Genomic DNA, 56518 nt, shown 5'->3' on the forward strand with positions numbered 1-56518 from the left:
GTGCGCCACGGGCTGCGCCGCGCCGGAGGCGACGGCCTGCCGGGTGGCCACCAGCTCCGCCTGCCAGGCGGCCTGGTCGTCCGGATCGGCGGCGGGAGTGGGGTCCGTGTGCCGCTCAAGGCGGTCGCGCTGGTACGCGCGCCAGCGGCGGGCGATGTCCACCGGCATGATCGGGTAGGGCGAGTTGAGGATGTGGGAGCGGGCGGCGACCCGGGCGTCCCAGCCGTGTGGGGTCACCGCAGGCACGTCCTCCAGGAGTTCGTACCACTGGCCGATCTGGTCACCGGCCTCGTGCTCGTCGGTACGGAGCAGCCGCGGGTCGAGGCGGCCGACGTAGGCGAGCAGGGCGCCGATCTCATGCGGGGTCATCGGGCGGCTCCCTTCGGGGTCGACTTCTCGAGAGCGGCGATCAGGGCGGCGGTGTGCGCCTGGACGCGCGTCATGCCCTTGCCTGCGGCGGGTGAAGTACCGCGTCCCTGGTGGGGCGAGTTGGGCGGGCCGAAGGGGGTGGGGGAGTGCTCGCGGGCGATCCAGGACCGCCAGTCGGCCGCCCAGGCCGCCGCAGGCCGCGGGGGGTGGCTGGAGCGGTGGGCTCGCCACTTCGCGTCGGCGGCACGCAGACCGTCCTCACCGAGCCGTTCGACGTGACCGTTCTGGAGGGCCCAGGTGTGGGTGACCTGGTCCACCTGCCAGTCGGCAGCCGAGGTGACAGCGGCACCCACACTGCTGTTCCTACGGTTCACCTTCGGTTCACTACGGTTCTGGGGGTCGGAATCCGTACCCCCCAGGTGTCGGAATCCGTACCCTCGGGGGGTCACATTCCGACGGGAGGGGTCAGATTCCTGCCCCCCACTCGCCAGTGCGGAGGGGTCGGATTCCGTACCCTCAACGCGCCGGATGCCGTACCGTCGCAGACCCTCGACCCGGAGGTCGGGCACCGGATGGGTCCAGGAGTAGACCGGCGGATCGCCCTCCGGATCACGCTCCCAGGCTGCTTGGAGCACGGCGAGATAGGCCGCAGCACGGGGCAGCCGGTAGACGGTGGTGCGCTGAGGGCCATCGAGGTCCTCGCGTTGCTCCAGTTCGCCGCTGCTCACCAGCTTGGTGAGAGCGGCACGCACCGCAGTGCGTGAGGCTTGGGTTCGCTCGACGAGACTGGACAGCGACGCCCAGGCGACGCACTGCTCGTCGGGCACCCGGTCGGCGATCGACAACAGGACCAGCCGGGCCGTTCCGCGGCTGGAGCTGTGCTCCCACACCCACTCGCGGGCTTCGGCGCTCATCGGCGGCCCCCCGTTCGCGGACGGGAGGCACGGCTCGACGGCTGCAGGAAGCCGCCGAGGCTTTCGGACAGGCCAGAGGGCATGCCACAATCCCCTTTGGTGTTGCCACGCTGAGACGCCCCTGGCAAGAGGTTCAGCGTGGTGATGGAGGCGATATCCGCCCTTCCCGGGGCGGTACTGCCATCAGGCGAGGTGTCCGGGGAGTTCCCGCTCCCTGGACACCGCCGCCGTACAGGGCTCTACGAAGCCCGGCGTCGGTGTGCGCGCAAATGACTCCTTCGTCTGGCCGGGCACCGCGCCCGGGGTCGACGAACATACGCGGAGCCCCGCGTCAAGATCCAGACTTGGTTCTCAAACCCTCCAGCAGATTCTTGTCTGCGTCGCTTTGTCGCTTACCTTCCGTATGTGGCCTCACGCTCGGGATGAGCACCGGGGTCTCCGGTGTTTACACCTGTTGACGACCTGCCGGGATCGTAAGTGATCACCGGTGACGCATGTCAACACCTGTCGACCCTGGTTCGCAATGTCCGGGGCGCTGTATGCATCTGTTGACAGTGGTGGTTTGATGGAGGGGCGTGCGTCTATGACGAGAGAAGAAGCGAGGTGTGGGTGATGAGCGAGGAGCTCGACGGGGAGCCGGGTGCGCTGGCACAGAAGATCGATCGACTGTTCCGCGTGATCCACCCCGAAGGTCGAGGGCCCTACTCCCTGCGCGAAGTGGCCCGCGGCGTCGAGGAGCGAGGCGGGCCGCGCATGTCCGCCAGCTTCCTGCACCAGCTGCGCACCGGGCGGCGCGACAACCCAGGGATCAAATACCTGAAGGCCATCGCGGACTTTTTCGGCGTCCCGCCGGCGTACTTCTTCGATGACGAGGAGGGTGCGCAGGTCCAGGCCGAGGTCACCCTGCTGGAGTCGATGCGTGACAATCAGGTCCGCTCCGTCGCCCTCCGCGCGGCCGGCCTTTCTGCGGAGACTCTCCGTACGGTTCAGGCGTTCATCGAGCGAGCGCGCGAACTCGAGGGATTGAACGCGACTGACCGCTCTTCGTGAGAATGCTCACGCGCCGCCCCAATGTGCGGCAGCTTTCGTAACCGGACAGATCGCTCAGGGGTGCCCAGACGGTAGAGGGTCGGCGGCTTTCCGTAGTGGGTATCTCCACGCAGAGTTCCGTTTTTCGCGGGTCCGGCCAAGCCTCTATGGAATCTTCGACATGTGGTCGCATAAAGTGCGCGCTGGGGGGCGCACAGCGAGCGCCTGCATTGCGCAGGTTGAAGATCATGGAGGCAGCGTTGCGCTCCCGGCAACGAATTGAGAAGTCGCCAAGGTGTCGGCCAGTAGGGAACGCGAAGGCAGACCCTTTGCTGGGCATAGCGATCCCTCGGCCGTTTGACCTGAACGCATTCTGTGCGGTTGTCTCGGCGCGCCGCGGGCGCCCCCTCTACATCGAGGATGTGCAGGGGGTCAACGGAGCCGACGACGAACTCTGCGGGGTCTGGGTTGAACTGGACACCGCCGACTACATATTCATCGAGGCGTCAACCTCGCCGCTGCACAGGGACCACATCGTCCTGCACGAGATCAGTCATATCCTCCTCGGGCACGCCTCCAGTAATGAAGACGGCCCGGGGGTCGATCTGAGCCACCTGTTCGTCGCCCTTCCGTCCGAGACAGTTCGGAGCGTGCTGGGACGAGCCAACTTCAGCAGCCCGCAAGAGCGCGAGGCCGAGCAATTGGCCAACAGGATAGCTAGGCTTGCAAAGTTGACTCCGTATCAAAAATCGCGGAACCCCGAACTTGACCGTCTTGCTGCAGGGTTGCTTGGTGAGAGCGCATGACGCAATTCGTGGGAATGATCGTTGTCACTCTTCTTTGGATCACAGTCGCATGGCGAGCGCTCAAAGTTTGGCGAAGGGGCCAGGATCGAACCCTTTGGTGGGCCTTCCTCGGCTTGGCCGTCATGATGACCTTGCGCCTGCCCGCAGGGAAGGCACTGGACGAGGCGCTAGGGATAGTCGACTTCTCGTACCTGCTGAAGCATCTCTTCGGCGGGATTCTAGCCTCCGGAGCCCTGCTCGCCTTCCTGCGGAAGGTCTCCGGATCGCCTGACGGCCCCTGGGCCCGGCGCCGCAGAATCGCCTTCTCGAGTGCCACCGCTCTGGTGATGTCGGTCCTCTTCTTCGCCGAACTGCAGCCGTACGAGACTCCGGTGATCTTCGCGGACACCGTCGCCAGCTACGCGTTCGTCGTCTACACCCTGCTGTTCCTCGGCTACCTCACCGCCTCGCTACTGGAAGGCATGAGGGTCTGCTGGCGCTGGGGTGGCAACTCCAGCGGGAGGGTCCTGGGCTGGGGCCTTCGAGTCGTCGGCGTCGGTCTGGCTGCAGGCGTGCTCTACGCGGTGATGAGAGCCGCGACCGTGACCACCCGCGTCCACGGGAACGGGGTATTCCCCGGCGCGATCGACGACTACCTGTGCACGGCTTTCCTGCTAGCCGCACTGGTGCTCATCGTCGTGGGAACGACCATGCCCGCCCTCGATGCGCTGAACCTTTGGAGGCGGAAGCGCGCTGCGCTCCTTGGGCTGCGGCCGCTGTGGCTCGACCTCACCGAGGCGATCCCGTCCGTCCGCCTCCACGCGACTCGCAGGGCCCTCGCCGAGCGCCTGGACCCGCGCGATGTGCACCCTCGTCTCTACCGTCGAGGCATTGAGATCCGGGACGCCGCTCTCTCGCTCAGCGGCTACGCGACGGTGGACGTCCTCGATCGGGCGGAGCTGCATGTTGAGGAACGCGGACTATTCGGCACCCAGGCCGCGGTCGCCGTCGAAGCCTGCTGGCTCGCCGCAGCCCGCCAGGCGAAGCTCAGCGGCGCCAAGCTCGACAACACCACCGAACACCAGCCCGCCGGCGGCGGCCGTGACCTGCGCACCGAGATCGCGGCCCTCACGCAGCTGTCGGAAGCCTATTACTCCCCGCTCGTCCGCGATTTTCTGGGCGCCGACCACCGCACGATGGAGAAGCAAGCGTGACCACCTTCGTCGCACCCCCGACCCCGACCTATGCCGAGGCGACCCCGCGCGTGAAGGTGGCCAAAGCGCTCACCGACCTCTTCGCGCCGGCCTACCTGGTTATCGGACTGCTCCTGGTCATCGGCTGGCACAGCACTGGCGGTTTCACAGGTGTCGGCTGGGGCCTCTTTGGTGCCTTCTTCTGCGGCATCGTCCCCATGGCGATCATCCACCTCGGTGTACGCCGCGGGAAACTCACGGACAAGCACATCCGAGTGCGCCGGCAGCGGATAGCACCGCTCCTCGCCACCCTGGCGTCCGTGGTCACCGGGATCGTCCTCCTGCACGTCTTGAGGGCTCCGCAGGAGGTCTTCGCCCTCGTCATCGCCATGCTCGTCGGACTCTCCAGTGCGCTGGTCGTCACCGTCTGGTGGCAGATCTCTGTGCACAACGCCGTTGCCGGCGGAACGGTGATGATCCTCCTCTTGGTCTTCGGCCAGTCCCTGTTGCTCCCTGCCATTTTGTTCGTCGTCGCCATGGGCTGGTCGCGCCGCGTCCTCAAGGCGCACACCGTGGCCCAGTTGATCTGCGGTACGGCCCTGGGGTCGACTGCTGCACTCGCGTTCACGCTGTTGCGCTGAACTGGGCCATCGGGTCCAGCGTGCCGCCGCTAGCGGGAGGGCTCACGCTGATCAGATGCGCTGCTGGGCCTGAAGCGGGCCGTCCCGCTCCTGCCTAAGGGCTGTCCCGTAAATGATCTCCAGGCCGTCTCCAGCATGGTTGGCCCGCCGTGCGGCCCGCTTGCCTATCCAGCGAGTGCAAGGTTGTGCAACCGGGCAATACCGAGCATGGCGTGGTGGACGCCGTCACCCCTGAGGCGGCAGTCGCGGAGGATCTTCCAGGTCTTCATGCGAGCGAAGACGTGCTCGACGCGGGCTCGGACCTGCTTGTGGGACTTGTTGTGCTCCTCTTTCCAGTTTGGGAGCTCGCTTTGGCCGCGCTTGCGGCGGTGCGGGATAACGAGTCCGGTACCCGGGTAGCCGCCGTCGGCGATCGTGACGGTGTTGCCCACGGCGGCTTTGGCGCCGGACTCCTCCCATGCCTTGCAGTCGTTGCGGCTCCCGGCAAGGGGTCGGCCGACCACGACGATCAGGCGGGTGTCGGCGTCGATGACGACCTGGTGGTTGGTGGAGTACCGGTAGTTCTTCGACCGCTCGGCGATGGTGTGGTCCCGGGTGGGGACCAGGGTGCCGTCCACGATGAGCACAGTGTTCTTCGCGAACCGCTTGCGGGGCTGGAGAGCGAGCATCGGCCCGAGGCTGTCGATGATGCGGTCCGCCGCCGACTTCGAGACCCCGAACAGTGGAGCGAGCTGGCGCATGGTCAGGTTCGTGCGCCAGTAGGCCGCGACCAGCAGTGCCCTGTCCTCCAGCGGAAGGCTCCACGGCCGGCCCTTGCGGACCGCGTCCGCACCCTCGCGCCGCAGTGCGGTCACCAGCTTGCCGAACAGGCGAGGAATCAGCCCGGTGAACGGGGCTATCCAGGACGGCTCCGACGCCGTGATCACACCTGACACGCCGAGATTTTCCCACCGTGTACGACGGCCCGCGGCACCCGTCAGTCGGGCAGGTTGCCGTTGCCTCCCAGATTGGCGACCATGCGCCGCAGGACATTGATCGTGGTCACGAAGTCGGCCGTGTCAATGCCTTCGTGCACCTGCTGATGCACACGCAAGTTGCGCTCCTTGGCCCGAACGCGCCCGCCCTCTCCCTCCTCGGTCAAAGTCATGAACCCTGCATCCTCCGCCAGCCAACCCCGGTCGACAAGGTCATCGAAGACACCGTTGAAGTCGATCCCGAGGTCGTCCCACTTCGCCAGCCGCTCGATCAACGCTGCGCGGGTCCACTTACCCGGCTCCCCGGCAACGTGGTTGAGCGTCCACCAATGCGGCTGTGTGAGGTCCTCCACCGCCAATTGCTCACGGAGGGCTCCGACCACCAGCCGGCACGCCACGCCAGTCCATGCTCCGATGGGCTGAGCAGCCAACTCTTTCTGCGAGTAATCCCTGAGCGTCACGCTCACGTGCCCCTCCTCGTGATCAATGGAATGTGATCACCGTAGAACCTCAGGTTCAGTTGAGGTCAAGGCAGTTTCACCGGCCGGTTTCCAGTGCCACGCGGCGGGCTGCGCTCTGGAGGCGCGGCCCCCAGAGCGCACTAACGGGACAGCCCTTAGGTGATCCCGCCGACGCGAACCTGTGCGAAGCCGTCGGCGAAAGATCTGCATTGCGTGGTCTCCCTGCCTCGGTGGCGTTCGATGGAAGGCACTGGGGTCGAGGCCGCGGGCGAGGAACAGATAAGTCCTGGCCGCAGTCGTGGATGGCAAAGGTTGACGACTCCCATAGAAGTGCCCCGGTGCTGCCTCCGGCTCCAGGCCGGTTTGCCTGGGTTGTCAAGCAGAACGGCGGGTCGTCAGTTCCTGGCGCCGGGGCCCGTGCGCGCACCGCTGCCATCAGGATGCCGCGAGCCCTGAAACGCCTTCGGTGCGTCACCCGAGCGGGTGGGTGGTGGTGCGGGAACGATACCGATGGTGGAAATTGCGCTTGAAATGATCGTTTTCTTGCACAGCGTGAGTTCGCGGCAATCATGAGGGACGGCTGATAACCCTGGACGGTGAGTGATGCCGGATACGCTGGCAACGAGATCGCCCAACAACCATGGGAAGTGACTGCTGTGACGACTGGTGCTGCCGTTTCCGACTTCTACTGCCACCAGGCGCTGTCTGGCCGAGTGCCGATCGAGACGGTCGCGGAGACGGAGCGGGCTCTCGCCTTCCACCACACCAACCCGTCGTATCCGGTGCACATCGTGGTGATCCCGAAGGAGCACGTGCCTTCGCTGACGGACCTCGGTAGCGCTGACCCGTGCCTGCTGCACGAGGTCGTCGGCTTGGTGCAGCAGGTGGCTGCGGAAGTCGAGAAGGAGCACGGTTCGTGCTCGGTGACCACGAACCTGGGGTATTACCAGGAGTCCAAGCACATGCACTGGCATGTAGTTTTCCGGGGCGAGAGCACCGAGCAAATCCTCGACACCTACGGTCACCACGACTGTTAATGCTAGCCGCGCCCGCGTCTGGCGGTTCGAGCGTTCATCGTGATCTGTGCGATCCGCGAGGCGGCGGCGTTCACCCGCTGCCGGTCGGCCTGCGGAAGGTGTGCGCCAATCGTCGGTGCCAGGGTTTCGCATGCCTTGGCCAATGAGGCGCCGCCGGTGAGTTGGTCGTCGTCCGGGATGACCTGGCACCGGTCTGGTCTGCGGGCGGCGTACTCGTGGGCGTTCTCGATCTGGTCGCCGCGGCTGACCGAGGCGGGCAGGGGGATGAGGACGGCCGGCAGATCGAGGGCCTCGAGTTCTGCCAGGGTCGTCGCGCCGGCGCGGCCGATGACGAGGTCGGCGAGGGCGAGGGCATCGGGCATCTCGTCGTGGAGGTATTCAAGCTGCACGTAGCCGGTCCGGCCGTTCAGGGCCGGATCCACGTTTCCGGTCCCGCACACGTGGACGACGGCGAACCGGGCGCACAGCGTGTAGAGCTGGGCCCGGACGGCGTCGTTGATGCGCTGCGATCCGCTGCTGCCGCAGAAGATGAGCAGGACTGGGCGACCGTCGGGGATCTGCAGCTGAGCCCGAAGACGCTTGGGGTCGCCGTTCGCGAGGTTGGTACGCAGAGGCAGGCCGGTGACCCTGGCCTTCTTCTGAAGCCAGCTCGGGGCGCCGGCTGGCAGCGGCGAGGAGAGGCAGACGGTGGTGGCAAGCCGGGCCAGGATCTGGTTCGCGAGCCCTAGGGTGCGGTCCGATTCGTGGATGACGAGGGGGATGCGGCATAGGACGGCCGCGATGCCGACGGGTACGGAGACGTAGGAGCCCTTGGAGAACAGGACGTCGGGGCGCTCACGCCGCATCGCCTTCACGGCGGAGAGGATCCCGCGGGTGACCGTGAACGGCATGGTGGCGTTGCTCCATGAGCGATGTCGGCGCAGCCCGGCTGACGGGATATGACGGAACGGCATCGCAGCGCGGCGAGCGTAGTCGTGTTCGATGCTGCCGTCGCGCCCGAAGAAGACGAGGTCGGCGCCCATGGTCTTCAGCTGGTCTGCGACGGCGAGGGCGGGCACGACGTGGCCGGCGCTGGCCCCACCCGTGATGGCAATCTTCATCTGCACCATTCTGTGATCGCGGCGGACGCGTTGGCGCGTCGATATCGGCAACGCTTTACCGCATTCCGTTCAGTTTCTTGAGTCGGGTCGGCTGGATTCGAACCAGCTCCTCGGTCACGCTTTGACCGTGCTCCACCCTTGAGCTACGACCCGTCGCTTTGACGATACGTAGCAACGTAGACGCCCCAAGCCGTATCGTCAAAGTGGGCGGAGAGATCCGGTCAGGCAGTCATCTGGGTTAGCCAGTCTTTTTTATTAAGCGGATTTTCGCTTTCGGCAGCGTTAATAGCGTCGCCGTCTCTCAGTGCATACGGGCGACGCTATTCGCTGTTTTCTGTGGGTGGATGGGCTGCTATCGGGCGGCGGTGATTTGGTGGAGTTGGCTGAATTCGGCGGTGGTGGTGCGGCCGGTCCAACGGTCGAGGACTTCGAACTCGTCGGCCGGGTGCTGGGGGGAGAGGACGACGGTGTGGGGGAGGCCGAGGAGGCGGGCGTAGCGGAGCTTGTCGCCGGTCGGCAGGGGCCGGTCGTCGACGAAGACTTGCAGGCCGTGGGCGTGCAGTTGCTGGGTGAGTCTGTCTGCCTGTTCGCGCATCTCGGCCTGGTCGGCGCGCAGGACGGTGAGGTGGAGGTCGGCGGGTCCGGTCCCGGGCTTCCAGCGGAGACCATGGCGGTCACGGTGGAGTTCGGCGGCGGTCTGCAGGCAGCGGGTGATGCCGATTCCGGAACAGGCCATCCACGGCGTGGCCGGCTGACCACTGGGGTCGGTGAAGGTGAGGTTCATGGGCTGGGAGTATTGGGTGCCCAGCTCGAAGACGTGGGCGACCTCGACGGCCCTGGTCTCGCGGTAGTGGCCTTCGCGGCAGCGGGCGCAGCGGCTTCCGTCGGTGGCGTGATGGAGGTCGGCGCCGTGCGGAGACAGGGCGGGCAGGCCGGGTGTGCCGTTCCACTGGACGTCCGTGCGCAGTCCGTCGCGGCCATCGGAGATCGAGAACCGCTCGAGGTCAGCTGCGGATTGGTCGTAGAGCGGCAGGACGCTGTCTGCCACGGCGGCGTCCCACGGGGTGAGCGTGTCGGCCTCCTTGCCGAGGAGAGCGGGGAGGGCGTCCTCGTCGAGGAGGCGGACGTGGACGGCTCCGGTGGCGGCGGCGACCTTACGAAGGCTGACCTGGAGGTCGGCGCGGACGGAGACGGTTGCCGCGCGGCACGTGCCGTCAGGGTGGGTGAGGGCGAGGGCGATGACGTTGACGACGGGGTCGCGGGGGGACGGCGGGGGCTGGGAGGCGACGACGGCGCCGTCGCCTCGGTTGCCGCAGTGGTCGCAGACGGCGATCGTGCTCTGACCGGTGTCGGACAGCACCAGGTGCTCGGTGCTGGGGCCGGAGGTGATGCTGCCGCCATCGGCCGATGCCTGGAAGACGCCGCTCAGCCCTATGCCCGTCAGGGCGGCGGTGACGGCGGTGTTGAGGAACTCGACCGATTCGAGCATCCCTTGCCGGGAGGCGTCGAAGGTGTAGGCGTCGGCCATCACGAACTCGCGTCCGCGCATTAGCCCGCCGCGGGGGGCGATCTCGTCGCGGAACTTCCTCGTGCTGAGCGAGAGCCGCACCGGCAGGTCGCGAAAGGACCGCAGGTGCTCGCGGACCACGGCGGTCGCGATCTCCTCCGAGGTGGGCGCGAGGCACATCTCCTCACCGTCGGAGGAGGTGACGGTGAGCAACGCGCCTTCCGCGCGGTAGGCGTCCCACCGGCCGGTCTCCTGCCACAGCTGACGGCTCTGCAGCGTCGGCGCGGAGAAGGTGAGGGCGCCGCGCTCCTCGAACGCGCGCCGGGCGATGGCCGTCAGCCGGTCGTGCACTCGCAGACCCAGCGGCAGGAGAGTGTGCACCCCGGTGGCGCCGGTGCGGGCGACCAGGCCCAGGTCCCGCAGCAGGTCGATGGTGGTGGCAGTCGCTTCGCCGGCCCGGGGGCGGACCGGAGGCCACATCCGGCTGGCGTACAGCGGTGTCTCGGTCACCGAAGGCCCTCCAGAACGGACCGGGACAGCGCGGCCAGTCCCTCGGCCGTGCCCGCGACGTCGTGCCGGCGTGCGTTGGCGATCGCGTCGGCGCGCAGGGTCTGCCGCCGTGTGGGGTCGGCGGCCAAGTCGTCGATCAGGACCGCCAGCGCGGCAGCATCACCGGGCGGGTAGCTCAGGGCGCCGGGGCCGAGGATGTCCTTCAGGCCCGGGAGGTCGCTGTACAGGACGGGCACGCCGTGGGCCTGCGCCTCGACGGCGACCAGCCCGTATGCCTCCAGTTGGCGGGTGGTGAACAACATGAGGTCGAAGTCCGGGAGGCGGGACCACAGCTCGTCGCGTGGGAGAAACGCCTCGAACCGCGCCCGGTCGCCGAGGTCCAGGTTGGCAGCCTGGTCCTGGAGGGCCGCGAGTTCGCTGCCGCTTCCGATGACGGTGAGCTGGTGCGGTTCTTCGGTCAGGGCGAGTGCTTCGATCGCGGTCCGGGTGAACTTGTTGGCGTCCAGGCGGCCCGCGTGCACCAGACTCAGCCGTCGGCCGCCGCCAGGTTGTGTGAAGGGCGCTTCCGGCAGGGGGATACCCCACGGCACCACGCTCAGACGGCTGGTGTGGCGGCCGTCGGTCAGCCGGTCGACCTCCGAGGCCATGGCCGGGGTGGGGACGACGAGGCGTTCGCTGGCGGCGGCGATCTCCCGAAGAGTGCTCAGGGCTTGGTCGTTCTCGGCGGCGGCGATGACGTCGGTGCCGTGGGCCACCGAGACGATTGGGATCCGCTGGCGTCTCGTCCCGGCTGTCCGGGCGAAGGCGAGGGACAGGCCGAAGCCGAGGTGCTGGGCGTGGATGAGGTCGGGGTGGTGTTCCTCGAGGAGGTCGGCGACCTCTTCGGTCAGGCGGGCGGTGTAGGTGTCGAAGGCGGGGCCGTAGGGCTGCTTCGTGGCGCCGAGCAAGATGGTGTCGGTGAAGCTGTGCTTCCAGGTGCCGCTGCCGGGGAGGCCGGCGAAGACCGTGCGGAAGCCGTCGAGGCGGGGGTAAACATCGCTGCACCAGATGGTGGAGCCGCAAGACGGTTCCATGGGCAGGTCGATGCCGGTGAGGATCAGGGGGAGGGTCATGCCGCGACTCCCTTCTGGGCGTGGGGCAGGTAGGTGCCGAACGAGGTGCGCAGCAGGGCTGCGGTGCCCGCCCATCCCAGTGTGCAGACGGCATCGATGACGGACATCCGCGGGAGGAAGCCCTGCCGCGGCCACGCCTGGGCGTAGGTGGGGTGCCGGCCGTTGAACTCGTTCCAGATCACGTCGACGCCGTGTGCGGCGAGGGCGGTGGTGTCGAGGTACTGCCGTGTGCCGGAGCCTGCCCAGAGCACCGTCTCCCGGGCGTGGGTACAGATGGCCGCCAGCCGCTCGGTCTTGTCCTCGCAGTCGATCTTCATGTCTGAGGTCGGCAGGATTCGGGCGCCAGCACCCAGCGCTGTGGCGATCTGGTCGATCAGGGCGAGGTTGAGGTCAACCAGCCACTGGTGGCCGGCTCCCAGGACGGGGCGAAGGACGTGCAGGGCCTCGTCGACGTGGGGGGTGCGGGCGTAGGCCAGGCGGATCCGGCGCAGGATGCCGTCCGGATCGAAGGCGGGCGCGATGCGGATGTCGCGGATGAGCTGTCCCGCGGAGCGGGCCACCGGCACGGTGATCAGCTGTGGCCCGTCGGCGGTCTTGATCGTGTTGCGGTTCTGGTAGCCGCCGTCGGTGTACTGGACGGAGTCGTACAGGGCGACGGTGTCGCAACCGATGAGGGCTTCGCAGAAACCCAGCCACGGGGCGAACGGCGGCTGCTCGATGTAGATCACGAACAGGGCTCCTCTCGCGCGGGATTGAAGGTGAAGGTGAGAAGGCTCGTCTCGAACGCCTCGAAGACACTGCCGTCGGCCGCCGCGGTGGGCCGCAGCCGCCAGGCGGCCTGCGCGGCCCGGTGCCGGGTGTAGTCCTCGTCCAGGTACCAGCGGCCGGACTGACTCCGGTGGGCCTTGAGGGCGAGGACCTTGTCGTCGAGGAGGGGGGTGATGTCGACCAGCACGGTGGGGGCGAAGCCGGAGCGGGGAGCGTGGGGTTCGCCGTGCAGCACGGTGTGGCAGGACGGGACGCGGGTGGCCGCGTTGGCGGCGGCCGTGCCGACGGCGAGGTGGTCCTGGTGGTCGTTGGTTGCCCGCGTGCTGTGCGTGATGAGTACCGTGCATCGGCGGCCGGCGAGTTCGCGTTCCACGGTGGAGATCAGGTTCCGGTCCGGTGCCAGGGCGCCGTCGGTCAGGCCAAGGAAGACGGTGTCGACGCCGGTCCCGGTCCAGGCCGCACGGACCTCGGTAGCCCGGTCGTCCTCATCGAGCCGGTGGCCGGCGTCCGCATCGGCCACGGAGACGCCGTTGGCACCGTGGGTGACGACCACGACGGTGGCCGCTGCGCCGGCGAGTCGGGCCTGGCGCAGGGTGCCGTAGCAGAGCAGCTCTGCGTCGTCCGGGTGGGCAACCACGGCGACCACATGGTCGCCGGGCCCGGCCAGTCGCTGGGCGGTGGTCACTGGACCGCCTCGAAGTCCCGGTGGATCTGTGACGGCCGGGGGCCGTCGGAGTCCTGGTATTTGCCGTCGTACAGCGTGATCTCACCCTCGGGTGTCCAGAACGTCACCTGCCCGATCAGCATTTCGGGGTAGACGCGGACGGGCTGGACAGCGTGCAGCTGGAGGGTGAGCTGCCCGTAGGAGCCGATGTCTATCAGGTCGGCCGTGACGTGTACGAACAGGCCGAGCCGTGCGACCGACGACTTCGCGCGGATGATCGGGACGTAGTGGTCGCTGCCGATCCGCTCGACGGTGGAGCCGAGATAGATACGGTCCGGCAGGAGAACCATGCCGTCGTCCGGCAAGGGATGCTCCTCGAAAGGATTCTCCCGCGCGCAGTCGAGGAGATCGTCGGTGTACCAGCCGATCCGCCTACTCAGGTGGAAGTCGTAGGAGTTCGGCTGGAGCAGGGCGGGGTCGAAGGGGTCGATGCGGATGCCGCCGTCCTTGACGCGCTCTCCGATTCTCGGACCGGTGAGGATCACGCGGCCACCTCCTGCCCGGTCAGCGCCGAGTGAGTGACCGCACCGGGCAAAGGGCTCGGCGCCCACGGCGCCGGGTCGCTGATCCGGCCGTAGTGCCCCTGGTACGGCATCCGGTCTCCGGCGGGGCGCCAGAAGGACACCTGCCCGATCCGCATGCCGGGGTAGACCCTGAGGAGCTGGACGACGGTGATCTCCAGGGTCCAGCAGTGCTCGGCACCGAGTTGCCCGAGGTCGGCGGAGATCTGCAGGAAGCAGCCGAGCCGGCCGACCGAGGAGCGTCCGATCAGGCTGGACACCCGCTCGTTACTGCCGATCCGCTCCACCGTGTTCCCGAGATAGACCACCCCGGGCCGCAGGACGTAGCCCTCCGGGGGGAGGACGACGGTGGTTGTCTCGGGTTCGCGGCGGGGGTCTGCCGGAGCGCTGGTGAGCGCCTTCAGGGTGTGGCCAAGGCGGTAGTTGTAGCTGTTGGGGTTCAGCAGCTCGGGGTCGAAGGGGTCGATGGTGATCTCCCCGGCCTCGACTGCCTCGCGGATGGCGGTCTGGGTGAGGATCACAGGGCACCCCCGAGCGGCGCGGCGCCGACGTACGCCTGCTTCAGCAGCCGCCGTGCGTCCGCGGGCAGGGATCCCTGGTCGTCACCGAGCGGCATCCGGCCGTGGGCGTAGCGGTGCTGGTCGAAGACGAGCAGGTGTCCGGGCCGAAGCCGGCACGTCGTGCGGGTCGCGTACACCGCGTCGACGAACCGGCCGAACGCGGCGGCCACCAGGGCGGGGTCGTCGTCCTCGGTGAGCTCGCCGCGCTCCAAGTGGGGCTGCATCTTGGCGGTGAACCTGATCGGCGTGGTGCCGTCGAGCCGGTCGGGCAGCACGGCGAAGGTTTTCAGACTCTCGCCGACGCCGTGGACGTCCCGGTCGGCGAAGTAGGAGAAGACGGATCGGCCCAAGAGCTGGCGGTCGTCCTCGCCGAGGGCCTCGGCGGCCTGCCACAGGTCGGCCAGCGCGGAGGCCCCTCCTCCGCGGGGGTCGTCGCGCACGCAGTACAGGGCGATGTAGCGGGGTAGAGCGTCGCGGTCGACGAGGTCGACGTGGAGGCGGTTCTCCCCGACGCCGTGCGTACGGCCGGGGTCGGCGTCCTCGCGGACGGCCAGGTCACTCCAGCAGCCATCACCCGGGTAGACGGTGAGGACCGGGCCGAGGCTGGAGAACAGGCTCAGGCTGAGCTCCACGTTCCGCGCGTGTTCGGCGCCGTCGAAGGCGACCAGGGCGCGGCCGCCACCGGGGCCGGTAAGGGCCTGGGCGAAGTGGTGAGAGGCGGACGGGCCGTGCGTCAGGTCGCGGCCCGTCAAGGTCAGCAGGTCGGTCATCGGGACTCCTGAGCGAGATCGATGAGAAGGTCGTGCAGGGTGCACGGCCGGTCGAGAGGGCGGAAGGCCAAGGCCAGGCGCTCGGCCAGGTAGCGAGTCGTGGCGACGCTGTGCAGCCCGGGCGGCGTAGCGGACGCGGTGACGTCCTCGCCCAGTTCTCGGGCCCGGCGGATCAGGTCCTCGATCTGGTGGCCGGCGTCGAGGACGACCAGTTCGCTGTCGAACGGCGCGCAGCGGAAGAGGTCCCGTCGGGTGACGGTGCCCGGCAGCCCGCTGCGCAGGGTGTACGTGTTGAGCAGAAAACTGCTGGTGGCGGCAGCGGCGCGGCCCCGGCTGGCGAGCCTTCGGGCCACGCTGTCCCGATCGGGCAGAGGCTTGTGTAGGGTGCCGAGACGTTCCGCACCCCAGGAGGTGAAGTCGGCGAGGTCCTTGTCCAAGCGGTCGAGGTCCGTCGCGACATCGGCGTTTCGGATATGGCTGACGCCTTCCAACCCGTCGCCGCTGATCTGTAGACGGAGCAATCCGTCTCCGGAGGCGGGCGGCTTCGCCACATGCCGCCCTCCGTCCGCCCAGTGCGACCACGGGGAGTGGCAGTGGGCGGCGATCACCGTCCCGAGCGGCCAGCCGGCTTCCTGGTCAGCAACATCGTTGAGGAAGCCGCTGTGGCTCACACCGATGACGAACTCGGCGCCCTCGCGGCGCAGCCTTTCCGCTTCGGAGGCGATCATGCGGGCGGTAGGGGCGCTGTAGACGAAGCCGGCGCGCTCCTTCTGAGGGATCGCCTCGAATGCCTGCTCGCCGAGGTAGCCCACCACCCCCACCGTGCGGGCTTTCCCTCGCAGCGTGAGCGCGCTGACCCACCTGCCCCGAAATGCGCTCGGCGGCCGCAGATTGGCGCACACGACGGGAGGGAAGCCAGCCGGGTCGGCCAGCCGCAGGAGATCGACCAGGTCGTGATTACCTGGAATCACCGCGTCGTACAGTTCCGTCAGGATCCGCTGCTCGATCCGGCCAGCGGAGAAGGCGTAGAACGCGCTGCCGGAGAAGAAGTCGCCCGCGTCGATCACCAAGGCGCCATTCATCTTGGCTTGGCGGACAGCACCCAGGGTGGTTTGCCCGTCGGGGAGCGCTGAGTGGAAGCAGGCTGTCGCGATCAGATCCTGCACGGCAGCACCTTCTCGATGGTCATCACCCGCAGCACTGTCGGTGCCGGCGGCCAGAAGTCCGACCGGGAGATACCGTCCACCTCCGCGACACGCAGTCGCCGTTCAGCGGCGGAGACTAAGCGGTCGCCAGCGGCACGTGGGAGGACCACGAGAGCTCCGGTCACGGCCGGAATGTTCAGCACATGGTCGATCAAGGTGAGCGATAGCGCTGGGTCGAACGGCATGATCGACACCAGGAAGCTGCGAGCGCCGGCACCACGTTCCAGGTCGACGTGCCGCACGTCCCCGATGGTGAGCCGCGCCCGGTCACCAAACTCGGTCAGTTGGCTCGTCAGTTGCTGCCCAAGACGCTCATCTTTCTCAATGGCCCAGATACGGTAGCCAGCCATGGCGATCGTCTTGGAGAGCGTGCCCAGCCCTGCACCCACCTCGATTACTTGCGTGTCGGCGGGTATGTCCACACAGCCCATGAGGCGGCGGGCGGTTTCCGGTGATCTGAGGAAGTGCTGGCCGAGGTCCGTACGCGTTTGAAAGCCGCGCGCGGCGATTTCGTCGGCCTGAGCGACGGGAGGTAAGGCCGATCTCTGCTGCATCTGCGGAGTCCTTTCGGAATGCTCCTGGCGACAGTGCCGCCGTTTCGAGAGTGACGTCGTATTGCTGTGCCCAGTCACAGGCGCGCAGGTTCGCTGAGACGATCGAGTCTCGGATAACTGAGCGTTCGGGCCTAGGAGTTGGCGGGAGTCCCGGTGGGAGTCCCGCTCCGTGACAGCTACGCTCGGGACCGGTGCTGCTGATTGGATGTGGACGTGGATGTGAACTCCCATCCCCTGGCCCTGGTACGTGCTGCTTGGGGAATGACCCGCGTCGACCTCGCCCGGGAAATCCGTGCCGTGGCGGCTCGTCGCGGCCTGCGGTCCGGATGCGACAAGGCGCGCGTCCTCAAGTGGGAAGCGAAGGGCGTCACGCCTGACCCGGATTCCCAGGAGTACATCGCCGAGGTGTTCGGGGTGCCGCCGGAGGACGTCGGCATCACGGCGTGGCCGAACTGGCTGCCCGACGCAGGTGTGATTCCCCTGGGGCCTACCAGCACCGTGCCAGCCATGAGAGAGGCAATGAGAGCGTCCATGGACCGAACCCGCCGCCGTGCCGTCCTTTCCGCCATCTCCGGCACGGCTTTGATCGCCCTCTCCGGTGCCTGGGCCTCCACCGACTCGTGGCTGGAGACCGCCGAACGGGCAGATGACACACGGATCGGCGAGGACGTCGTCGCCCTGCTGGAGGACACCGGGGCGAGGCTGGCAGCGCTGGCCACACAGGAGCGTCAGCACACCGCCCCGTTGATCGACGCCCATCTGGCCACCGTGACGGATCTGATCGCCGACGGCCGTTATGCGCCGCAGCTCGGGGTGCGGCTTCATGCCCTGGCCGCGAGCCTGTCCCAGACGGCCGCGTGGCACCGTTTCGATTACGGTCGGCATGGTGAGGCCGCCCGTTACTGGGTCGCCGGCCTGCACAGCGCTCACGCCATCGGCGACCGCGACATGGGAGCCGCTCTCCTCAGCGACCTTGCCTACCAGGCGTCCTGGCGCGGTGACCCTCAGACCGCGGTCCACATCCTGGAGCGCGCACTGACCCGTACGCACCACCCTGCTGCCCAGTCCCTGCTGCACCTCCGCCTCGCCCGCGCCTTGGCGGCGCAGGGTGACCGGCGCTCCACCTTGCGATCCATCGCTGCAGCCGAGCAGCTGCTCGGCGCCCCGGCTGCCGATCCCGTCCCCGCCTGGTGCTCCTGGCTCTCCGAGGCGGACCTCGCCGTCGATAGCGGACAGTGCCTCGCCGACCTGGGCGACATCCGCCGAGCAGATGGCCTTATTGAGGAGGGCCAAGCCCTGCTTCCGGGCAGCCGTGACAAGACGCGCGGTGTCTTCGCCGCGTACCGCGCGAGGACGTATCTCGATCTGGGGGAGCCCGACCTCGCTGCGGCTGCCGCGTCCGAGTCCCTCGAGCTCGCCCAACGCATTGGCGCCCCACGATGTGTCGAGCTGGTGCGAAGCCTCACTCCGCGCTTCGAGACCTTCCGGGAGGCAGAAGGCGTGTCCGAGCTGCTGGCCCGCGCCGCAGCGTGACACGCCCCAATCTCTGCAGCCCCGAACCGGATGGCCCGTCACGCGATCCCCCCAGGAAGGGGAGCGGACGTCGCGCCGTGGGCAAGGAAGTTGGCGGTGCGGGCGCTGCCATCGGCGGCGGGACGCCCAGGGCTCAAGGGCACCTGGCAGTCGATCAGCGGAGCCAGACCAGGTCTGCGCTGGGAGGGGATGCGCAGCCGGGTGACCTGCATCCCGTCGACGCCCTTGCCGGGCCTGACGGCCTGCCAACCAAGATTGCCCAGGTGCTGAATCAACCGACCGCGATCCGTGTTCCGCCCGCTGACGAGCGGCGGGGCCTCCGCGCGTACCCACGGCTTGCCGAGTCGGGCGGTGTAGTCGGCAGCCCACAGGGTCATCAGCCGGGCGGTGCCCGTATAGGCGGGCAGGCTGTGGGCCAGGGACAACAGCAGGCCGGGCTCGTCGCCGTCCTTACCCCAGTGCGCCGAGTCGGCCGGCTCCCGGTGCAGGCGAAGACAGCCGATCATCACCTCGTCGCCCTCGGTGTCGTACTCGTACAGGCCCACGGTCTCCCACGCGTCCTGCCGGAACAGAGTCGCCGCGTCCGGCAAGAGCGCGCCGACGTGCCGCGCGGTCAGGGTGCGCATGCGTTCCTCGGCGACGGCCGCCGCCTCGGCCCGCGCAGCGGGAGTGGTGAGAGGCCGCATCTCGTAAGCGGAAGTCGCCAACACGGATTCGGCCCGCCACGCGGTCACTGCGCTGCCGCCCTCGCTCACCGTGCCGCCTCTGTGTCCCGCAGGGAGAGCGGGACCTCGGCAGCGTCCGCCGGGCTGCCGGGCGGCGCGGTGCTCGCGCCGGCGTAGGCGGCGGCCTGATCCGGTGCTGCCGTCGGCACAGCACCCACACCGTCACCAGGGGGAAGGGGAGGGGCATCCGGTCTGGCTGGGGCAGTCGTCATCAGGTCTCCTGGGTGGACGGTGGTCTGGAGAAGGGGCGGGAAGGGGCGCGGGTGGCAAAGCCAAGAGGGTGCGGCGTCGCGCCCGTGACGCTTACGGTGTGGCGCTCGTCGGTCCCCCGAGGAGCCCCTAAGCGTGGGCGCGCCTGGTTAAGTCGACAGAGTCGCGATCTGGCGATCGGCTTTGCCCGTGACAGGCAGCACGGCAATGCGGCGCTCTGCCGAAGTGAGACGGAGGAGCGCCTGGCCGGTGATCTTGTCTGGTTCCACGCGGGCGAGTACGTCCAGCAGCGCGGCACCCAGGCAGGCGGTGCGCCACGTCCGCTCCTGCGGGGACGCGGGAAGGGGAGCGATGGCTGTCGCGGCGGCCCGCCGGACCGCTGTCTGCGTTTCCCGGTCGAGGTCGGTCAGGGGCGTCGCCGCAGACAGCAGGCCGGCAGTCGTCCTCTGCAGCGTGCGGAAGACGTGCCGTAGCTCGTTCGGTGAGGGGACGACCTGGTGGAGCCACAGTTGGTGAGCGGCTGCGGCAGTCCTCCGGATATCCGCTGCTGTCTCCGCCGCTGGCGCGGGCGGGAGCTGCGTAATCACGGACTGGACGTCGAGCGGTTGAGCGGCCGCGGTGGCGGCCACCGTCGCATGGCCGGATGCAACCGTCAGGAGACCGCTGTTTCTGAGCTGGTGCACCGCTGCAGTGACGTGCGCTGTGCTGGAGACGAGGCTGCGGGCGAGATCCGGGCGTCGGGGCAGACGGCGTCCTGGCGGGTAGACGCCGTGCTCGATGAGGGCGGTCAGCCATCTTGCGACCGTCTCCGGACGGCTGGCGGCCGGCGCGGGAGCGGCTACGGAGGCACGGCCGGAGGACGACAGGGTCACGATGCCCGCGTCCGCCAGGTCGCGGAGGGCGAGTTTCACACGTTCCGTTGGCGCGCTGAGTTCCACGGCGATCTTGTGTGCGGCCAGTCGCTGCCCTGGCCAGTGCTGTTGGTCCTTGATCGCTCGATGGATCTGGTCCGCGATCTCCGCCACCTTCGGGCCGGGCTTCTCCGCCTCGATGAGCACACGGAAGAGGTCCACCCCCTTGCCGCGCAGCGTGACCAGCCGGTCGAAGGTCGGCTGGGCGATGCGTCTGTCCACGGGCTCGGCCAGGGCGGCGAGCAGGTGCTGCCACCGCGTGCTGTCGGCCGGGGAGCCGACGGCTTCGGCAAGCCGCTGGCGAGCGAGGTCCAGCCAGGGCGCTACCGCGTCCCACACCGTGTGATAGCCGCGCAGGACCCGGGAGGCCGGGACGGGGTCGAGCTTGGCGGTGTCGAGCTGGAAGCGGCGGGAGGCAGCCCGAAGCTGTGCCTCGCGGGACGCGACGGCGTGTTCGGCGGGTGGGGATGCTGACTGGTTAGGCGCAGCGCTCATGGAGGGGCCTTCGGATTGGTCAGGATGCGGTCGGCGGGCCGGAGCCGGTGTGACCGGAGGCGGTCACTGCGTGGGGCGGGGACAGGGCCCCGCGCCACCCAGTGCCTGTTGTTCGGCCTCGTGCTTCTATCGGGTGCCGTGCAGGCGGACGAGCAGGCGTTCGTGCCCGTTGCTGATGAGGGAGGGCACGGGGCGCAGCTGATCGGCCGGGACGGCGAGGGTCATGTCCGGGAACTGCTCGAAGAGCTGTTTCAGTGCGGTGGCGACCTCGATGCGGGCGAGGGGGGCGCCCAGACAGAAGTGCACACCGTGGCCGAAGGCGAGGTGGTCCTTGTCGGCCCGGGTGAGATCGAAGTCGTCCGGGTTGGGGAGGGACGGGTGGCGGTTGGCGGCGGCGTAGGAGGCGAGGATCGGCGCTCCCTTGGGGATGACCTGTCCGTCGGGGAGAGGGACGTCGTTGACGGCGTAGCGCAGGGGCAGGTGTTTCACCGCCGGTTCGAAGCGCAGGGTCTCCTCGACGACGTCGTTCCAGCCGGCACGGCCTTCGCGGACGTGGGCGAGCTGGTCGGGGTGGGTGAGCAGCGTGGTGATGGCCTGGTCGATCACATTGACGGTGGTCTCGTACCCGGCGCTGATCATGAGCAGCAGGGTGTCGCGCAGTTCGTCGTCGGTGAGGCCGCGGTCGTCGCCTTCCTCGTCGCGGGCGGCGATCAGGAAGGAGGTCATGTCGTCGGCCGGGTTGAGGCGTTTCCGCGCGATGAGTTCGTCGAGGAGCTGGTAGAGCACGGCGGTGTTCGCGGTGGCCTCGTCGCTGCTGAGGGTGGTGGTGAACACGCCGTCGACGACCTGGCGGAAGGCGGTGCGCTGGTCCACGGGCACGCCCATGAGCTGGGCGATCACCGTGATGGGCAGCGGGTAGGCCAGCTTCTCCCGGAGGTCGACGACCTCGTCGCCGGCGTTCGCGATGTCGTCGAGGAGGTGTGTGACGATGGCTTCGACGGTGGGGGCGAGCGTGCCGATGGGGCGGGCGCTGAAGGCGGGGGAGATCATCCGGCGCAGGCGCCTGTGGTCGCCGCCGTAGGCGGTGAACATGTTGTGCACCGAGACCCACAGGGCGAGCGGCCAGGTCGGGGCGACAGCGTCGAAGTCGGGCCAGTGGGCGCGGGCGTCCTTGGACACGTCCTGGCTCACCAAGAGCTGCTTGAGGAGGTGAGGGTCGGAGATGGACCAGGCGGTCACGCCGAGGACGTCGACGAGTGTGGCGGGGCCGCGGGCGTGCAGGAGGCGTATCTCCTTGTGGTGGCGGCGCCCGGTGGGGTCCAGGGGCAGGACGGCGGTGGATGCGGACATGGGGATCTCCTTCATGCCGTGGCGGTGGGGAAGCGGACGGGGAGGCTGGCAAGGGCCCGGTGGAAGGGCCCGGGCCGCCAGAGAAGTTCGTCGGGGCTGCAGGCGAGGTCGATCTCGGGCAGGGCGTCGAGGACGTAGTGGATCGCCGTCTCGGCGATGAGGTAGGCGTGGCCTCGCGCCGGGCAGCTGTGAGGGCCGGCACCCCAGGACAGGTGAGCGCGGTTGCCGAGCGCGCTTCCGATGGACGGGTCGGTGTTGCAGGCCGCCATCGAGATGACCACCGGCTGGTGGGCGGGCAGGTGGTAGCCGTCGAAGTCCACGGGCCGCGGGGGGTAGGACATGCAGAAGTTGGCCAAGGGCGGGTCGCGGTACAGGATGTCGTCGAGGGCTTCGCGCACGGAGGTGTCGCCGCCGTGCAGGTCGCCGGAGAACTGCGGGCTGGTCAGCAGCCGCAGCAGGACGTTGACGATCAGGTGGGTCAGCGGCTCGATGCCCGCCCCGTACAGGGTGATGACCTGGTGGACCATCTCCAGGTCGTCGAGTCGGGTGTCGTGGGCCAGCAGTCGGGTGGTCACGTCGTCGCCGGGTGTGTGGCGGCGCAGGGCGACGAGGTCGGCGACGGCCTGAGCCAGGATCTGGTTGCCCGCCGTCGCGTTCACCCCGTCGAAGATCTTCGCCATCCCGTCCGCGATGCGGTGGCCGATCTGGTCGGGGCAGCCGAGCAGCTCGCTGAGGACCCGGAAGGCGATGGGCCACGCGTACTGAGCCAGGAGATCGGCCGAGCCCTGATGGAGGAACTCGCTGATCGTCTCGCGGGCGACCTTCTCCACCAGGAAGCGCAGGGCGTGCTGGTCGACGGCGTCGAGCGCCGCGGTGTTCGCCGCCCGGTAGCGGGCGTGTTCGGAGCCCGCAGAGCGCAGGGCGTTGGGGCGCCACTCCATCATCGGCCGGACCGGGCAGGTGTCCGGGATCGCCGCCTGCCACGCGCGGGGGTCGGCGGGAAACCGCATCGGGTCGCCGAGGATGCGGCGGGCCTGCTCGTAGCCGACGACCAGGGTGGCCGGCACGCCGGGGGCGAGGTCCACGGGTACGAGGGGACCGAATTGTTCGCGCATACGCCGGTAGGCGGCGTGGGGGTCCGAGGCGAAGTCGTCCTCGTACAGGGGGATGCGGTAGGTCTCGGCGCTGCTCACGGTCGGTGCTCCAGGGACGGGAGGGGGCGGGTGACGTATTCGGCGAGGGCGATCAGGGCCCGCAAGCAGGAGCCGAACTCGCGGGCGTCGCATTCGGTCAACGGTGTGTGGGCATCCAGGGCGAGGGCCTGCCGCACCTCCGCGAGGGGGTAACGGGGGGCGTCGTCGAAGAGGTTGATGGCGACCGCGTACGGCGTCCTCTGGGCTTCGAGGAGGCCGAGGATGTCGTGCGAGGAGTCCAGGTCGCGGGTGTCGGCGAGGACGAGCGCGCCGAGGGCGCCCTCGGTCAGGTCCTCCCACAGGGTGCGGAAGCGGACCTGGCCGGGGGTGCCGAACAGGTACAGCACGAGCTGGTCGTCGAGGTGGATGCGGCCGTAGTCCAGGCCCACCGTGGTGGTGGTCTTGTCCGGGGTGCCGGCCAGGTCGTCGACGGTTGTGCTGGCCCGGGTGATCGGCTCCTCCATGCGCAGGGGAGCGACTTCGGAGACGCTGCCGACGAAGGTGGTCTTGCCCACGGCGAAGGCTCCGGCGATCACGATCTTCGCGGAGTGCGTCACCGTGGGCTGGACGAAGTCCACGCCGCTACGCGAGCGCGCGAAGTCCATTGAGCACCCTTTCCATGAGAGTGACCTCGGGCTGGTCGGTTGCGGTGGAGGCGGGGGCGGCGAGCAGGCCTTGGTCCATGAGGTCGGCGACGAGGATCCGTGTGGCCGACGGGGGGAGGGCCAGGGCGGCGGCGATGTCCGCTACGGCCAGGCCGCCGCCGTGGGAGGGCGCGAACAGGGCGAGGATGCGCCGGGCGTCCGGTCCGAGACCCTGCCGGGTGCCGGTCGCGGCGAACACCAGGGTCTCCAGGCGGACGTCGTGACTGGGCCGGGTGCGTCCGCCGGTGCGGATGTACGCCCTGACCAGATCCGGGTCCTGCCGCACGTTCATGCCCGCGGGACTTCCGCACCGCCGGCGGCCCGGGCGTCGACGTCCAGCTCGCGGCCCACGCGGGAGGCCAGGCTGTGGGCGGCCTCGCTGACCAGTCCGATGTCAGCGTTCGGCCCGTCCGTCTTCACCACGAGCATGGAGTGCTTGCCGGCCTGGGTGATCAGGGTGATGTGCCTGTCCGCCTCGATGAGGACCTGCCGCACCCCCTGGCCTTCGGTTTCCTGTGCGTAGGCGCGGGAGGCGCCCCGCAGTGTGGCCGCCACGGCCGCGAGCTTCTCGGCCTGGTCGCGGTCCAGCTCGCCGGTGTGGGCCTGGAGCATGCCGTCGGAGGAGACCAGCAGCCCGAAGTCCACTCCGGGCACCTTCGCCAGATCGGCGAGCAGCCAGCCGAGGTCCGTGTGTTGCGTCATGAGGAGTGTCCTTCGTCGGTGGAGGAGGGGCGGAGGGGGGATTCGCCGTCGCGGGCGCGTCGTGTGCCTGCGGCCCAGGCCGCGATGACGCTCGGCCGTCCCGGCTCGACGGCACGGGGCCGCGGTGGCGGGGCCGCGGCGGAAGCGGGGTTGCGTGTGCGCATGGTGAGTCCGCTGGCCGTCGTCCGCGGAGAAACCTGTGCGTCGGCCTGCCCGGGGACCGAGGGCACCGGCGCGAGCATGGGAACACCGGAGGGCTCGGCCACGTGCCGGGCCTCGGGCTCAGGCTGCGGGGCCGGGGCGGCGGTGAGGAGGTTCTTCGGGATGAAGAGCAGCGCCCGTGTGCCGAGGAAGGCGTTCGGCGCCTCCAGGTCGACGCGGAACCCGTACGCCTGGGCGAGGGCGGCGGCGACGCGGAACCCGGTCTGCGGGTGCTCGCCGAGTTCGGTCAGGTCCTCTCGGCGGTTGCCGGACAGGATGTCCCGGGCCTGGTCGAGCTGTTCAGGGGTCATGCGCAGTCCGGCGTCGTCCACCAGGACGGTCACCCCGTGGTGTCCCTCCTGGAAGGACAGCTGCACGGTGGCGTTGGGCGGCGAATAGCGCAAGCCGTTGTCCAGCAGCAGCGCCAGGGTGTGGACGACGGGGCCGACCGCCCGACTGGTCACCGCCGTCGGCAGCTCCTGGGCGCGCACGCGCTGGTAGTCGCCGACGTAGCCCATCGCCGCCCGCACGACGTCGGTCAACGGGGTTGCCGGCCACCGTCGTGTCAGCGTGCCGCCGGCCAGCACGGTCCAGCCCTGGGCCGCCAGCAGCATCTGCTGCACGGTGTGATCGATGCCGACCAGCGTCTCGAACGCGCCGTCGTCCTGGTGCCGGCGCACCCCCTCGCTGACCTGCCGACCCACCTTGGCCGCCATTCCGACGAGCGAGGAGGACACACTGCGCACCGCCGCACGCGTCGCGCTGACCGCGGTCGACCGGACACGCTCCATCTCCTCGAGCACAGCCGCGTGCACCTGCTGGACTTCCTCCACCGCCGCGGCCCGAGCCTGCTCCGCCTGCGCGCGGGCGTCGGCGCGGACGTCGTAGACGACGGCCTGCACGGTCTCACCGGCGCGGGCGGCGACCTCGGCCAGCCGCCTGCCGACGGCGGTGCCGGCCAGCTCGCCGGGCAGATGCAGCGGAGCGTCCTGTCCGCCGGTCTGTCGCATGCGGGGAATCGCCTGCTGCGACAGGTGGTCCAGGGCGTGCTCGACGGCCTGCTGCTGCCGGGCGAGTCGCCCGGTCTCCCGGGCAGCCGCCTGCCAGCGACGCCGCATGCGCCACCCCCACAGCAGCCCGGCGAAGGCCAAGGCACTCAGGACGGTCACGACGATGTGCATCAGACCCCCACCGCCGTCAGCGCCGCTTCGGCCACGACGGGGACACCTGCGCCCAGCCGCTGCAGCAGAAGCGCCGACTCGTTCAGCCCCATGTGGCTGAACGCCTGCGGGAAGTTGCCCAGTTGACGTCCGGCGACGGGGTCGTACTCCTCGGCGAGCAGCCCAAGGTCGCTGCGCACGGTCAGGAGGCGGTCGAATAACTGGCGGGCCTCGAAGAGGCGGCCGGTCAGAGCGAGAGCATCGACCATCCAGAAGGAGCAGAGGACGAAGGCGCCCTCGTCACCGGCCAGGCCGTCGACACCGGCCACGGCGCCATGGGTCGCGTATCTGCGGACGAAGCCGTCCGGCGAGGACAACTCCCGGCGGACCGCGTCCACCGTCCCCACCACCCGCGGATCGTCTGCGGGCAGGAAGCCCACGCGAGGGATCAGCAGCAGGGCGGCGTCCAGCTCGGCCGAACCGTAGGACTGCGTGAAGGTGTTGCGCACCGGATCGAAGCCCTTCTCACAGACTTCGTGGTGGATCGCCTCGCGCAGTTCCATGAGGGCGACCAGGTCGACGTCCAGCGCGCCGGCCTCGGCCAGGCGGATCGTCCGGTCGACCGCGACCCAGGCCATCACCTTCGAGTGCACGAAGTGCCGTCGCTCCCCGCGGATCTCCCAGATGCCCTCGTCCGGCTCCCGCCAGCGCTCCGCGAGACCCTCGATCAGGCGACGGTGCAGGACCGCGGTGTTCCCGCAGTGCGCCACGCCGCCCCGGTGAGCGAGGTAGAGGGTTTCCACCACCTCGCCGTACACGTCCAGCTGCAGTTGGTCCGCAGCGGCGTTCCCGACCCGCACCGGCGCCGAGCCCTCGTACCCGGGAAGCCAGGGAAGCTCCCACCCCCGCAGGTCACGCTCCCCCGTCACGTCGTACATGATCTGCAGCTTCTCCGGATCGCCGGCCACCGCCCGCAACAGCCACTTCCGCCACGCCCCGGCCTCCTGCCGGAAACCCGTGCCCAGCAGTGCGGCCAGGGTGGTTGAGGCATCCCGAAGCCAGGTGTAGCGGTAGTCCCAGTTCCGGCTGCCACCGATGGCTTCCGGCAGCGAGGTGGTCGGCGCGGCGACGATGCCTCCGCTCGGAGCGTAGGTGAGCGCCTTCAACGTGATCGCGGACCGGATGACTGCCTCGCGGTCGGGCCCGTGGTAGGAGCACTGCGCGGTCCAGTTCCGCCAGAAGGCGAGGGTCGCATCCAGCGCGGCGACCGGGTCGGATACCTCGGGTGCGGCACCGTGCGAGGAACCCCAGGTCAGCAAGAAGGCGACACTGGCACCTGCGCCCACGGCGAAGGAGCTGACGATCACGCCGTCTTTCTCCCGCTGCTCAACGGGGCTGTCGAGCCACAGCGCGTCGGCGCCGGCCTCGGCGATCACCCGCCCGTCCACCGGGTGGATCCACGGACCGACCCGGCCGTAGCCTGGCCGCGGCCGCAGCGCAGACGTCATCGCCACCCGGCCCGAGATACCCTCGACGATCCGGATCACCTGCGGTGCACCATGGCGCGGGGGCATGAAGTCGGTGACCCGGGCTGAGCCTGCCGGCGTGCGCCACACCGACTCCAGGACCAGCGAGTCCACGAGATAGCGGCGCTTGGTCACCGGCTCTCCGTCAGCGGTGCCAGTGGGGGCTATGCGCCAGGTGCCATGCTCTGGCGTGCCGAGCAGAGCGGCGAAGACCGCGGGCCGATCGAAGCGCGGCAGGCACAGCCAGTCCATACTGCCGTCCTGGCTGACCAGGGCGGCCGTTTGCATGTCACCGATGAGGGCATAGTCCTCGATCGGCGGACGGCGGGCTGGCAACGAAGTGCTCATGAGGTGCGGGCTCCTGGTGAGGCGAAGAAGGTGTCGGACGCGGGGGAAGTCGAAATCCAGGTGCGGTGCGGGGCGGCCGCTGAGGCGGCGGGGGATCGATCACGAGATGTCCTCACGTGAGGGGGGCGACTGCGAGCGGCACGGGCTCCGGTGAGGGGCTGCCGGCCGCCGGACCGGCTGGGCTCCGGTAATCACCGGTGCCAGGGAGGCTCGCTGAGAGGAAGGGACGCGGTCCGTCGGCGTGCCCGGGCCCACAGCACGCTCGCCGTAGAGGACCAGCCACGCCATCGAGCCGATGATCAGCACGATCAGCGCTGCTCCGGTGACGGTCATGACGGGGGAGTGGAGGCGGCCAGGACCAGGCAGACGAGAGCCGTGACGAAGACCGCTCCGCGCAGCGCATTGATCCCCGCTCCACCGAGGTCGGACAGGTGCCGGCCGTTGAGGTACGGAACTGTTCGCCCGCACACCAGCCACGAGGTCCCTGGTCGCTTCGGCGAGCGACAGCAGATACACCCTGCTGTCCATGTAGCCCTCGGGCACGCTGTCCGCGGCGAGACGCTGCGCACGCCGAAGCTCTGGTGCCTCGGGCGGGAGCAGCACTGCTAGCACGCAGACGTGGCCGCGCAGACGCAGAACCAGGTCCGTCACATCGGCGGCGCTTTCGGGCACCGGTGAGTCCTCACCCAGGACGAGCGTCACCGTCTCCATCGCGGCCACCGTTACATCGCGCTGGCCGCTCGACGCGACCGTTCCCTCCAGCTCGCCTCGATCACGGCGTTGGCCTTCCTCCCCACGAAGGGCCAGCAAAGGGCGCATGGAGCAACTCCTGTTCAAATCAAGCCAACTTGCGCGGCGAACGGGATGCCGCAGCGGCGGCTGACGTGCAAAGTGGGTGATCGGATCGCTACGTTGAGCGAACCTGGAATCCCGGCCGAGCGGTATTCCCATGCGGCCGCCAAGGCCGCCAAAGGCGCCAAAGATCATTTCCGACCCGAGGGGCAGTCCATGGCCCGCACACGCAACGTCGCTCTCGCCGCGCTCCTGCGGGAAGCGGGCTGGTCCCAGCCCCAGGCAGCGGCCGCGGTCGCACGAGTGGCCGCGGAGTGTGGCGCCCGTGAGCTGGAGGCCGTCTCCCGGTCGCACATCTCCATGTGGGTCCTGGGGACGAGACCGAGCGGGCAAGCGCCGCATATCCTGCGCGAGACGCTGTCCCGCAGACTCGGCCGCCGCCTCACCCTGGCCGACCTGGGGCTGGAGGACGAGCCGGAAGGCACGCCCGACAGCAGCTTCGACTGGAGCGTCGACCCCGTGACCGTGCTGGCCGAGCTGGGAAGCGACGACCTCGATATGCACCGACGCAAGCTGCTGGCGACCACTGCGTACTCCGCCGTCGGACTCGCACTGCCCGCCGCCTCGTGGTGGGCGGCGGCCCCCGCGGCAGCGGCGCAGCGCCCGGCTCTTAGCCAACGGCAGGTGTCGCAGACAGACATCGACGACGTCCGCGCCCTGACGGCCTTCTACTCCGCCCGCGATCAGCAGCGCGGTGGCGTCCTGGGCCGCTCGGCCCTCGCCGGCCACCTGCGCGATGAAGCCGTGCCCCTGCTCGGCAGCCGCTTCCGCACCGAGCAGCTCCGCCGCAACACATACTCGGCCGTCGCGGAGTTGACCTACCTCGCCGGCTGGATGGCCTTCGACGCCTCCGAGCACCGCACCGCCCAGCGCTACCTCACCCTGGCCGCCCGCATCGCAGCCGAAGCCGACGACGGACCACTCGGCGGCCACATCCTGCGCGCCCTCGCCCACCAAGCCGTCGACCTCGGGCACCCCCACCGAGCGCGCGACCTGGCCGACGCTTCCATGTCCCGAGTCCACTACGGCCAGGCCAGCCACCGTGAGAAGGCCCTGCTGGCGATCGTCCACGCCCGCGCCCTCGCCGCCGACGGAGACCGCGCCGGCAGCCTCGCCGCCATCAGCCGCGCCGAACGAGACCTCTCCCACGCCCAAGGCGAGGCGCCTAGCCGCGTCGAGTTCTTCCAGGAAGCCTCGCTCGCCCACGAAACGGCCTGCGCTCTGCGTGACATGGGCCAGCCGGCAGACGCGGAGAAGCACTTCAAGCGCAGCGTGGCAACCCGCCGCCGGCAGCAGTACGCCCGAACTCACAGCGTCACCCTCGGCTACCTCGGTGCCGTCCAGGTGCAACAAGGCCGTCTCGACGAAGCATGCGCAACCTGGGCCCAGGCGCTCGACGCCATGTCCGGTGTCCAGTCCGGCCGCGCCCGAGACGTCATCGTCCGCATGCGAAGCGACCTCTCGCCCGTCCGACAACGAGGCGGGCGCCACGTGGCCGCTCTGGACCACCGAGCGCAGGACATGCTCCGAGCCATAGGGTGACCGCGGCGCAGCTAAGCAACCGCGCGCGGCAATCGCCGAACACACGAACACAAGGGAGAGGGACGGGCACCGATGACGACGTACGAGGTGGAATCGATCGCAACAGTCGTCGGAGGCCACACCCGCGTTCTGGACGATTACCAGGGCGGCATTAAGTCGATCATCCGCCTCAATGACGCGTATCCCCTCGAAACCCTGCAAGGTATCGAGGAGTTCTCCCATCTGACCGTGACGTGGCGCTTCCACCTGGCGCACCCGGACGACGTTCAGCTCCATGCACGAAGCCCGCGGGGGAATCCCGCCTGGCCGGCGACCGGAACGTTCGTCCACCGCAACCACCGGCGCCCTAACCAACTCGCGATCAGCTACCCGCGCCTCCTCGGCGTGGACGGCAGAAGCCTCGTGGTGACGGACCTCGACGCTGTCGACGGGACCCCGGTAATCGACGTGGCTCCGTACTTCGAGCAGATGGGTCCGCGTGGCCCGATCCGTCAGCCCTCGTGGCCCGGCGAGATGCTGGCGTCTTACTGGCTGGCCGCTGAGACCCGCCAGTGACGCCACCTCCTGCCAGATTGCCGACAGGCGAATCAGTTGGGCGATCACGAGTGCCTGCTGCACCACGCAATGTCCTGTGTAGGAGAAGTGCGGCGCCAGCCGGTGACTGCCGGGCAGCCGCTGTGAGGGTGCGGTCAGGCCGTAGTCCGCTGCTTGCGGAGTGAGGCCGATGGGGTTCGGAGATGCGCTGTCGGTCACCCAGCCTGCAAGGCTCCGGTCGGCCAGCGTGGCGGATGGCCAGCGCACGCTGCTGATCGCGTCGCAGTCGCTCCCCGGTCGGAGGTGCCACGTCGCAGGTCTGCCCACGATGGTCCCTGTGCGAGTGGGCTGCAGGACGGGGCGGAAAGGCGCGCGCCCCTGTGGCCGGCCTGCCAGCCGCACTGTGTGCCGAAGCCCGGTCACGGCTGGTGGGCATTCGTCGACGCCAGGCCGAAGTCCGGTTGCCCGTCCAGATCTGCTGCGGCTGCTTCCTGGGCGACTGGGGCGACGCGCCGGATGAGGTCAGCCACGCGGCCGGTGCTGCACAAGTCGTGTCGGTGTTTCGGTAGAAGCACCCAGTGGGAGCCCGGGGGGTCCGTCCGCTTCAGGGCCGGGACGCCGAGATAGACGCCGTCGCCCAGGAGGTGGACACCGTCTCCTTCGGACCACCCGCTGGCGCTCCACCAGGGCACCAGGGCGTAATAGACGCCACCGGAGGCGCGTTGGTCTCGGATGACCGGACCGTTGAGACTGGAGCGGAGGACTGCTGCGAGGCGGCGGCCGTCACTGTCATCGACATCGAGTGCCGAGTGCACGAGTGCGACAGGGATGCGGACGGCGGAGAAGTGGCGACCCAGCGGCAGCAGCGTGACCCCCTGGTCGCGCCACTCCTCGAGTGCCTTAGCGGGCTCGGAGCGCGCGCTGGCCAGCCATGCCTCGATCGTCCGAGTGGTCGCTGTGGCGGGCCCGCGTTGCGGCAGCGCCGGGAGAGGCATGCGGTCCATGGCGGCCCTTCGACTAGGGGGTGTCTGTTCCGGCTTTTCGCGTGCGGCGTCAGCCACCTCGAGATGATGGGTCGTGCCCGTTAGCCGGAACCAGGCCATCGCGTGGCCACGTGCGGCCACGTCGTGGCCACGGTCGCGGGTGGATGTAACGAGACCGGAGACTGGGGAGCATGGGCCGCAACGACGCACTGCGTGCAGCGAGACTCCGCAAGGGCTGGCGAACGATGGAGCAAGCAGCCGAGCGGATCACCGCTCACGGCCGGCAAACGCTCGCAGATCCCCACTTCAACGTGTCCGCTCGCACATGGAGACGCTGGGAAGGGCAGCGGCCCGGCTGGCCGTCGGAAGAGACAGCGATCGTCGTGCACGACGCGCTGGGCCGGTGGCCGGAGGACCTAGGTTTCCCGCCTCCGCCGGGGTGGATCCGCCCCGAGCACCACACAGAGGACACCGAAGAGCAAGTGAAACGCCGCGCGTTCCTATCTGTGACCGCCGCCGCACTCGTCGCCGGCCCGATCACGCCCCAACACGTAGATCCCGCACTGATCGATTACTTCGAGCAGCAGCTGGAAGGCCACTACCGCGCCGACATGTTCCTGGGCCCGCATGACCTGATCGGCACCGTCTCCGCGCAGTACCAGTTGATCGACAAGCTGGTCCGCTCCGCGCAGGGCGAGACCAGGCGGGGCCTGCTCCGCGTTGGTGCCGCATACGCGGCCCTGGTGGGCTGGCTCTACCAGGACGCCGGCGACCTGGACGGCGCGGCCTTCTGGCGCGGCATCACCCAGGAGGTCGCTCTGCGGTCGCGGGATCCGCATCTGATTGGCTACTCGCTCGTGAACCAGGCGCAGGTGCGTACCGATCTCGGGGACGGACCTGCCGTCATCGATCTGTGCGAGGCGGCACTCGACGAGCCGCGGACCGTAGCGCCCAAGGTCCGGGTGATGGCCCTGCAGCAACAGGCGCATGGGGCCAGCCTGACGAACGACCGCCAAGGCGTCGACCGCCTCATCGCCGAGGCGGAGAGACTTCTCCCCCGAGTGAACGACGAGTTGCCTTGGGGCAATGCGTGTCGGCGAACCCCGGGCTATCTCGAGATCCAACGTGCCACCTGCTACGGCCGACTCGGCCTGGGCGCCGAGGCGGCGTCCCTGTGGAAGCAGGTCCTGCTCCAGGTACCGGAGACTGCTCGTCGTGATCGTGGTGTCTACATGGCCCGGCACGCCATCGCGGCCGCAGGGGCCGGCGCCCCCGACCACGCGCTCGAGCTGGCTCGCCCAGCAGTCAGCATCGCCGCCGAGACCCGGTCGGCGCGCATGGAGCGTGAGCTGCGACATCTGCGACAGGTCATGCGGCCGTGGCACAATTCCGCGGCTGGCCGGGAACTTGCTGATGTCCTCGCCCCGGTTACCCAAGGGAGCTGATGAAGTATGGCCGAGACGCCTGTGCGGCTGACCGAGCCTGAGATCGACGCAGCCTTGGCCGAGGTGCCAGGTTGGCGGCGCGAGGGTGACGAAATCACCCGCACCTACGAGATTCGCTACCACGGTGGCGTCGCGCTGATCGTGCACGTCGCCGACGTCGAACGGCTCATCGGCCATCACGCAGACATCGACCTGCGCTGGGGGTCTGTGCGGTTCGCCATCACGACGCACGATGCCGGCCACAAGTTGACGCAGGCGGACTTCGATCTGGCCCGTCGGATCGACGCCATTGCGCGCGCTCACGAGGCGGCGCCGGTTGAGTAGCCCCTCGCCTCCCGTAGAGGGCGAGGGCATCGCTGAAGCGTTGACCGGAGCTTGCACCTGAGCCCCGCCTGGAAGGCGGGGGATGACCGGTTTACACGTACCAGCGCTTTTGACCAGTCGCGCCGCTGCAGAGGACGACCGGGTTTACCGGAGGGGCATCCGGCCCATTTCGGGCTCAGGAGGCGCTGGCGCATTGCTGACTGCCGAGGACGCAGGTGGGTCTGCAGCCGCCTCATTTTCTCCCAGTGAGGGCGATGAGGCTGGGGCGGTTGGTGGGTGACGAGCGCATGGGCCGTGTCCGGGAGAAGTCGTGGCCCTACGGGGCGCTGGGGCAGGGCGCTAGGGAACGCGGCGACGAGCTTGCCGGGCCGGCCTCGGAGTGCGTGCAGCCGTGGTTCGGCGAACACTGAGCGTTTTCAGCGGGGCCACCGATCGGGTGATGGCCTCGGTCCCCGCAACGGACAGGGCCCCTGCGCCGTTGGGTGAGGTGTTCGAAGTCTCAACCTGCCGGTCCAGGAGCCTGTTGGTTCCCTGTCCTGCCGCACTCGACCTGCCTCGCCAGGACCAGCCCGGCCGTCCCGCGCCGCCAGCCCGCTCCGGCCGGGGATCCGGTGGGCGGTGGGCCTCCGACGTGTGGGCGCAGCAGGGCGGTTGAGACGCCCGGCCCGGGGCGGGGCCTTCGGCCCTGTGGCCGTGCTGGGAGTGTGCCGGCGTATCCGGGCCGGGGAGCGGGGCGGGGCCTGCCTCTGTGGGGCATGAGGGCTTTCCCCGGGGTGTCACGTTGTTACGCCGGCCTCTCCCTCTCTCTGGGCGTTGTTTTCGCAGGTCAGGAAGGGGTTCGGGGAGAACGTGACAGGCGGCGTGACAGGGGAGCGGTCCGCGGGGGCCTGGCACACCACGGCGGTGAGGTCAGTGGTCGTCCATGAGGTCGTGGTAGGCGGCCGCGGCTCGCTCTCCAGCTCGTCCTCGATGGACCGGACGGCCTTCAGGGCCTGATCGTCGAGCCGCTCGGCGCCAGGACCTCCAAGAGGTCACGGCCGCCGAGCTCCAGGCGCAACTGCTGGTCGGGAAGGCCGCCGCAACGGGGCACCCGCTCTCGACCGGCACACGAAGGCGCGCGGCTTCGGCGAGGCACTCCACCGTGCCCTCCTCGACGACGCCCATGCCGAGGAGCACGCGGGCGTCCGCGCCGACAAGTCCGTCGACTACCTCTGGCATGCCGGCGACGGCCGCACCATCGTCGCCGACTGCAAGTCGTACAGCCGCCGTCCGGGAGAGGGTACGGATCTGCCGGGTGGCAAGGGTCCCGCACCGCGGCCCGCGCCGGCTGCTCACGCCCGTACCAGCTGATCAAGGCAGGTGGACCCTTGGGCCGACCTCCCGCACCGTCAAACTCTTCGCCGACGCAGCCACCCGGAGGACCTCTTCCGCGGGCAGTGGCAGGGCCGGCCGTCCAAGCTGGACGCGTTCAAGCCCTCCCTGGATGACCGCTGGAACCAGGGCTGCACGAACGCCTGGGCGGTATGGGAGGAGCTTGTGCCGCTCGGCTATCAGGGCAGCTACCAGCGCGTTCGCGCCTACTTCCGGGAGAAGCGGACCTCTCCCAACCCCGTTACAGCTCGGCCACCGTCGCCCCGTGTCGTCGCCGGCTGGATCGTCCGGCGCCCCGAGACCCTCCCGGAGATCGATTGCCTTCGGCTCAAGGCCGTTCTGGCCCACTGCCCCGAACTCGACGCTCTCACCACTCACGTCCGGTCCTTCGCCCAGATGCTCACCGAGCGCCAGGGCGAACGGCTTCCGCAGTGGCTCGACGCCGTCCGGCGCGACGATCTCCCCAGCCTCCACACTCTGGCCGCAGGCATCGAACCTGACCGTGATGCCGTCATCGCCGGACTCACCCTCCCCTGGAACTCCGGCGTCGTCGAAGGACACGTCAACCGGATCAAGATGCTCAAACGCCAGATGCTCGGCCGAGCCGGCTTCGCGCTCCTGCGGAAGAGGGTTCTCCTGGCCAGCTGACCACAGCCACCCATAGGGTGATGGGGACGAGAGAAGATGCACCATGGATCCCCGCATATCCCGCCTGCGTCGCAAGCTGGCCGCGATCCCGTTCCAACCACTGCGCAGCCACTCCTTCGGAGAAGAGCAACACAAGTTCCGCCTCGGTCCGAAGCTGGCAGAAGCCCGCGTCGCTGCGTTCGAGGCCGAGCACGACATCGCCCTGCCCGACGCCTACCGGCAGTTCCTCACGCATATAGGCGGCTCGGGCGCGGCGCCGTTCTATGGCCTCATGCCGCTGGAGCGGTGTTCCCTGCTGGTCATGAACCCGCGTGAGGAACCAGGGGCACCCCGCGGATTCGACGACGCAGAACCCGGGGGTCACGGAGGCGACCTCTTTCTCCACGTTATCGAAATGGGCTGCACCGACGTATGCGTCATCGCGGTGACCGGTCCCCTCACCGGCCGCGTCCTCATCGGCAACAGCGACGGGTTCTGGGGCCCCAACGTCTCCTCCGCCACCGACTTCCTCGACTGGTACGAACGCTGGCTCAACTACATGAGCGCCGGACGCGACAACCGGGCCCTCGAACTCACCTCACCCCAGCTTCGCGCCCATCCAAACCGCCATTGCATGGCTCCGAAGACCTGACTCTCCGTAACCACTCCACGGAAAGTGAGCCAGAACCGCTTCTCGTGAACATAGCCAGGGCGGTAGCAGAGGTGGACAAGGGGTCAGGGCCGGGCCCGTGGTCAGGCCGACCCTGCCGGACAAAGAGGCGCGTCGTCGGCCTGCTGGCGGCGTCGGCGGGCGGCCTCGGCCCAGGCGTAGAACGAGGATCTGGCGACGTTCAGCAGCTGGCACAGGAGAGCGGCACCGAAGGTGGTCTTCTCCGCCTCGATGAACCGGTAGACATCGGTCATCGATCGCTCTCCTTCGCGAAGGAGACCGCCGCTTTGCGCAGCGCCTCAATGGTCCTGGCTTTCTCGGCGTTCTGCCTGCGCAGCCGCTTGAGCTCGTCACGCTCGGCCGAGGTCAGCTCACCGGGACGGCCGTGGCCGCGGTCGGCCTTCGCCTGCTCACCCAGCCCCGCAAGCCTCAGCACTCACGCTGAGGTCACGGGCGACCTCGGTGACCGTTCTGTCGGAGGCCAGCGCCAACCTGACGGCATCCCGCTTGAACTCGTCCGTGTACCGCCTGCTGCGGTTGCTCTTGCTCGACCTGAACTGCTTCCCCTGAGACCCATCCGTCCTAGTGTCCACGTGTCCAGGTCAACGGGGGAGCTTCACCGCAGTCGCTTCCGCAGCCTCGAGGTAGCACCTGAGGTGGGACACCTCAATTGCCATGCCGGTGTCTGGCCAGGCAGGAATAGCCTCGCTTGGAGCCCACGAGTCCACCGAATGACGCAACTGGCCGGAAGCGTCCGCCGTTGCGGCAAGAGCCGCCGCGCGCTCCAGCCCCGCACATCGCATCGGCGCTCAGCAGCAGGGGGGAGCGACGGATGTGCGCGCCTTCTGCAGCACACCCGTCCTGCGGGGCGCGGCCTCTTGCGGTAGGAAAAAAAATGGACCGGCTGCCAGCTAGGCAAGCCGCAAGAGAATGGTGCATGGCATGAAACGACGCATGATGGCGTGCGCGGCGGTTGCTGCGGGCGCTTGTGTGGCCTCCCTGCCGAGCGCGTCGGCGACGGCAGCTTCACTCCCCGGGGCACCGGTAGTGATCATGAACGCGACGAGTGGGCAGAAGCTGATCCCGGACGGCTACGGGAGCGACCACCACGACGAGATAGTGGTGTGGGCGAACAAGTACGAGGAGCTTCCCGGCGGCAAGCGCTGGTCGCTGGAGCCCACGGGGAACGGCTCTGTGCGCATCCGTAACCGGGACACCGACAAGTGCCTCGCCGTGGCGAAGAACCTCCAGTGGGGAGGCCGAACGGCTGTCGTGCAGAGTGAGTGCAGGAACTCCCCCAGCGTGGAGTGGGACCTGCGCGACAGGGGCACGGGCTACATGATCGTCAATCGTGCGGTCAACAAGGCGATCACGCCCTTCGACACGGGCGGGAACTACTGGGTGGTCCTGGACACACCGGGTGCCGCGGCCAACCAATTGTGGAACTTCCCCGTCGACTGATTCCGGGCCGGGCGGGCGCCTGCGCCTGTGAGACGCCGGCCAACCCCGGGACTGGCCGCGCTGTCAGGAAGCCCGCGCCGACCGTCGTGGGATGACCGGCGCGGTTGGTCGTTGGCAGGGCACGGCGTTGTCGGGCTCCGCGACCGCCCGGGAACACAGAGTCGGCCTGGGATCGAGGGCAGTGCGGGGCCGGGCAGGAGCGCCGACGGGCGGCCGTGGTCAGGTGAGGGAGCGTACGGCTGCGGTCGCGTCGGCGAGGCCGGCTCCGCAGTCGTCGCCGCAGCTGGTGATGGGGCTGGCCGTGGTGGTGATGACGTCCTGGACCTGGGCGGGGGTGTGGTCGGGGCGCAGTTGCAGGATGAGGGCGGCGAGGGCGGAGATGTGGGGGGCGGCCATGCTGGTGCCGACCAGTGCGTGGTAGGTCTCCTGGCCTGGGGTGGTGGTGCCTGTGTTGTGGGTGGAGAGGATGCCGTCGGCGGGGTTGTCGTTGAAGGTGCCGCCGGGGGCGGTGATTTCGACGGCTGCGCCGTAGTTGGAGTAGGAGCCGCGGTTGCGGTGGCGGTCGCTGGCGGCGACGGTGATGACGTTGTCGCAGTTGCCGGGCTGGTTCGTGGCGGCGTCGGCGTTGGCGTTGCCTGCCGAGGTGACGACGGTGGTGCCGCGGCTGACGGCGTAGTTGATGGCCAGCTGGGTGATGGTGGCGCAGGGGGCCGGGCCGCCGATGCTCATGTTGATGACCTTGGCCGGGGTTTTGTTGGCGGGGACGCCGGGGACGGTTCCGCCGGCTGCCCAGATGATGGCCTCGGCAATGTCTGAGGTCAGGGCGCCGCAGGCGCCGCCGACGCGGACGGGCTGGACCTTGGCGTCGTGGGCGGTGCTGGCGACGCCCTTGGCGTTGTCGGTCTGTGCGGCGATGGTGCCGGCGACGTGTGTGCCGTGCCAGTCGGAGTCGCGTGCGGGGGTTCCGGGGGCGCAGGCGCCGGCTTCCGCCCAGTTGCCGGGGTCGTGGTAGTCGGGGTCGCGGCCGTCGCCGTCCCTCGCGCTGGGGGCGTGGCTGAGGAAGTCGTAGCCGTCGACGACGTTCGCCTCGAGGTCGCTGTGGGTGGCGTAACCGGAGTCGATGACGGCGACGGTGACGCCGTTGCCGGTGGCGCGCGGCCAGGCGGGTGGGACGTTCATGCCCGCGTACTCGTCCCACAGATCCCACTGCTCGCCCCAGCGGGGGTCGTTGGGTTCGGCGGTGGTCTGCAGGATGTGGTCGGGTTCGGCGTAGGCGACGTCCGGGTTGGCGGCGAGCTGCTTGGCGGCGGCGGTGAGGGCGGTGGCCGGGCTGTTGTCGGGGAGGGACAGCAGGACGGCGCCGGTGGCCAGGCGTCGCTCGAACGTGTAGGTCGGTGTTGCTCGTTGCTGTGCGTGCAGGGAGTTCTTGACGGCTTGGTCCGAGGTTGCCTGGGGTGTGCCGGGTTTGTAGCCGACGATCAGCTGGTGGGGCAGGGCCGTGGACGGTGTCGCCGCTCGGTGGGAGGTGGCCTGGGCGTGGGTGGTGAGCAGGCCGGGCAGAGCGGCGACGGCGAGAGCGACGGCGAGGGCGGTGGCGGTGAGCCGGGTCGGGAGGAGCACGGCGAGGTGCCTTTCTGTAGAGGTGCATGGGGGTGTCGGAGCATGGAGAGGGCCCTCGAGCGCACAGGGCTGGGTGTGCGGAGGCGGGGCCAGTGGGCTGGGGCCGGAGGGCTGCGTCCCTGACCGCCACGAGCCGGGCCCGAAGGACGCGGGCCGTGGCGGCGCCGCACTGCGCCCGCCCCGCCGGTGGCGGGGCGGGCCGGTCAGAGGATGCCGGCGTCGCGGAGGCGGTCGGCTGCCTGGCGGGTGAGGTCCTGGTCGCGTACGTGCGCGCAGATGGAGCTGATGCGGACGCCTTCGTTGGCGCCTGTGACGGCGGCGCGGTGGAGGGCGAGGACCTGCCATTGGTCGTCGTAGACGGGTGAGCCGGAGTTTCCGGGTTCGGTGTCGGTGCCGTAGTGGATGCGGTCGGTCAGGAGTTCGGTGATCAGGTTGTTGCGGATCGCGGCCTCTTTGCGGCGTCCGGCGGGGTGGCCGATGACGTTGACGGGCTGACCCAGGCTGCCCTGGCCGGGTTCGCAGTTGAGGCGGTTGACGCCGAACTCGTCGCCCGGCAGGCGGCCGCCTTCCAGGGGCTCCAGGGCGACGATGGTGTAGTCGAGGGGCTTGTGGGTGAGGAAGACGGTCCTCGGGGCGGCCTTGACCTTGATGACGTGCGCGGGACGGCCGTCGGTGTCGAGTTCGTAGAAGAACTCAGCGGTGGCGGTCTCGGCGACTGCCGGGTCGGACAGGACGTGGTTGTTGGTGAGCATCAGGTCGGCGCCGATCAGGAAACCGGTGCCGTAGCCGACGTATCCGGGCTTGCCGGAGACCGGGATGACGATCCGGGCGATGGTCCGGGCTGCGCGTGCCCCGCGGGCGAGGAAGTTGACCGGGAGGAGGTCGTTGGTGCCGATGATCCTGCGCGGGGTGGGCACCAGCGGTGCGGCGGTGCCGGTGTCGAGGCTGAGGACGGTGTCGGACTGTGCGGACATGAGACACACACCTTTCAAGGCAGTGGGGGTAGAGGCCCGTTGGCGCGGCTGGCATCTGGGGGAGCCAGGTTCCGGTGCCGTGAGGGGTGCTCGGGCGCGGCCTTGAGGGTCCAGCCGCCGGCGCCCCGGGGGGCGACAGGCATGGTCTTGCCTCCCCCGGGGGTGGGCGTCGACCCCGGGTAACTGATGCAGGCCGCGACCGTCGCTGCGCGGGCCGGGCGTCGTCGGGGACGGGCATGCCGTCAGGGAGGGCCTGGCTATCGGGCGCGGTGGAGAGGCGTGCTGGTGTCCTCGGTCAGGCGGTGGCCGGCCCCGCACGCTCCCGGTGTGCGGGGCCGGCCGGTTGTGGGCGGGTCAGTTGCCGATGACCTGGAAGCTGAAGGGGCGGGAGTTGAGGCCGCCGGCCTGGTCACCGGTGGTGATGATGATGTGGTCGTTCTCCTGCACGGCGATGTGCGAGTTGTCGCGGAGGTTCCAGCCGTCGTCGGTGAGGTTGGAGGTGGCGCTCGGCAGGTTGCGGAACGGCCGCTGGAAGGTGATCTTGTAGCGGCCGTTGCTCACCTTCTCCGCGAGGAAGTTGCCACTGCCGCTCTGGACGTTGCCGTCCTTGTCGACGTTGCCCCACACGATGCGCGGTCCGGCACCGGAGACGCCGCCGGATCCCTCGTCGGGGGTGCCGCCGGTGCGGCGGAGGTGGAGGGTCTGGCCGTAGTCGGAGCGCAGCCAGATCCTCTGGTTGTCGGCGGTGCCTGCGAGGTCCTCGTTGTCGAAGACGTGCTCGTCGGCGCCGGGGTTGACGGTGATGACCGCGCGCTCCAGGCACCAGCCGTCGCCGCCGGTGTAGCGGATGTAGGCGGGGTAGCGGTCCAGGTCCGCGGTGGTCAGCTGCGGTGTACGGGGGTCGTTCCACTCGGCCTCTTCGACGTTGCTGTCCTCGCCGAAGACGAATTCCTGAGTCTGGGCGCGGCGGAAGTCGCTGCCGGTGGAGTCGAGGACGAACTCGCGTCCGGCGATGCCGAGGTAGACGTAGTTGTCCTTCGTCTGGGCCTCGGCGACGTCCGCGGTCCAGATCTTCGCGACGATCTTCGTGATGTCCGTCATGGCTGGCTCCCTGTTCTGTGGTGAGGTGCGCGGCTGCCGGCTGGAGCAGACCGTCGGCGAGGTCCACCGCCCCCGGGCTTGAGCGATGTCCGTCGGGGGGTGGCTGCGGCGGTCGGCGGGTGCAGTCCGCGTCCGGACCGGAAGTGGCCGAGCCACTCGAACCAGTCCGTCACTCTAGGTATCCCCTCACTTACTCGGTGTAGCCATTCATGTGGAGGCACTTATTCCGCTCGTGCTCCCCCCGCCGCACCACCAGCACGCCCGACAGCATCCCGTCACCACCGACTCGCCCTTTGGTGGGGTTTGAACACCCCTTGCGCAGGAGAGCCCCAGCCGGCTCCCCGCTATCTCTCAGAAGGTGCACACCCACGAGCAAACGGGAGCCTTCGATGCGTCACCTCGCCCGCCACGCCGCGATCGCGGTCGCAACAACCCTTACGGCACTGGCGGCTTCGGTAGCCGCCCTCGCCGCGGCACTCCCGGCCTCACCCCTCGAGCACACCTCGCAGGCGGCAGCCGCCGGACCTGCGCGCACCACGGCAGTAGCGGCGGTGACGCTGGCGCTGCGGGAAGCGATCGGCCGGCTCCGTGTCGCCGAGGAGGACCGCACCGGCTACGACCGCGATCGCGAGTTCGGCTCAGGCTGGATTGACGCCGACGGCGACGGCTGCCGCACCCGCGCCGAGGTCCTCCTCGAGGAAGCCGTCACCCCGCCCGCCGTCACCGGCCGGTGCACCCTCACCGGCGGGACCTGGTACTCCTGGTACGACGACCAGACCGTCACCGCCACCGACATCGACCACGTCGTCCCCCTCGCCGAAGCCTGGGACTCCGGCGCCAAGCAGTGGACCCGCGACAAGCGCATCGCCTACGCCAACTACCTCGACGACCCCCGCCACCTCGAAGCCGTCAGCCAGCGCTCCAACCGGCAGAAGGCCGACCAGGACGTCGCCGAATGGCTGCCCGCCGAATCCGCCCGCTGCCGCTACCTCACCTACTGGGTGCCCATCAAGCTCACCTGGGACCTCGGCGTCGACCAGAGTGAACTCGACGCACTGAACACCCTGGCCGCCGCCTGCCCCGACAGTGACATCACCTACGACCCGGTCCCCTGAAACAAGGCGGGACGCCGGCGGGGCACGGCCGGGCGCCTCCGCGCCGACGCGTCAGGAGCCGCCTGCCGTCCCCGCCCCGCGTGAGACCAGTGGACCCAACAACGCGTACGGGCGGCCTCCATGAGAGTCGGGGCGAGTGCGGCCAGGAGGTCGACGGCTTCGGCGACGTATCGGTAGGCGGTCGTGGTGCCGACTCGAAAGCCGGCCGCGAGCTGGGCGTAGGGGTGGCCGCAAAGGTGTGATGTTCGACTTTTCTGGAACACTCTTCCGGATCGAATCGGCCGGGCAGTCGCTGAACGTGGTGACGGCGAGTGCCGGTCTGGCTGTGCCCGACGAGGAACTCGATGCGTGCGCCGGCCGCCTGGAAGAGTTCGGGGCTCAGCCAGGAGGGGTGCCGCCGCGCCGAGTGCCGTCTCATCTGGAGGCACTGTGGCGCGAGCGTGATCTGACTGCCGAACGACACCGGGCCGCCTTCACGGCCCTCACCCGGGAAGCCATGCCGCCGTTGCCCGACCTGGCTGAGGCCCTGTACGACCGTTCTCAAGTGTCCGGGGCGTGGCAGCCGTATCCCGACACCAGGGAAACCCTCCATGCCCTGCGCGGGCGAGGCATCCCAGTCGCCGTCGTGAGCAATATCGGCTAGGACATCCGTCCCGTCTTCCGTGACCACGGTGTCGATGACCTCGTGGACGCCTACTTCCTCTCCTTTGAGCGCGGGGTGAAAAAGCCTGATGCCCGGATCTTCCAGATGGCGTGCGACAGACTCGCGGTGGCGCCCGGCGACGCGCTCATGGTGGGCGACGAACGCATAGCGGATGTCGGCGCCACCGCGCTGGGGTGTCGGGTTCACTTGGTTGATCCTCTGCCCGTGGACCGGCGTCCCAGCGCACTGGCCGAAGTACTCGGACTCCTTTGACACCACCAGACGGTTGATTCCTTGCGACGTGTACCCCCGCCTGACCTGCAGCGATACCCTCCCGAAGGGAGGGCGGGAGATGGCGCCCCCGGCAGGACTCGAACCTGCGGCCAAGCGCTTAGAAAGCGCCAGAGCAGAGCAGGCGCTTTCGCTTGTCCAGATCGACCGATCGGTGGCTGGGCGTCAGTGATTTCGGGGTCACCATGGCGATTCGCTCACGGCAGACGCATTGAGCCCGGAAGGCACTGGAATTGCGCGGCGAAGCAAGTGAACCTAGAGCAGCTCACGGAAGATCGCCTGCGTAATCGGCGGAATATAGCACGGGATCGCCGGTTACCCAAACCGGCGATCCTTCGAACTATTGGAGAGGTCGGTCGCCGTGCGCTGCACAGGCGGTGCACGGGCTGCCGTGTCTGCCCCCACGCCTCACCTCAAGGAGTCCACCCATGGCCGCAGTTGTTGACGCAAAGACGTTTCGTCTAACCGATCGGCAGTGCTTTTCGATGCTGGACTGGGCTGCCGAGCAGCCGCAGAAGGGTCTCGTACTGCGGGCCTTCCTGGAGTCCATCGTCCTAGCGGCGCTGCAGCCGAAGGAGGCCCTGCTGCTGCGTGCCCGAAACGTGGCACTTGCGGCTGATGGCAGTGGTGGGCTGCTGATGCACCCTCAGGGACAAGAGCGCCGCGTGACGGATTAGGAGCGTGCGGGCGCCGGACGGCGTGTTCCCGCCTGCCGGGAGTTGGTGGCGCTCCTGAAGGCGGAGATCACCCGGCGCGATCTCCGCCCCGATGACGCGATATTCGTTGTCGACGATGGGCGACCGCTGATCGCCCCGGTCTACCGGAAGATCGGGCAGCAAGCCCGGGCGGCGATTCTGGAAGCGCACGAGGCCGACTCGTCGCTCGGCAGGAATATCTCCGCTCTGCGTGACGTGTGCATCGCGGCGTGGCTGAAGAACGGTGACCAGAGCGCGGCGCACATCTTCCTGGTGGCCGAGTGGGCCGGAATGAGCGCTCCTCGCCTCGCCGAACGCTTCACGCACTGCCTTCGTAGGCCGACACCGGATGAAATCCCTTGGGAGCGGCTCGAAGCTGCCTTCGCCCTTCCTGACCTGTCGAGTGAACCGGTCCCGACCGCCGTGCGCCGTCCGTAGCGCTGTCCCGCGTTGCGAATCGTCTGCGCTTTCCTCCCCGCCACATGACAAGGCGACGGGTGGGCGGGCTTGGATTTCCGCCCACCCGGGCTCACACCCCCCTACTTCACGGAGAACCACCGATGCCTGGACGACCTTCGCTTGCCGCTACCGCTTCCTCAGGTGCCATATCTTCCGCCGCCTTCCTGACCGTGAAGGACGCCGCCGACTATCTCGGCCTCTCACCCCACACGCTCTACGTCTGGCGCCACCGTCGACAGGGACCCCCGAGCTTCCGTATGGGACCCCGCGGTCGCGTCATGTACCGGCTCGAAGTGCTCGACGCCTGGGTCCGTGAACAGGAGCAGGCCGACTCCCGCTCCAACCCGGTCCTCAACCCGCTCAACACCCCTCTGCAGGAGCGGTCGATCCGCTTCCTCGGCGCCTGAAACCCCAGGTGCCGTAGCGCGTTGCCTCCATCCCCATCACCAAGGAGTTCCATCTGGCCGGCTACATAGAAGACCGCTGGCTGAAGAAGCGCCCGAACCTGAAGACCGGCAAGCGCGACCGCACCGCCATGTACGGCAAGTGCACCCGCTACCGCGTCAAGGGCATCCCCGGCGTCAAGGGTCGTTCCTTCGAGGCACTTCAGGACGCCAAGACCTGGCTCGCCCAGGCCCAGACCGATGCACGCCGAGGTGAGTTCGTCGATCCCCGCGACGGGGCCATCTCCCTCAAGGATTACATCGCGACCCACTGGTGGCCCACCCAGAGCGGTGACCCGTCCACGATCGAGCGGATCGAGCAGAGGGTACGGCGGCATATCGTTCCCCACCTGGGTGCTCAGCCGCTCAACGCCATCGGTACGGAAGTCCTGCGCCATTGGAAGAAGCGGCTAGAGAAGGACCTCGGTCCGACCTCGATCCGTCTGGTCTGGGCGACGCTCTCCAGCGTCCTCCAGGCCGCGGTTGAGGACCGTCGTCTCGGACGCAACCCATGCCGGTCCAGCACGGTCGGCCCTCCGGCCGCCGCACCCGGCAGGGTCGAGGCGTGGCCGCCCGAACGGGTCCTGGCCGTACGGGAAGCCCTGCCGGATCGCTACCGGCTCCTCCTTGTGATCGGAGCAGGTCTCGGTCTCCGCCAAGGGGAGGCCCTCGGTCTTTCAGCGGACGACATTGACTTCGAGAAGGAGGTCGTGCACGTCCGGCGGCAGGTCAAGATGGTGCGGGCGAAGCTGTGTTTCGCGCTTCCCAAGGGGCGCAAGGTCCGGGACGTGCCGCTGCCGTCAAGCGTGGCCCAGGCCATCCGGCAGCACACGGAGCAATTCGCGCCGGTGCCGGTCACACTGCCCTGGGACGACCCGACTCCGGCCGAGACGTCGGTGGAGGCCAAGCATCGGCGGCCGAGGACCTACAACCTCCTGGTGACGGGACGCGAGCGGAAGGCCATCAACCGGAACTACTTCAACTCCTACGTGTGGAAGCCCGCTCTGGCCACGGCGGGTGTGATCGCCCCGCTGGACGAGGGCAGCACCGACGGTGCTCGCGTGTGGGAGCCGTCCCGGGAGCACGGCTTTCACGCCCTGCGCCACTTCTACGCCTCCGAGGAACTGGAGGCTGGCGAATCGATCGTCTCCCTGGCACGCTGGCTGGGGCACTCCGACCCCGGGTTCACGCTGCGGAAGTACTCCCACTTCCTGCCTCGCGCCGGCGCGCGAGGCAGCGCCGCCATCGACGCGATCTTCGCGTAGCTGGGGCCGTGGCCGGTCGGTTAAGCCCGTGGAGCGTGGCTCGTAGCCCGCTGCGGGGCCCAAAGTCCCAGAGAAGTCCCAGACATGCCGCCGCACCCCTCCCTGACCCGCTAAATAGCAGGTCAGACGGGGTGCGTCGGCATCGTCGTATCAAATGTCGCGGAAGATCTCGATCTGGGCGCCCACCGAGTTGAGGCGCGCCGCGAGGTCCTCGTAGCCGCGGTTGATGACGTAGACGTTGCGGAGCACCGAGGTGCCCTCCGCGGCCATCATGGCCAGCAGCACGACCACGGCCGGCCGGAGCGCCGGCGGGCACATCATCTCGGCCGCGCGCCAGCGGGTGGGACCGTCGACCAGGACCCGGTGCGGGTCCAGGAGCTGGAGACGGCCGCCGAGGCGGTTGAGGTCGGTGAGGTAGATGGCCCGGTTGTCGTAGACCCAGTCGTGGATCAGGGTCTGGCCCTGCGCCGAGGCCGCGATGGCGGCGAAGAACGGCACGTTGTCGATGTTCAGGCCGGGGAACGGCATCGGGTGGATCTTGTCGATCGGCGCCTCGAGCTTGGAGGGCTTGACGGTGAGGTCCACCAGGCGGGTACGGCCGTTGTCGGCGTTGTACTCGGGGGAGCGGTCGTGGTCGAGGCCCATCTCCTCCAGGACGGCCAGCTCGATCTCCAGGAACTCGATCGGCACCCGCCGGACGGTCAGCTCGGACTCGGTGACCACGGCCGCGGCCAGCAGGCTCATCGCCTCGACCGGGTCCTCGGAGGGCGAGTAGTCCACGTCCACGTCGATGTCCGGTACGCCGTGCACGGTGAGCGTGGTGGTGCCGATGCCCTCGACCTCGACGCCCAGCGCCTCCAGGAAGAAGCAGAGGTCCTGGACCATGTAGTTCGACGAGGCGTTGCGGATGACCGTCACGCCGTCGTGGCGGGCGGCGGCCAGCAGCGCGTTCTCGGTGACCGTGTCGCCGCGCTCGGTGAGCACGATCGGGCGGCCCGGGGTGATCGTCCGGTCCACCTGGGCGTGGTACAGGCCCTCGGTGGCCGCGATGTCGAGGCCGAAGCGGCGCAGCGCGATCATGTGCGGCTCGATGGTGCGGGTGCCGAGGTCGCAGCCGCCGGCGTAGGGCAGCTTGAACTCTCCCAGGCGGTGCAGCAGCGGCCCGAGGAACATGATGATCGAGCGGGTGCGGCGGGCCGCGTCCGCGTCGATCGAGGCCATGTCCAGTTCGGCGGGCGGCACGATCTCCAGGTCCACGCCGTCGTTGATCCAGCGGGTCCGTACGCCGATGGAGTTGAGAACCTCCAGCAGGCGGTAGACCTCCTCGATCCGGGCCACCCGTCGCAGGGTGGTGCGGCCCTTGTTGAGGAGCGAGGCGCACAGCAGCGCCACGCAGGCGTTCTTGCTGGTCTTGACGTCGATGGAGCCGGAGAGCCGGCGCCCGCCGACCACCCGGAGGTGCATCGGGCCCGCATAGCCGAGGGAGACGATCTCGCTGTCGAGAGCCTCACCGATGCGGGCGATCATCTCAAGGCTGATGTTCTGGTTGCCGCGCTCGACCCGGTTGATCGCGCTCTGGCTGGTGCCCAGGGCTTCCGCCAGCTGTGCCTGTGACCAGCCGCGATGCTGTCGTGCGTCACGGATGAGGCGGCCGATGCGTACGAGGTAGTCGTCTGCCATGTGACTGAGGCTATCTCAGATATGAGATGACGCATCTCGAGGGCGGGGTGGCGCGGCCGTCCGGGTGACCGGGGCCCGGATCAGCGGCGCCGGGTGGTGCTCCGGTAGCCGAACGGGCCGGGCAGGTCCATGGAGGTGGTGCGGCGGCCGGTGGAGTTGTAGGTGTGCTTCGGGCCGTTGCCGGAGCCGAAGGTGAGCGACCAGGACTTCTTGTTGATGTTGAGCCGGACGCCGGGGAATATCCGGAAACTCTTGCGGAACGTGAGCGGCACGGTGCGATCCTCTCGCCGGTTCTGCGGACGGGCCTTTTCGACTTGTCTCCGAGCGGATACCCGGAGGCGGGCCTCGCATGGCTCCTTCGCCCGTGACGGCTCATGCTGAACGGGGCCGGGGCATGACCAGGCCGACCCTATGTACTAGAGTTATCTCGACATCGAGATATCTGTCGGAGGAACGCCGCTGCTGCCGCTCCGGTAAGGCTTACCTAACTTAGCCTTGCCCCGGCGGATCGCCAAACCGGCGTGGCGGCACCATGCGGCGCGGTGGTACGCGCACATAAATGAAGGAGACTGTCGTGTCGGCGAACAGCTTCGACGCCCGCAGCACGCTGCAGGTGGGCGACGAGTCGTACGAGATCTTCCGGCTGGACAAGGTGGAGGGCTCGGCCCGCCTGCCGTACAGCCTCAAGGTCCTGCTGGAGAACCTGCTGCGCACCGAGGACGGTGCGAACATCACCGCCGACCACATCCGTGCGCTCGGCAACTGGGACTCGCAGGCCCAGCCCTCGCAGGAGATCCAGTTCACGCCGGCCCGCGTGATCATGCAGGACTTCACCGGCGTGCCCTGCGTCGTGGACCTCGCCACCATGCGCGAGGCCGTGAAGGAGCTCGGCGGCGACCCGTCGAAGATCAACCCGCTGGCCCCGGCCGAGCTGGTCATCGACCACTCGGTCATCGCCGACAAGTTCGGCACCCACGAGGCGTTCGCCCAGAACGTCGAGCTGGAGTACGGCCGCAACCGCGAGCGCTACCAGTTCCTGCGCTGGGGCCAGACCGCGTTCGACGAGTTCAAGGTCGTCCCGCCGGGCACCGGCATCGTCCACCAGGTGAACATCGAGCACCTGGCCCGCACGGTCATGGTGCGCAACGGTCAGGCCTACCCGGACACCCTGGTCGGCACCGACTCGCACACCACCATGGTCAACGGCCTCGGCGTGCTCGGCTGGGGCGTCGGCGGCATCGAGGCCGAGGCCGCCATGCTCGGCCAGCCGGTCTCCATGCTGATCCCGCGCGTCGTCGGCTTCAAGCTGACCGGCGAGCTGCGGCCCGGCACCACCGCCACCGACCTGGTGCTCACCATCACCGAGATGCTGCGCCACCACGGTGTCGTCGGCAAGTTCGTCGAGTTCTACGGCGAGGGCGTCGCCGCCACCTCGCTGGCCAACCGCGCCACCATCGGCAACATGTCGCCGGAGTTCGGCTCCACCGCCGCGATCTTCCCGATCGACGACGAGACCCTGAACTACCTGAAGCTCACCGGCCGCAGCGAGCAGCAGGTCGCGCTGGTCGAGGCGTACGCCAAGGAGCAGGGCCTCTGGCTGGACCCGTCCGCCGAGCCGGACTTCTCCGAGAAGCTCGAGCTGGACCTGTCCACCGTGGTCCCGTCGATCGCCGGCCCGAAGCGCCCGCAGGACCGCATCGTCCTGGCGAACGCCGCCGAGCAGTTCGGCCGCGACATCCTCAACTACGTCAGCGACGAGTACGAGGCCAGCAAGGAGTCCTTCCCGGGCTCCGACGCCCCGTCCACCATTCCGGACGGCACCCCGTCGAAGCCGGTCACCGTCACCGCCCCCGACGGCTCCAGCTACGAGCTGGACCACGGCGCCGTGACCGTCGCCGCGATCACCTCCTGCACCAACACCTCGAACCCGTACGTCATGGTCGCCGCCGCGCTGGTGGCCAAGAAGGCGGTCGAGAAGGGCCTGACCCGCAAGCCGTGGGTCAAGACCACCCTCGCCCCGGGCTCCAAGGTCGTCACCGACTACTTCGACAAGGCGGGCCTGACCCCTTACCTCGACAAGGTCGGCTTCAACCTGGTCGGCTACGGCTGCACCACCTGCATCGGCAACTCCGGCCCGCTGCCGGACGAGGTCTCCCAGGCGGTCAACGAGCACGACCTCGCGGTCACCTCGGTCCTCTCCGGCAACCGCAACTTCGAGGGCCGGATCAACCCGGACGTCAAGATGAACTACCTGGCGTCCCCGCCGCTGGTCGTCGCGTACGCCCTCGCCGGCTCCATGAAGGTGAACATCACCACCGACGCCCTGGGCACCGACCAGGACGGCAACCCGGTCTTCCTCAAGGACATCTGGCCCTCCGAGGCCGAGGTCAACGAGGTCGTGGCCTCCGCCATCGGCGAGGACATGTTCTCCAAGTCCTACCAGGACGTCTTCGCGGGCGACGCCCAGTGGCAGGCGCTGCCCGTCCCGACCGGCGACACCTTCGAGTGGGACACCGAGTCCACCTACGTGCGCAAGCCCCCGTACTTCGAGGGCATGACCATGGAGACCACGCCGGTCGAGGACATCACCGGCGCGCGTGTCCTGGCCAAGCTGGGCGACTCGGTCACCACCGACCACATCTCCCCGGCCGGCGCCATCAAGGCCGACACCCCGGCCGGCAAGTACCTCACCGAGCACGGTGTGGAGCGTCGTGACTTCAACTCCTACGGCTCGCGCCGAGGCAACCACGAGGTCATGATCCGCGGTACGTTCGCCAACATCCGCCTGCGCAACCAGATCGCGCCGGGCACCGAGGGCGGCTACACGCGTGACTTCACGCAGGAGGGCGGCCCGGTCGCCTTCATCTACGACGCCTCGCAGAACTACCAGGCCGCCGGCATCCCGCTGGTCGTCCTGGCCGGCAAGGAGTACGGCTCCGGCTCCTCCCGCGACTGGGCGGCCAAGGGCACCGCGCTCCTGGGCGTCAAGGCCGTCATCGCCGAGTCCTACGAGCGCATCCACCGCTCGAACCTCATCGGCATGGGCGTCCTGCCGCTCCAGTTCCCGGAGGGCCAGTCGGCCGCGTCCCTCGGCCTCACCGGTGAGGAGGCCTTCTCCTTCACCGGCGTCACCGAGCTGAACGACGGCACCACGCCGCGGACGGTCAAGGTCACCACCGACACCGGTGTCGAGTTCGACGCGGTCGTCCGCATCGACACCCCGGGTGAGGCGGACTACTACCGCAACGGCGGCATCATGCAGTACGTGCTGCGGAACCTGATCCGCAAGTAGATCCCCCCGCACCGGCCGGCCGGGCCGCGTCCTCCCTCCGGGAAGGCGCGGCCCGGCCGTCGTTCGTGCGGCTGCCCGTGCCGTGGGCCGGTGCGGCGACGCGCCCCGGCGCCCCCGCGACGTCCGGCGTCCCGCGCCGCGGAACCTGATCCGCCGGTGGCCCCCAGGTCGGCCGGAGGTCTCAAGTAGGAAAAGACCCGCCGCGAACCCTGCGCACGATCTTGTCCACGCGCGGAGAGTGGACTATACCTGTCGGGCATCGTCAGGGACCGGCGGAGGACAACACACCGAAGCGGGTCCGGTCCACCCCCACCGGGGTGCTGACGCTGTATGTGTTTCTCGCACCACCGCACCACCGCACCACCCCTGCACGACCCAGCTAGACCGACCGCGGTGCCGGGGAGGATTCCGGTTCACCGCCTGAGTCCTGGAGAAGGCGAGGACTTTGCGCATGGGATCCACTTCCGCCGATGCCGAGAACACCAACACGAGCGGCGCGGTCAACGGTGTCGGGCGCCGTGACCTGATCAAGCGGTCCGCCGCGCTGGGCCTGGCCGCCGTGCCGGCCACGGGCTTCCTCTCCGCCTGCGCCAGCGGCAGCGGGGAGGACACCGAGAAGCCGGCGCAGGGATCGAAGACGGCGAAGAACCCGCTGGGCGTGGCCGCGGACGCGCCGATGGAGTTCGTCCTCTTCAACGGCGGCTTCGGCAAGGAGTACGGCGAGGACGCCGTCAAGATCTACGAGTCCAACTTCCCGAAGTCCACGGTGAAGTTCACGGCCACCCTGAAGATCCAGTCCACCCTGCAGCCCCGTTTCAACGGCGGCACCCCGCCGGACCTGATCGACAACTCGGGTGCCGAGCAGATGGACATGGGCGTCCTGGTCGGCCAGAAGCAGCTCGCCGACCTCACCCCGCTGCTGGACGCGCCGTCCTACGACGACCCGGCCAAGAAGGTCCGTGACACGCTGCGGCCCGGCATCGTCGAGATGGGCCAGTTCGACGGCGACCCGGTGTACATCATGTACTACGCGTACACCACCTACGGCGTCTGGTACTCCCAGAAGGCCCTGGACTCCCTCGAGGCGGAGTACCCGGAGACCTGGGACGACATGCTCGCGGTCTGCGAGAAGGCGAAGAAGAAGGGCATCGCCGGCTGGACCTACCCGGGCCAGTACCCGTACTACATCCCCTTCTCGCTCTACGCGATGATCGGCAAGGTCGGCGGCGCCGACGTGCTCAAGGCGATCGACAACCTGGAGCCCAACGCCTGGAAGCACCCGGCCGTCAAGGCCTGCTTCGAGGCGTACTACGAGCTCTACAGGAAGGGCTACATCCTCAAGGGCACGCCGGGCCTCTCGCACACCCAGTCGCAGGCCGCCTGGGCGGAGGGCAAGGCGCTGTTCATTCCGAACGGCTCGTGGGTGGAGAACGAGTCGGCGGACGTCATCCCGGCCGACTTCGGGGTGTCGATAGGAGCCCCGTCCGGCCTGGACAGCTCGGACAAGATGCCGTTCGGCACGCTCTGGGCGTCCGGCGCCGAGCCCTTCGTGGTCCCGGCCAAGGCCAAGAACCCGACCGGCGGCATGGAGCAGCTGCGCATCATGCTCGGCGAGGAGTCGTCGAAGAACTTCACCTCCAAGGTGAAGTCGCTGTCCGCGCTCAACGGCGGCACCGACGGCATCGAGCTGACCCCCGGCCTCAAGTCGGGCGTCGCCGCGCTGGAGAAGGCGGGCGACAACATCCTCAACCCGCGCATCCAGGACTGGTACGTCGCCCTCCAGAAGGAGAAGATCGGCACCGGTGGCATCGGCGAGATGATGGCGGGCCGGCTCACCCCGGCCGAGGCGATCAAGAAGATCCAGGGGTACGCCGACGAGGCGGCCAAGGACGACTCCATCAAGCACTACAAGCACGCGTGAGCCCGCCCGCCGGGCGCGGTCCGTCACCTGACGGGCGGACCGCGCCCGGCGGAGGCCTCCACCGCCGTACCCACCGCCGCACAGATCGGGTCACCAGCGGATGCAGCACGGTAAGTACCGGTTCATCGTGGGGTTCCTGACGGCCCCCCTGGCGTTGTACGCCATCTTCGTGATCTGGCCGTTCGTCCAGTCGATCTTCTACTCCTTCACCGACTGGTCCGGGCTGAGCCCGGAGTTCTCGATGGTGGGGATCGACAACTACACCCGGATGGTCGAGGACGACGTCTTCTGGAAGTCGCTCTGGCACAGCGTGCTCTTCGCGGTGCTGGTGCCGTTGGTGACCATCGGCCTGGCGCTGTTCCTGGCCTTCATGGTCAACGTCGGCGGGCGCAAACGGCGCGGCGGGCCGGCGGTCACCGGCGTCCGCGGATCGTCGACCTACAAGATCGTCTACTTCTTCCCGCAGGTGCTGTCGATCGTCATCATCGCCCTGCTCTTCCAGTACATCTACAACCCGAAGAGCGGCGCGATCAACTCCGCGCTCGACGCGATCGGCCTCGGGAGCGTGCAGCCGCTGTGGCTGGGCGACCCGGACCTCGCGCTGTGGTGCGTGATGGCCGTGGTCGTCTGGGCGACGGTCGGCTTCTTCGTGGTGCTCTTCTCGGCCGGCATGGCCTCGATCCCCGCGGAGCTCTACGAGGCCGCGCTGCTGGACGGCGCCGGGCGGTTCACCACCTTCTTCAAGGTGACCGTGCCGCTGCTCTGGGACACCGTGCAGTCCGGCTGGGTCTACATGGGCATCCTGGCCCTGGGCGCCGAGTCGTTCGCCGTGGTGCAGATCATGACCGTCGGCCCCGGCGGCCCCGACTACTCGACCACCGTCATGGTCCTGTACGTGTACCAGAAGGCGTTCCGTGACGGTCAGGCCGCCTACGCGACCACCATCGGCGTCGCCCTGCTCGTCGTCACGCTGGCGTTCGCCGCCCTCGTGATGCGACTGGGACGCCGCGAGCGGCTGGAGTACTGAGAGATGAAGACCAACACCCCGCCGCCCGGCGACGACGCCGTCCTGTCCGGCCCCTCCGTCCTGACCAGCCGCACCTCGGAGCGTCCGGAGCGTCCCGCGCGCCGGACCAGGCAGGGCGAGGGCAAGGTCCTCAACGTCTTCTCGCACGGCGTGCTGGTCATCTGGGCGATCATGGTGACCCTGCCGCTGCTGTGGGCCGTGATGACCGCCTTCAAGGACAACCGGTCGATCCTCACCTCGCCGTGGTCGCTGCCGGACAGCCTGCACTTCGACAACTTCTCCCGGGCCTGGACCGAGGCGCAGATCGGCGAGTACTTCTTCAACACCGTGGTGGTGGTCGGCGGGTCGCTCGTCGGCACGCTGGTGCTGGGCTCCATGGCGGCGTACGTGCTGGCCCGGTTCGACTTCCCGGGCAACCGGTTCGTCTACTTCCTGTTCGTCGGCGGCATGAGCTTCCCGGTGATGCTCGCCCTGGTGCCGCTGTTCTACGTGGTGAACAACATCGGCCTGCTGAACACCACCCACGGGCTGATCCTGGTCTACATCGCCTACTCGCTGCCGTTCACCGTCTTCTTCCTCACGTCCTTCTTCCGCACGCTGCCCACCTCGATCGCGGAGGCCGCCTTCGTCGACGGGGCCTCGCACACCCGGACCTTCTTCCAGGTGATGCTGCCCATGGCGAAGCCCGGCCTGATCAGCGTCGGCATCTTCAACTTCCTGGGCCAGTGGAACCAGTACATGCTGCCGACGGTGCTCAGCACCGACCCGGAGCAGAAGGTGCTCACCCAGGGCCTGGTGCAGATGACGGCGGTCGCAGGCTACAAGAGCGACTGGGGCGCGCTCTTCGCGGGCCTGGTGCTGGCGATGCTGCCGGTGCTCGGCGCGTACATCGTCTTCCAGCGGCAGGTGGTCCAGGGGCTCACCGCCGGGGCCCTGAAGTAGGCCGAAGCGGACCGAAGCAGACGCCCGGCGTTCTCCTCCCGTTCAACGATCCGGTTCCACCTCTTGACGCAACGGTGAGGGAACCGGTCAGCTTGGACTTCACTTGTTGGACAAGGCGGGGCCTCGCCGGAGCGGCCCCGTGCGGGAGGTCGTCGTGGAGACTCCAGGGTCGCAGTCGTCACTGCACCGGGCAAACCTGGAGAGAGTGGTCAGAGCGGTACGACTCGCCGGATCCCTGACCCAGGCGGAAATCGCCCGGACCACCGGTCTGTCGGCCGCGACCGTCTCGAACATCGTGCGGGAACTGAAGGATGCCGGGATGGTCGAGGTGACCCCCACCTCGGCCGGCGGCCGCCGCGCCCGCTCCGTCTCGCTCAGCGGGGACGCCGGGATCGTGGTCGGCATCGACTTCGGCCACACGCATCTGCGGGTGGCGCTGGGCAACCTGGCCCACCAGGTGCTGGCCGAGCAGACCGAGCCGCTGGACGTCGACGTCTCCGCCGCACAGGGCTTCGACCGGGCCGAGCAGCTGGTCAGGCGCCTGATCGACAGTGTCGGCGCCGACCGCGACAAGATCGCCGGTGTCGGTCTGGGAGTGCCCGGCCCGATCGACCTGGAATCCGGCACCCTGGGCTCCACGGCCATCCTGCCCGGCTGGCGCGGCACCCGCCCGGCCGAGGAGCTGGAAGCCAGACTGGGCGTCCCGGTCCACGTGGACAACGATGCCAACCTCGGCGCCCTCGGTGAACTGACCTGGGGGAGCGGCCGCGGGGTCAAGGACCTGGCCTACATCAAGGTGGCCAGCGGCGTCGGCGCCGGCCTGGTGATCGACGGCAAGATCTACCGCGGCCCGGGCGGCACGGCGGGCGAGATCGGGCACATCACCCTCGACGAGTCCGGACCGGTCTGCCGCTGCGGCAACCGCGGTTGTCTGGAGACCTTCACCGCGGCCCGCTACGTGCTGCCGCTGCTCCAGCCGACCCACGGCACGGAACTCACCATGGAGGCCATGGTGCGCCTGGCCAAGGAGGGCGATCCGGGGTGCCGGCGGATGATCGGCGACATCGGGCGCCACGTGGGCAGCGGGGTGGCCAACCTGTGCAACCTCCTCAACCCCGGACGGATCGTCATCGGCGGTGACCTCGCGGAGGCGGGGGAGCTGATGCTGGGTCCGATCCGGGAGTCGGTGGGACGGTACGCGATCCCGAGCGCCGCCCGCCAACTCTCCGTCGTGCCGGGCGGACTGGGCGGCCGGGCCGAGGTGCTGGGGGCGCTGGCCCTCGCGCTGAACGAGGTGGGCGACGCCTCCCTGCTCGGGGGCACGCCGCTACGCTCCGTACCTAACTCGTTCACTTAGAGAACACAGCACGTCGTTGCCAGACCGTTAAGTATTCACTTCTTGACGTCAAACATCGATTTCGAGTTGACTTCGGTCACTTACCTCGGCCGCGACGGTGCGGCCGCGTCAGGGAGGCACTCCTCTTATGAACGCCAAGATTCGTAGCGTCG

Annotated in this window: 55 protein-coding genes and 4 pseudogenes (1 of these 59 cut by a window edge); 25 read left to right on the forward strand and 34 right to left on the reverse strand. The window is 68.9% G+C overall.

Annotation, left to right across the window (positions count from 1 at the left end; translation table 11 throughout):
- Both HW445_RS00265 and HW445_RS34330 read right to left on the reverse strand, forming a co-directional pair.
- Nucleotides 1–369, reverse strand: a pseudogene (locus HW445_RS00265) (hypothetical protein); the annotation flags it as partial.
- Nucleotides 366–1283: a helix-turn-helix domain-containing protein gene (locus HW445_RS34330; RefSeq protein ID WP_180218978.1), complete on the reverse strand. Its 918-nt coding sequence runs from the start codon at nt 1281–1283 to the stop codon at nt 366–368. The pseudogene HW445_RS00265 and the gene HW445_RS34330, both read right to left, overlap by 4 nt.
- A 612-nt stretch (nt 1284–1895) precedes the next feature.
- On the opposite strand from HW445_RS34330, the gene HW445_RS00275 reads away from it, so the two are divergent.
- From HW445_RS00275 to HW445_RS00290, 4 genes are all read left to right on the forward strand, one after another.
- Complete coding sequence (locus tag HW445_RS00275) at nt 1896–2333, forward strand: helix-turn-helix domain-containing protein (RefSeq protein WP_180218979.1); 438 nt, start codon at nt 1896–1898, stop codon at nt 2331–2333.
- 218 nt (nt 2334–2551) lie between these two features.
- Nucleotides 2552–3118 (forward strand): ImmA/IrrE family metallo-endopeptidase, encoded by a 567-nt coding sequence (locus HW445_RS00280; RefSeq protein ID WP_180218980.1) that lies wholly within the window; start codon nt 2552–2554, stop codon nt 3116–3118.
- A gap of 14 nt (nt 3119–3132) precedes the next feature.
- Nucleotides 3133–4311 carry an MAB_1171c family putative transporter gene (locus HW445_RS00285; RefSeq protein ID WP_306673247.1) on the forward strand — a complete coding sequence of 393 codons (1179 nt, stop codon included), beginning with the start codon at nt 3133–3135 and terminating at the stop codon, nt 4309–4311.
- Entirely contained in the window at nt 4308–4931 is a 624-nt protein-coding gene (locus tag HW445_RS00290; protein WP_180218982.1) for a hypothetical protein, read from the forward strand. The genes HW445_RS00285 and HW445_RS00290 overlap by 4 nt, the downstream gene beginning before the upstream one ends.
- Before the next feature lie 164 nt (nt 4932–5095).
- Here HW445_RS00290 and HW445_RS00295 read toward each other — a convergent pair whose 3' ends face one another.
- Both HW445_RS00295 and HW445_RS00300 read right to left on the reverse strand, forming a co-directional pair.
- Nucleotides 5096–5866, reverse strand: coding sequence for a transposase (locus tag HW445_RS00295; RefSeq protein WP_180218983.1), 771 nt, complete (start codon nt 5864–5866; stop codon nt 5096–5098).
- Between the two features lie 41 nt (nt 5867–5907).
- Nucleotides 5908–6372 (reverse strand): MarR family transcriptional regulator, encoded by a 465-nt coding sequence (locus HW445_RS00300; protein WP_180218984.1) that lies wholly within the window; start codon nt 6370–6372, stop codon nt 5908–5910.
- A gap of 650 nt (nt 6373–7022) precedes the next feature.
- Here HW445_RS00300 and HW445_RS00305 point away from each other — a divergent pair.
- Complete coding sequence (locus HW445_RS00305) at nt 7023–7403, forward strand: HIT family protein (RefSeq protein WP_180218985.1); 381 nt, start codon at nt 7023–7025, stop codon at nt 7401–7403.
- 2 nt (nt 7404–7405) lie between these two features.
- Here the strand turns inward: HW445_RS00305 and HW445_RS00310 are convergent, their stop codons facing one another.
- The 11 genes and pseudogenes from HW445_RS00310 to HW445_RS00360 all read right to left on the reverse strand — a co-directional run bounded on the left by HW445_RS00310 (nt 7406) and on the right by HW445_RS00360 (nt 16734).
- Entirely contained in the window at nt 7406–8503 is a 1098-nt protein-coding gene (locus HW445_RS00310; RefSeq protein ID WP_180218986.1) for a glycosyltransferase, read from the reverse strand.
- An 82-nt stretch (nt 8504–8585) separates the two neighbouring features.
- A pseudogene (locus tag HW445_RS00315) lies at nt 8586–8656 on the reverse strand.
- Between the two features lie 199 nt (nt 8657–8855).
- Nucleotides 8856–10520 (reverse strand): aminoacyl--tRNA ligase-related protein, encoded by a 1665-nt coding sequence (locus HW445_RS00320; protein ID WP_308797990.1) that lies wholly within the window; start codon nt 10518–10520, stop codon nt 8856–8858.
- Nucleotides 10517–11632, reverse strand: a complete 1116-nt coding sequence (locus HW445_RS00325) for a glycosyltransferase family 4 protein (RefSeq protein WP_180218987.1) — start codon at nt 11630–11632, stop codon at nt 10517–10519. The genes HW445_RS00320 and HW445_RS00325 overlap by 4 nt, the downstream gene beginning before the upstream one ends.
- A complete protein-coding gene (locus HW445_RS00330) occupies nt 11629–12360 on the reverse strand; it encodes a WbqC family protein (protein WP_180218988.1) in 732 nt (243 codons plus the stop codon). Before HW445_RS00330 ends, HW445_RS00325 begins: the two co-directional genes overlap by 4 nt.
- Nucleotides 12357–13085 (reverse strand): PIG-L family deacetylase, encoded by a 729-nt coding sequence (locus HW445_RS00335; RefSeq protein WP_308797993.1) that lies wholly within the window; start codon nt 13083–13085, stop codon nt 12357–12359. The genes HW445_RS00330 and HW445_RS00335 overlap by 4 nt, the downstream gene beginning before the upstream one ends.
- Nucleotides 13082–13609 (reverse strand): dCTP deaminase, encoded by a 528-nt coding sequence (gene dcd, locus HW445_RS00340; protein WP_180218989.1) that lies wholly within the window; start codon nt 13607–13609, stop codon nt 13082–13084. Before dcd ends, HW445_RS00335 begins: the two co-directional genes overlap by 4 nt.
- Entirely contained in the window at nt 13606–14166 is a 561-nt protein-coding gene (locus HW445_RS34225) for a deoxycytidine deaminase (RefSeq protein WP_180218990.1), read from the reverse strand. The genes dcd and HW445_RS34225 overlap by 4 nt, the downstream gene beginning before the upstream one ends.
- Nucleotides 14163–14975, reverse strand: a complete 813-nt coding sequence (locus tag HW445_RS00350; protein WP_257230723.1) for a TauD/TfdA family dioxygenase — start codon at nt 14973–14975, stop codon at nt 14163–14165. The genes HW445_RS34225 and HW445_RS00350 overlap by 4 nt, the downstream gene beginning before the upstream one ends.
- Nucleotides 14972–16141 (reverse strand): phosphodiesterase, encoded by a 1170-nt coding sequence (locus HW445_RS00355; protein WP_180218991.1) that lies wholly within the window; start codon nt 16139–16141, stop codon nt 14972–14974. Before HW445_RS00355 ends, HW445_RS00350 begins: the two co-directional genes overlap by 4 nt.
- Nucleotides 16129–16734 (reverse strand): rRNA adenine N-6-methyltransferase family protein, encoded by a 606-nt coding sequence (locus HW445_RS00360; RefSeq protein WP_180218992.1) that lies wholly within the window; start codon nt 16732–16734, stop codon nt 16129–16131. The genes HW445_RS00355 and HW445_RS00360 overlap by 13 nt, the downstream gene beginning before the upstream one ends.
- 261 nt (nt 16735–16995) lie before the next feature.
- On the opposite strand from HW445_RS00360, the gene HW445_RS00365 reads away from it, so the two are divergent.
- Complete coding sequence (locus tag HW445_RS00365) at nt 16996–18267, forward strand: XRE family transcriptional regulator (protein ID WP_218956423.1); 1272 nt, start codon at nt 16996–16998, stop codon at nt 18265–18267.
- 38 nt (nt 18268–18305) lie between these two features.
- On the opposite strand, the gene HW445_RS00370 is transcribed toward HW445_RS00365, so the two are convergent.
- The 9 genes from HW445_RS00370 to HW445_RS00410 form a co-directional block, all read right to left on the reverse strand.
- The gene (locus HW445_RS00370) at nt 18306–18953 is read right to left on the reverse strand and encodes a hypothetical protein (protein ID WP_180218994.1); all 648 of its coding nucleotides are present in this window, start codon (nt 18951–18953) and stop codon (nt 18306–18308) included.
- A 398-nt stretch (nt 18954–19351) separates the two neighbouring features.
- On the reverse strand, nt 19352–20608 hold the full coding sequence (locus tag HW445_RS00375; RefSeq protein WP_180218995.1) for a GntR family transcriptional regulator: 1257 nt from the start codon (nt 20606–20608) through the stop codon (nt 19352–19354).
- A 126-nt stretch (nt 20609–20734) separates the two neighbouring features.
- On the reverse strand, nt 20735–21958 hold the full coding sequence (locus HW445_RS00380; RefSeq protein ID WP_257230724.1) for a cytochrome P450: 1224 nt from the start codon (nt 21956–21958) through the stop codon (nt 20735–20737).
- A gap of 11 nt (nt 21959–21969) precedes the next feature.
- Complete coding sequence (locus HW445_RS00385; protein ID WP_180218997.1) at nt 21970–23151, reverse strand: cytochrome P450; 1182 nt, start codon at nt 23149–23151, stop codon at nt 21970–21972.
- Nucleotides 23148–23756 carry an ATP/GTP-binding protein gene (locus HW445_RS00390; protein ID WP_180218998.1) on the reverse strand — a complete coding sequence of 203 codons (609 nt, stop codon included), beginning with the start codon at nt 23754–23756 and terminating at the stop codon, nt 23148–23150. The genes HW445_RS00385 and HW445_RS00390 overlap by 4 nt, the downstream gene beginning before the upstream one ends.
- Nucleotides 23734–24087, reverse strand: a complete 354-nt coding sequence (locus tag HW445_RS00395) for a DUF742 domain-containing protein (RefSeq protein ID WP_180218999.1) — start codon at nt 24085–24087, stop codon at nt 23734–23736. The genes HW445_RS00390 and HW445_RS00395 overlap by 23 nt, the downstream gene beginning before the upstream one ends.
- Nucleotides 24084–24497, reverse strand: a complete 414-nt coding sequence (locus HW445_RS00400) for a roadblock/LC7 domain-containing protein (protein WP_180219000.1) — start codon at nt 24495–24497, stop codon at nt 24084–24086. Before HW445_RS00400 ends, HW445_RS00395 begins: the two co-directional genes overlap by 4 nt.
- Nucleotides 24494–25879, reverse strand: a complete 1386-nt coding sequence (locus HW445_RS00405) for an ATP-binding protein (protein WP_180219001.1) — start codon at nt 25877–25879, stop codon at nt 24494–24496. The genes HW445_RS00400 and HW445_RS00405 overlap by 4 nt, the downstream gene beginning before the upstream one ends.
- Nucleotides 25879–27732 (reverse strand): glycoside hydrolase family 15 protein, encoded by a 1854-nt coding sequence (locus tag HW445_RS00410; RefSeq protein ID WP_180219002.1) that lies wholly within the window; start codon nt 27730–27732, stop codon nt 25879–25881. The genes HW445_RS00405 and HW445_RS00410 overlap by 1 nt, the downstream gene beginning before the upstream one ends.
- Before the next feature lie 1008 nt (nt 27733–28740).
- Here HW445_RS00410 and HW445_RS00415 point away from each other — a divergent pair.
- Together HW445_RS00415 and HW445_RS00420 are read left to right on the forward strand one after the other, a co-directional pair.
- Entirely contained in the window at nt 28741–30126 is a 1386-nt protein-coding gene (locus HW445_RS00415; RefSeq protein WP_180219003.1) for a tetratricopeptide repeat protein, read from the forward strand.
- Nucleotides 30127–30198: 72 nt separating this feature from the next.
- Entirely contained in the window at nt 30199–30681 is a 483-nt protein-coding gene (locus HW445_RS00420; protein WP_180219004.1) for an SAM-dependent methyltransferase, read from the forward strand.
- 398 nt (nt 30682–31079) lie between these two features.
- Here HW445_RS00420 and HW445_RS00425 read toward each other — a convergent pair whose 3' ends face one another.
- The gene (locus tag HW445_RS00425) at nt 31080–31721 is read right to left on the reverse strand and encodes a hypothetical protein (protein ID WP_180219005.1); all 642 of its coding nucleotides are present in this window, start codon (nt 31719–31721) and stop codon (nt 31080–31082) included.
- Between the two features lie 113 nt (nt 31722–31834).
- Here HW445_RS00425 and HW445_RS00430 point away from each other — a divergent pair, with 113 nt between their 5' ends.
- From HW445_RS00430 to HW445_RS00445, 4 genes are all read left to right on the forward strand, one after another.
- Nucleotides 31835–33088: a Twin-arginine translocation pathway signal gene (locus tag HW445_RS00430; RefSeq protein ID WP_180219006.1), complete on the forward strand. Its 1254-nt coding sequence runs from the start codon at nt 31835–31837 to the stop codon at nt 33086–33088.
- Nucleotides 33089–33094: 6 nt separating this feature from the next.
- Nucleotides 33095–33412, forward strand: coding sequence for a 4a-hydroxytetrahydrobiopterin dehydratase (locus HW445_RS00435; RefSeq protein ID WP_180219007.1), 318 nt, complete (start codon nt 33095–33097; stop codon nt 33410–33412).
- Nucleotides 33413–34771: 1359 nt separating this feature from the next.
- The gene (locus tag HW445_RS34230) at nt 34772–35431 is read left to right on the forward strand and encodes a transposase (protein ID WP_180219008.1); all 660 of its coding nucleotides are present in this window, start codon (nt 34772–34774) and stop codon (nt 35429–35431) included.
- Nucleotides 35432–35474: 43 nt separating this feature from the next.
- Nucleotides 35475–36062, forward strand: a complete 588-nt coding sequence (locus HW445_RS00445; protein WP_180219009.1) for an SMI1/KNR4 family protein — start codon at nt 35475–35477, stop codon at nt 36060–36062.
- 101 nt (nt 36063–36163) lie between these two features.
- Here HW445_RS00445 and HW445_RS00450 read toward each other — a convergent pair whose 3' ends face one another.
- The 3 genes from HW445_RS00450 to HW445_RS34335 are packed head-to-tail and all read right to left on the reverse strand — an operon-like array spanning nt 36164 to nt 36673.
- Nucleotides 36164–36334: a hypothetical protein gene (locus HW445_RS00450; protein ID WP_180219010.1), complete on the reverse strand. Its 171-nt coding sequence runs from the start codon at nt 36332–36334 to the stop codon at nt 36164–36166.
- The gene (locus HW445_RS00455; protein ID WP_180219011.1) at nt 36331–36516 is read right to left on the reverse strand and encodes a hypothetical protein; all 186 of its coding nucleotides are present in this window, start codon (nt 36514–36516) and stop codon (nt 36331–36333) included. The genes HW445_RS00450 and HW445_RS00455 overlap by 4 nt, the downstream gene beginning before the upstream one ends.
- Nucleotides 36491–36673, reverse strand: a complete 183-nt coding sequence (locus HW445_RS34335) for a transposase (RefSeq protein ID WP_180219012.1) — start codon at nt 36671–36673, stop codon at nt 36491–36493. Before HW445_RS34335 ends, HW445_RS00455 begins: the two co-directional genes overlap by 26 nt.
- Nucleotides 36674–37133: 460 nt before the next feature.
- Here HW445_RS34335 and HW445_RS00465 point away from each other — a divergent pair, with 460 nt between their 5' ends.
- Nucleotides 37134–37541 (forward strand): RICIN domain-containing protein, encoded by a 408-nt coding sequence (locus HW445_RS00465; RefSeq protein ID WP_180219013.1) that lies wholly within the window; start codon nt 37134–37136, stop codon nt 37539–37541.
- A gap of 219 nt (nt 37542–37760) precedes the next feature.
- On the opposite strand, the gene HW445_RS00470 is transcribed toward HW445_RS00465, so the two are convergent.
- From HW445_RS00470 to HW445_RS00480, 3 genes are all read right to left on the reverse strand, one after another.
- Complete coding sequence (locus tag HW445_RS00470; RefSeq protein WP_180219014.1) at nt 37761–39161, reverse strand: S8 family peptidase; 1401 nt, start codon at nt 39159–39161, stop codon at nt 37761–37763.
- A 203-nt stretch (nt 39162–39364) separates the two neighbouring features.
- The gene (locus tag HW445_RS00475; protein WP_180219015.1) at nt 39365–40135 is read right to left on the reverse strand and encodes a serine protease; all 771 of its coding nucleotides are present in this window, start codon (nt 40133–40135) and stop codon (nt 39365–39367) included.
- A gap of 354 nt (nt 40136–40489) precedes the next feature.
- Nucleotides 40490–41236 carry a hypothetical protein gene (locus HW445_RS00480; RefSeq protein WP_180219016.1) on the reverse strand — a complete coding sequence of 249 codons (747 nt, stop codon included), beginning with the start codon at nt 41234–41236 and terminating at the stop codon, nt 40490–40492.
- 389 nt (nt 41237–41625) lie between these two features.
- On the opposite strand from HW445_RS00480, the gene HW445_RS00485 reads away from it, so the two are divergent.
- Nucleotides 41626–42351 carry an HNH endonuclease family protein gene (locus HW445_RS00485; RefSeq protein ID WP_180219017.1) on the forward strand — a complete coding sequence of 242 codons (726 nt, stop codon included), beginning with the start codon at nt 41626–41628 and terminating at the stop codon, nt 42349–42351.
- A 107-nt stretch (nt 42352–42458) separates the two neighbouring features.
- Here HW445_RS00485 and HW445_RS00490 read toward each other — a convergent pair.
- Nucleotides 42459–42581, reverse strand: a pseudogene (locus HW445_RS00490) (transposase family protein); the annotation flags it as partial.
- Nucleotides 42582–42592: 11 nt separating this feature from the next.
- On the opposite strand from HW445_RS00490, the pseudogene HW445_RS00495 reads away from it, so the two are divergent.
- The 5 genes and pseudogenes from HW445_RS00495 to HW445_RS00515 all read left to right on the forward strand — a co-directional run bounded on the left by HW445_RS00495 (nt 42593) and on the right by HW445_RS00515 (nt 46147).
- Nucleotides 42593–43267: pseudogene (locus tag HW445_RS00495) on the forward strand (HAD family hydrolase).
- Between the two features lie 446 nt (nt 43268–43713).
- Nucleotides 43714–43962, forward strand: coding sequence for a hypothetical protein (locus HW445_RS00500; protein ID WP_180219018.1), 249 nt, complete (start codon nt 43714–43716; stop codon nt 43960–43962).
- A 45-nt stretch (nt 43963–44007) separates the two neighbouring features.
- A complete protein-coding gene (locus HW445_RS00505; protein WP_180219019.1) occupies nt 44008–44418 on the forward strand; it encodes a hypothetical protein in 411 nt (136 codons plus the stop codon).
- A 122-nt stretch (nt 44419–44540) separates the two neighbouring features.
- Nucleotides 44541–44846, forward strand: a complete 306-nt coding sequence (locus HW445_RS00510; RefSeq protein ID WP_180219020.1) for an AlpA family transcriptional regulator — start codon at nt 44541–44543, stop codon at nt 44844–44846.
- Between the two features lie 80 nt (nt 44847–44926).
- A complete protein-coding gene (locus HW445_RS00515) occupies nt 44927–46147 on the forward strand; it encodes a site-specific integrase (protein WP_180219033.1) in 1221 nt (406 codons plus the stop codon).
- Nucleotides 46148–46297: 150 nt separating this feature from the next.
- Here the strand turns inward: HW445_RS00515 and HW445_RS00520 are convergent, their stop codons facing one another.
- Complete coding sequence (locus HW445_RS00520; protein WP_180219021.1) at nt 46298–47827, reverse strand: UDP-N-acetylglucosamine 1-carboxyvinyltransferase; 1530 nt, start codon at nt 47825–47827, stop codon at nt 46298–46300.
- Between the two features lie 80 nt (nt 47828–47907).
- On the reverse strand, nt 47908–48099 hold the full coding sequence (locus HW445_RS00525; protein ID WP_151769728.1) for a DUF4236 domain-containing protein: 192 nt from the start codon (nt 48097–48099) through the stop codon (nt 47908–47910).
- Between the two features lie 302 nt (nt 48100–48401).
- Between HW445_RS00525 and acnA the strand changes: the two genes are divergently transcribed.
- The 6 genes from acnA to HW445_RS00555 form a co-directional block, all read left to right on the forward strand.
- Nucleotides 48402–51119, forward strand: a complete 2718-nt coding sequence (gene acnA / locus HW445_RS00530) for an aconitate hydratase AcnA (RefSeq protein WP_308798004.1) — start codon at nt 48402–48404, stop codon at nt 51117–51119.
- Nucleotides 51120–51570: 451 nt separating this feature from the next.
- Complete coding sequence (gene ngcE, locus HW445_RS00535) at nt 51571–53040, forward strand: N-acetylglucosamine/diacetylchitobiose ABC transporter substrate-binding protein (RefSeq protein WP_180219023.1); 1470 nt, start codon at nt 51571–51573, stop codon at nt 53038–53040.
- 100 nt (nt 53041–53140) lie between these two features.
- Nucleotides 53141–54067, forward strand: coding sequence for a carbohydrate ABC transporter permease (locus HW445_RS00540; protein WP_180219024.1), 927 nt, complete (start codon nt 53141–53143; stop codon nt 54065–54067).
- A 3-nt stretch (nt 54068–54070) separates the two neighbouring features.
- Nucleotides 54071–55009, forward strand: a complete 939-nt coding sequence (locus HW445_RS00545; protein ID WP_180219025.1) for a carbohydrate ABC transporter permease — start codon at nt 54071–54073, stop codon at nt 55007–55009.
- 154 nt (nt 55010–55163) lie between these two features.
- Nucleotides 55164–56366, forward strand: coding sequence for an ROK family transcriptional regulator (locus HW445_RS00550; protein WP_180219034.1), 1203 nt, complete (start codon nt 55164–55166; stop codon nt 56364–56366).
- A gap of 127 nt (nt 56367–56493) precedes the next feature.
- Nucleotides 56494–56518 carry the start of a sugar ABC transporter substrate-binding protein gene (locus HW445_RS00555; RefSeq protein ID WP_180219026.1) on the forward strand. It continues 1079 nt past the right edge of the window, so 25 of the gene's 1104 nt are visible here — the first part of the coding sequence; it begins with the start codon at nt 56494–56496; its stop codon lies off the right edge, out of view.

The sequence above is a fragment of the Streptomyces sp. UH6 genome (assembly GCF_013421635.1).
GTDB lineage: Bacteria > Actinomycetota > Actinomycetes > Streptomycetales > Streptomycetaceae > Streptomyces > Streptomyces abyssomicinicus.

Coding starts and splice junctions, on each gene's coding strand:
- HW445_RS00445 (WP_180219009.1), top strand. CDS start 35,475: ATGGATCCCCGCATATCCCGCCTGCGTCGCAAGCTGGCCGCGATCCCG.
- HW445_RS00430 (WP_180219006.1), top strand. CDS start 31,835: ATGGGCCGCAACGACGCACTGCGTGCAGCGAGACTCCGCAAGGGCTGG.
- HW445_RS00285 (WP_306673247.1), top strand. CDS start 3,133: ATGATCGTTGTCACTCTTCTTTGGATCACAGTCGCATGGCGAGCGCTC.
- HW445_RS00350 (WP_257230723.1), bottom strand. CDS start 14,975: ATGACCGACCTGCTGACCTTGACGGGCCGCGACCTGACGCACGGCCCG.
- HW445_RS00390 (WP_180218998.1), bottom strand. CDS start 23,756: ATGGACTTCGCGCGCTCGCGTAGCGGCGTGGACTTCGTCCAGCCCACG.
- HW445_RS00510 (WP_180219020.1), top strand. CDS start 44,541: ATGCCTGGACGACCTTCGCTTGCCGCTACCGCTTCCTCAGGTGCCATA.
- HW445_RS00520 (WP_180219021.1), bottom strand. CDS start 47,827: ATGGCAGACGACTACCTCGTACGCATCGGCCGCCTCATCCGTGACGCA.
- HW445_RS00420 (WP_180219004.1), top strand. CDS start 30,199: ATGACGACGTACGAGGTGGAATCGATCGCAACAGTCGTCGGAGGCCAC.
- HW445_RS00380 (WP_257230724.1), bottom strand. CDS start 21,958: ATGTCCGCATCCACCGCCGTCCTGCCCCTGGACCCCACCGGGCGCCGC.
- HW445_RS00465 (WP_180219013.1), top strand. CDS start 37,134: ATGAACGCGACGAGTGGGCAGAAGCTGATCCCGGACGGCTACGGGAGC.
- HW445_RS00500 (WP_180219018.1), top strand. CDS start 43,714: ATGGCCGCAGTTGTTGACGCAAAGACGTTTCGTCTAACCGATCGGCAG.
- HW445_RS00360 (WP_180218992.1), bottom strand. CDS start 16,734: ATGCAGCAGAGATCGGCCTTACCTCCCGTCGCTCAGGCCGACGAAATC.
- HW445_RS00325 (WP_180218987.1), bottom strand. CDS start 11,632: ATGACCCTCCCCCTGATCCTCACCGGCATCGACCTGCCCATGGAACCG.
- HW445_RS00375 (WP_180218995.1), bottom strand. CDS start 20,608: ATGAGCGCTGCGCCTAACCAGTCAGCATCCCCACCCGCCGAACACGCC.
- HW445_RS00480 (WP_180219016.1), bottom strand. CDS start 41,236: ATGACGGACATCACGAAGATCGTCGCGAAGATCTGGACCGCGGACGTC.
- HW445_RS00400 (WP_180219000.1), bottom strand. CDS start 24,497: ATGACGCAACACACGGACCTCGGCTGGCTGCTCGCCGATCTGGCGAAG.
- HW445_RS00485 (WP_180219017.1), top strand. CDS start 41,626: ATGCGTCACCTCGCCCGCCACGCCGCGATCGCGGTCGCAACAACCCTT.
- ngcE (WP_180219023.1), top strand. CDS start 51,571: ATGGGATCCACTTCCGCCGATGCCGAGAACACCAACACGAGCGGCGCG.
- HW445_RS00435 (WP_180219007.1), top strand. CDS start 33,095: ATGGCCGAGACGCCTGTGCGGCTGACCGAGCCTGAGATCGACGCAGCC.
- HW445_RS34330 (WP_180218978.1), bottom strand. CDS start 1,283: ATGAGCGCCGAAGCCCGCGAGTGGGTGTGGGAGCACAGCTCCAGCCGC.
- HW445_RS00405 (WP_180219001.1), bottom strand. CDS start 25,879: ATGCACATCGTCGTGACCGTCCTGAGTGCCTTGGCCTTCGCCGGGCTG.
- HW445_RS00475 (WP_180219015.1), bottom strand. CDS start 40,135: ATGTCCGCACAGTCCGACACCGTCCTCAGCCTCGACACCGGCACCGCC.
- HW445_RS00540 (WP_180219024.1), top strand. CDS start 53,141: ATGCAGCACGGTAAGTACCGGTTCATCGTGGGGTTCCTGACGGCCCCC.
- HW445_RS00415 (WP_180219003.1), top strand. CDS start 28,741: ATGGCCCGCACACGCAACGTCGCTCTCGCCGCGCTCCTGCGGGAAGCG.
- HW445_RS00450 (WP_180219010.1), bottom strand. CDS start 36,334: ATGACCGATGTCTACCGGTTCATCGAGGCGGAGAAGACCACCTTCGGT.
- HW445_RS00365 (WP_218956423.1), top strand. CDS start 16,996: ATGACCCGCGTCGACCTCGCCCGGGAAATCCGTGCCGTGGCGGCTCGT.
- HW445_RS00310 (WP_180218986.1), bottom strand. CDS start 8,503: ATGAAGATTGCCATCACGGGTGGGGCCAGCGCCGGCCACGTCGTGCCC.
- HW445_RS00275 (WP_180218979.1), top strand. CDS start 1,896: ATGAGCGAGGAGCTCGACGGGGAGCCGGGTGCGCTGGCACAGAAGATC.
- HW445_RS00545 (WP_180219025.1), top strand. CDS start 54,071: ATGAAGACCAACACCCCGCCGCCCGGCGACGACGCCGTCCTGTCCGGC.
- HW445_RS00410 (WP_180219002.1), bottom strand. CDS start 27,732: ATGAGCACTTCGTTGCCAGCCCGCCGTCCGCCGATCGAGGACTATGCC.
- HW445_RS00395 (WP_180218999.1), bottom strand. CDS start 24,087: ATGAACGTGCGGCAGGACCCGGATCTGGTCAGGGCGTACATCCGCACC.
- HW445_RS00370 (WP_180218994.1), bottom strand. CDS start 18,953: ATGCGGCCTCTCACCACTCCCGCTGCGCGGGCCGAGGCGGCGGCCGTC.